Genomic DNA, 44,513 nt, shown 5'->3' with positions numbered 1-44,513 from the left:
AATGATTTCGTAGCGGGCTTCGTCGTTGGAACCGGACAGGCGCTTGAAGCCGGTGACCACGCCATGAAGCGTGCGCAACGGGCTGGCAGGCGGTGGTATGAAGCCGCGCATCGGCGATTGCAGGGGTGCGCCGTACAAGCTGAACGTGGCGTTGCGACCCAGCATTTTCTCGGCAGCGATATCGCCATCGGTGCTGGTGAACTCCACACGGTAGCTGAACAGTTCGCTCAGGCCCTCCTTGCCCTCAAACGCCAGCACGTCCAGCACGGCGTCAACATCGCGAACAGTGAGTTTGTGGCGGCTGTGGTCGAAAAAGCAGCGTAATTCATTGAGCATGTTCAGGCCTCCATCGCCACGGGCGATACCCCGTCGTGGGCATCAATGAAGTGCAGGACAACGCCTTCCTCATCGCTGTAACCCAGGGTCACCCCGCGGGTGTTCTGTCGGGCGGCCTGGCGTTGCAGCAATTGCTGGCTGAGCACCGGCAGGATCTGCTGGTTGAGCAGGCTGTCGATGTTGCGCGCACCGGTGTCGGGCAGCAGGCAGGCGGCCACCAACGCGGTGTTGAGGGCGGCATCGATCTGGCAATCCAATCCGTAGTGACGCTGTAAACGCGTGGCCACCTGGGCGAGTTTGATCCCAACGATTCGCTGCAACGCGTCGGCCTGCAGCGGTCGGTAGATCAGGGTCTGGAAACGGGCGAGCAAGGCCGGCTGAAAGTGTTCCCGCAGGATCGGGCGCAGCAACTCGTGCAAGGTGCTGTCCGGCGCCCCGGGAAACTCTTGCAGGCAGGCTTGCAGCTCATCGCTGCCGAGGTTGGAAGTCATGAGAATGACGGTGTTGCGAAAGTCGATTTCCCGTCCTTCGCCGTCGCGCATGCAGCCTCGGTCGAAGACTTGGTAGAATAGGTTGAGGACGTCGCGGTGCGCCTTCTCTACTTCGTCGAGCAGCACCACGCTGTAGGGGCGTTGGCGCACGGCTTCGGTGAGCACGCCGCCCTGGCCATAACCGACATAACCGGGAGGCGAGCCTTTGAGCTGGCTGACGGTGTGCGCTTCCTGGTATTCCGAGAGGTTGATGGTGATCAGCGACTTCTCGCCACCGAACAGCTTGTCGGCCAGGGCCAGGGCGGTTTCGGTTTTGCCAACGCCGCTGGTGCCCACCAGCAGGAACACACCCAGTGGCGCTTTTTCGTCGGTGAGACCGGTCTTGGCTGCGCGCAGGCGTTGAGCCATGGCGGCGAGCGCAGGGTCCTGGCCGATCACCTGCTCGCCCAGTTGGTGCTCCAACGCCAGCAGGTTGGCTTGCTCGTCCTTGAGCAGGCTGCCCAAGGGCACGCCGGTCCAGTCGGCGACGACTTCGGCCACGCTTCGGGCATCGACGTCGAGGGACAGCAATGGCTGGCGGCCCTGAATATTGCTCAGCTCTTGCTGCCGTTGCAGGCAGACCGCCGCCTGCGAAGGTTCTGCCTGGCGGGCGTCGCGCAACTGAGAAGTGAGGTCACGTTCGTGGCGGTATTGCTCTTCAAGTTCGGCTTGCTCGCGGCTCAATTCGTCATGCTGCTCGGCGATGATCGCCAGGCGCTCACTGGCGGCGCAGCCGCTCAATTGCCGGTCGTCTTCCAGCGCCTGGCGCTCCAGCTCCAAGGCGGTTTTCCGGGCCTTGAGACGTACCAGCGCCTGCGGCTCGCAGTCCAGGCCCATGCGTACCCGTGCACTGGCGGTGTCAAGCAGGTCGATGGCCTTATCTGGCAGTTGGCGGCCCGTCAGGTAGCGCCGCGAGAGCGTCACCGCTGCCTGTACGGCCGCGTCCTGGATATGCACGCCGTGGTGCCTGGCGTAACGCCCTTTGAGACCGCGCAGCATCAGGCATGCGTTGGCGTCATCCGGCTCGTCAACCCTGACGCGCTGAAAGCGTCGCTCCAGGGCAGCATCACGTTCGAAATACTGTTTGTATTCGCTCCAGGTGGTAGCAGCGATGGTGCGCAATTCGCCACGTGCCAGGGCCGGCTTGAGCAAATTGGCGGCGTCTGCACCACCGGCCTGGTTGCCGGCCCCGATCAAAGTGTGGGCTTCGTCGATAAACAGCAAAACGGGGCGAGGCGACAGCTGCACGGCGTCGATGACGTTTTTCAGGCGTTGCTCGAATTCGCCTTTGACGCCAGCGCCGGCTTGCAACAGGCCCAAGTCCAGAATACGCACACTGACCTGCTTGAGGCTGTCGGGAACGTTGCCCTCGACGATGCGCAATGCCAGGCCTTCAACCAGAGCGGTTTTACCCACCCCGGGCTCCCCCACCAGAATCGGGTTGTTCTTGCGCCGACGACTGAGAATGTCGACGACTTGGCGAATCTCATCGTCACGGCCGAACACGGGATCGACCTGCCCCGCCCAAGCCTTGGCGGTCACGTCATGGGTGAATCTCTCCAGCATGACTTTCATGACATCCGAATCGCCGGTACCGGACGAGGCCGGCACGTTGATGCGATCCAGTGTGGCTGCTTGCTGTATTTGTGGGCGCTCTTCTGAATGTTGATCGAGCAGCTCAAACAAACGTTGTAACTGGATATCGCTGATACTGAGCAGCGGCCAGGCAGCGTCACAGGCGAGCAGGCTGGGTGTCTCCAACAGTGCACCCAGCAAATGCGCCGAACGCAGGGTGTTGTTATTGCCATCAAGGGAGGCCTGCAACCAGGCATTCTTGATCAATTGTTGCAGCTTGCCGCACAACTGCGGCTTGCCTTGCACGCTGCGCGGCAGGGTGTCGAGGTGTTCGAGCAAGCCGCGCCAGAGCGCGTCCATATCCCATTCGTAGCGGCGGGCAATCAGGGTCAGGTCACCCTCGCCCTGTTCCAGCAATTTAAGCAGCCAGTGCTCGATGCTGACCAGCCCATGGGCGCGGCTCTGGCACAAGGTCGCCGCCGTACTCAGTGCCTGGGCGCAATAGGGGTTGAGACGGCGAAGCAAGCGAGTGGAATTCTGGACCATGGATTACATCCTTGTTCTGGATTGTCGGCGTATCGTCAACGGAGCCGACAGGCGCATATACGCCTGCCGGTCCTTTTGCATCAGGCGCTTTGGCGTTCGTTCCAGGAGTCGGAGTGGATGATGTTGCCGTCCTTGTAGGTCCAGGTGACCTTCTCGTAGCGCAGCTCGATCTGTTCCAGGTGGTTGTGTTTTTCTTTGCTCGGGTCTTTGACGTCGTGCATTTTCGGCGCGACTTTCACCACCTTGACGTTTTCCAGCTTGGTGATGAAGTACTCAACTTCCTGGCCGGCATCATCAATACGGAACCACTTGAATTCGGCACTTTTGAGTGTCTGGCCAGTGGTCACCGCCTTGTACAGGTAGGGGCTGGAGGCATCGATTTCCTTGGAGAACAGGAACGGGGTGTGAACCCGGGTGCCCGTCAGCTTGCCGGTATTGTTGTCGGTGGGGATGTACAGGCTGTGGTCCTGTGCGATGACCTCGATGCTGCCTTCGCGTTTTTGTACGTCAACGGACCCTTTGATTTCAGCGCCGCCGTCATCTTGCAGCCAGAGGTAAACGGGAATTGCCATGTGAAGCTCCTTTTCTCAGGGTTGTATGTCGCGGGATGCGACAGAGGTTTTCCTGCCGGGCACCGCAGTGGGCGGCGCGCAGGCCCCCACTTCAGGCACCAGGCGGATATCGACACGACGATTGGCCGTACGCCCATCTTCGGTGTCATTACTGGCGATTGGCTGATTGGCGCCAAAGCCTTGAACGGCGAAGCAGCTGTCCGGGATGTCGCCCATGCGCTGCATCCAGTCACGTACCGACGCGGCACGGGCGCGGGACAATTCAAGGTTCTGCGCCACGCTGCCCGTAACATCGGTATGGCCGGCGATGACAATCAGCCAGCCCGGTTGGGCCTTGACGTTGGCCAGTGCGTTGATCAGGATTTTGGTTGAGCCTGGCTTGAGTTCAGCGCTCCCGACGCCGAACAACGACAGGCTGTCCAGCCTTACCGGGTTGGAGACCTCGGCGGGCCTCGTGGCCTCTGGCGGTTGCCGGTGGTTGGCAATGATCGCCAGCAACGGCTGCCGTAAGCCTTCGCCGCGGTACAGCCCCAGGCCCAGCCCCAAAGGTTCGCCGTGCCGGTAGTAGTTATCCAGGCGCACAGCGTCCTGGCGCAGCACTGCCATCGCGTTTTCGCCCAAGGCGAATTGGGGCTGGCCAGGATGCTTAGCCGGGGGAATGGAGGTATAGCGCCGCAGGTCATCACTGACCTGGCGCAACAGCAGGTTGTTCTGCCAGGCCAAGCTGGCCAGGGCCACGACACCGGCCGACACGAACAACCACAGCGCAGTGATACCTGACCGAAGGACTGCCGAATTCCGCGTGCAAATCGGCAGCAAATTCAATAGAGGATCAGGAAACGGCAAGACTGAGCTGGAACCTGCCGGAGTTTTTTCAGCCCCCCTCAACCCCGTCCGGTCACGTAGCCATTGCTGCCACAGGTTACCGTCGGTGCCCTGGGGCAGAACCGGTACCAAAGTGATCGCGCAGGCCACAGGTCGCGTTTCCAAGTGTGGGAGCAGCACCTCTCTCAGCCACGTCGACGCGCTGCCTACCTGCACGCTACTGCACAGGCGCTCGGCGTAAGTTGCGCTGTGGGTTGCCTGCACCTGCCAGTTGAACAAGCTGACGCAGGCACCGGCCTCACGCACGTAAGGGGTGGCTTGTCCGGATTCCCAACTAAACCAGGCACCCTCGCCTTTTGCGGCTTGCAGATAGCTCACCAGCATCAGGGGCAGCGCAACACCGCCCTTGCGCACCAAGGCGACCTGGTGACAGAAAGCGCGCACCCGGCCAGCCAATGCAGCCGAATCCGTGTGCTCTGCGGGGTTGGCGACAAACATCACGCTCAGTCGTCCCGTCCAGGCCGGACGCAGGGCCTGGAGATTGGTGGTCATCGACACGAGCTGATCAAGAGACGGGACGCGCACATAACAGCCTTGCGGAGTCGTGCGCAGGATCAGTTGCTCGGCAGGCAGATCGCCAAAAAGCCCCGCCAGCCCATCGCCGCAGACCAGCACCACGGGCTTGCGATAGCCTGCCGGTGGCAAGGGCGTATCGCCAGGCAGATGCAACTGCTGACCATGCTCTGCAAAACGAAGCCCCGTGCGTACCCAGGCCCACATTAGCAATAGCACCACGGAGGTAGCGGCCAATCCACGTATCCCGCCGGAGAGCGGTACGATCAGCAACAGGGTCAAGACCAGCGCACCGGCCCACAGCCAGAGGCCGCGTGTCAACTTGAGTGTCATCACGCCCTCACCCCTGGCCTGGCACAAGCGTAGCGGCCAGGCCGCCCAGCCAGTGATCCAGCCCCCACCACGTGCCGGCCAACAACAAGCCAGCCGCCAGTACGTGAACCATTGGCGAACCGATCCGGCGCAGACGTTGCATCCGGCGGCCAACGCTGTGCGTCATCAGAGTGTGATTGAGTTGCAGAGGAGCAACCCGTGCATTCAGGGCGGCTAGCAGTTGCTCGCGCTCAGGATCATTGACATCGCGGTACCGCCCCTGAAAACCGAGCATCATTACCCGCTGGAACGCCGTCAGCACCCGCACATCAGGCGCGGGATGACGCAGTGCTTCGCTGATATCCTCATAGAGGAACTCACCGGCCTGATGGCGGTTGAAAAATTTAGCCTGCAAGGGCTCCCGGGCCCAATTGGCATGGGCGTCTCCCTTGGCATAGCCCAGTGCGGTCTCATCCAGCAAGGCACACTGGGCATAGCTGATCAGCGCGAGGTTGCGCGTACCAATGCCGGCGTCCTTGAGGCCCTGTCGAACCTGTTCGACCTGCTTCGCGCAATGCTCTGGCAGCTGCGGACTGTTTTGCAGCGAAGCCCCCTCGCGCAACTGGACGACCAGCAGGTAAGTGTCTTGTAACAGGGCGTCAAGATCCTGCGGCGTGAAGGTGCGTTTGTTCAAGTCAGCCAGGCTCATGCGCGCAGTACCGCAAACAGTTCAAGCTTGACGTCCAGCAACGTACTTGGGACGTAAATGGCGCACGTTCCTCCGGCCAGCATCGCCTGGCCCTTGGCGCTGCCGAGATCCAGGGCGAAGTACTGGTTTTCCAGGCGCAGCGGAATAGCCGCCGGCACATGACTGAGGGGCTGCAACGCCACACCATCAAGCGCAGCATTCACCAGTTGATCAACATCGTCGGACGTGCCCACTTTGCACAGCCGCGGGAACTGGTTTTGCAGCTGGGCTGCTGGCATACGGCAACGTACCGACAGATAGAAGTCGGCGCCGTTCTGCTCACGCAAGCGCGCGTCGTTAAGCGTGACTTGCCAGCGGTTGGGCCCAACCTCCTCCAGTACAAGGGCGATAACCCGCGACGGCAGACTGGCCTCCAGCAAGGTGGAGATAGTGCGCATCAAGGGCGGGAAGACGGTTTCCAACTGTTCATGCCGATAGGCAGGAATCTTGTCGATATCGTGTTCCAGGGAAAACGTCAGCAGGCTGCCGGCCAGCTTGACCAGCTCCAGGTACACCTGCTCGGGATGCCGTGCAGGGTGTGACTTGAAGTCGGCCAGTACCGGTTGATAGGTGTTCAATGCGTTGAGCAACCAGAACAACGACACATCGGCCACGGCAAAATCTGCCATGCGTTGGTTACTTTCGCGGCGCATCCCCATCAAGCGTTGACGCTTGGCTGCCAACTGGGTCAACAGGTTATCGAGTTGGGTCAACAGCCCGGGATGGGCCGCGAAGCTGAGCAGCGGAGGGACATAATCGGGATCAATATTCCAGGCGCCCTGACCGTCACGCACCAGGCGTGTGACGGGGCACGTCAGGTATTCGGCATTCTCATCTTCAGCCAGGCGCAAGGTCAGGGCGTGCTCCAGCACACCAACCGATTGCACCTCGTCGGCGTAGATGTCCTGCACTCGCCGCCAATCCTGGCGATAGCGCGTTGGCCGGTCGGCCTTTCCCCCTTCGAACAAGCAGTTGTTGCCGTTGGCTTGTTCCAACGGCAACGCCAGCAGCAACGTCGCGTCCCGGGCAGTGTCGGGAAGCAGTTGGGCCAGCTCCAGCGCGGGTGGTAGCCGATCCACGTGATCGGTATCCACCAACGTACCATCGGGCATGCGCAGCAGCACTTGAGTCGCCTTGAGCTTGCCTAACCGCAAGGCTTGCCTATCGAACGCAACCCCCAGGACGCCCCAGGGATGCACCAGCGACAAATGGGCCAGACGCTCGTTGGTCCAGGCCTCCCAGCGTGCTTGCTGCTGGAATTGTTGCGGAGACAGCAACGCCCCCGCAGCCCACAGGGGGCGGTCGATTTTCATCAGATTATTTCCCTGGAAAGTGACTTAGGCTTTTGCCTTGGGCATCTGCGAAACCAGGGACAAATTGACGTCCATGCCTTCAACCTGGAAGTGCGGCACTGCGTAAAGCTTGACGCGGAAGAAGCCGGGGTTGTCTTCGATGTCTTCTACCGTCACCCTGGCGTCGCGCAATGGATGGGAGGCTTGAAGGTCGTCACCTGGATCGGTCATTTCGGTCACCAGCCCGCCAACCCACTTGTTCAATTCCAGCTCCAGTAAACGTCGGTCCTTGGTCGTCCCGATGTTTTCCCGCTGGATCAGCTTGAGGTAATGAGCGATGCGCGACAGTAAGAAAATGTATGGCAGCCGCGCGTTGATTCGACTGTTGGCAGTGGCGTCGGCGGTGTCATACAGCGCGGGTTTCTGGGCCGAATTGGCCGAGAAGAAACACGCATAGTCGCGGTTCTTGTAGTACGACAAGGGGATGAACCCGAGGTTGGCGAATTCAAATTCGCGGGTTTCCGGAATCATCACTTCAGAAGGGATTTTCACCTGATTGCCAGTGCCCAGGTCATACAGGTGAATCGGCAGCCCAGTCACCGCGCCACCCGATTGCGGGCCGCGAATCTGCACGCACCAACCGTTGGTGATAAAGCTTTTCACCATGTTTGCCGCGAAGGCGAACGAAGCGTTGGTCCACAGGTACTTTTCGTGATCAGGGCCCTTGACGCTTTCAATGTAGTTAAAGCTTCGAACCGGAACGGTGTCCGGGCCATAAGGCAGCCGCCCCAGCACCCGGGGCATCAGCAATCCGATGTAGCGGGAGTCGTCGCTCTCGCGGAACGCTTTCCACTTAATGTATTCGGCACGGTCAAAGTAGTTGCCGATGTCCTTGATGGCAGCCACTTCCTCCATGGTCTTTTTGCCAAAGAATGCCGGGCCGACAGCGCCAATGAACGGCATGTGGGCAGCCGCGGCCACTTTGGAAATATTGCGCAAAAGGGCAATATCCTGCGGGTTGCGGCTGAACTCATAGTTGGAAATGGCCGCCGCAATCGGCTCGCCACCCGGGGTGTCATATTCTTGGGTGTAGGTGTGCAAATACAGACCGCTCTGGGCGATCTCAGGCGCATCTTCGAAGTCTTGTACCAAGTGCTCCTTACTGATATCCAACAGCTCGACACGCACATTCTGGCGAAAATCGGTCTGATCTATCAGCGACTTTACACCACGCCAGGTTGACTCTACGCGCTGGAAATCAGGGTGATGCAGGACCGCATCAAGTTGGCGGCTGATCTGTGTATCCAGGGAGGCGATATGTTCGTCCAGTAGCACTTTATCCAAGCGCTCTATTTTATACGACGACTCCTTTAACAGATTCAAAAACACACTAACGGCCGCAGTCACCCGTTCATCAGCAGATGCCTCGGACAACGCTTCCGAGTGTTGAAAAGCCTCTATACCGCTCAACTCCGTAACCGGACTGAGGTTGATTTTGGCGAACAAGGCACCATAGATTCCTTGGCTACCTGCCTGATAGGTGTTACTCAACTGGGCGTTTTGGGATGATTGTTCCAGAGACATGATATGTAACTTCCTTATTAATTAACGATCGCCTTGAGGGGCCAGCGCGGCCAATTCAGCTCGCAGCTCATCACTCAGTGCATCGTCCTTGAGGATGCGTTCCAGCTCCTGACGAAAGGTCGCGTTATCCAGCAGGTTGGACTTGAGGTCACGGAGCAGGTTGCGCATCGCCAACAGGGCTCGCAGCCGCGGTATCTGGCGCGCTACCTGTTCGGGCTCAAAATCCTTCATGCTCTGGAAATTCAGCTCGACTGAAGTCTCAGATACATCGTCGGACAAGGTGTCATTCACAGCGAGTTTCAGACTAGGCGAGAACTCACCCAATACGCTGTCAAAGTTGTTTTTATTGATGTCGACCTTGCTGCGCTCAGAAAGTGGCCGTTGCTCTTTGCCATTACTGTAGTCCCCCATAACCATCAATTTGAGCGGCAGCTCGACTTTCTTTTGAGCACCACCGGTATGCAAATCAAGTTTGATATTGACTCGCGCCTTGGGCACCTCATTCTGAAAACTATTTGTAGCCATAACCCATCCCTTCAGGCAATTTTTGTGACAGCAAATACTGATGCGAAATCAAGACTGGAACCTATACCTTCAGCTGGCTCAACAAACAGTTCACCCGCCGCAGCACATGAATTCCTTTTTAAGAGGTCATGAAGCGCTTACATGATTTGCGTTCAGTTCCTTCAGCACTAGAATGAATTATTTCAAATGTTGTTTACCAGCCCCCATATAGCGCCAAGGAACTTTCGACTATCCACTTGGGAACTCTCCTACATTAAGCCCATGCAAAAAGGTGTTGCTCACAGCGGAGCGACGAGCAATTGATTGACATAGCGGCCTGAATCCATTGGCACGACCGCAAAACCCTGCGGTCAATCAGAAATACCTGCCAAGGAATTTGCGCCATGCCCGATCCTGCGTTGCTTGCCGACCTGCCCCGCGACCTGCATTACGTTGACGACACCCAACCCGGGATCTCCCGGAAAAAGCTGCGGGGCACGTTCCAGTACTTCAAGGCCGACGGCACCCGCATAACCGATGCCGACGAAATCAAACGCATCAACGCCCTCGCGGTGCCGCCGGCCTACACCGATGTGTGGATCTGCGCCGACCCGCGCGGCCACCTGCAAGCGACCGGCCGTGATGCCCGGGGGCGCAAGCAATACCGCTATCACCCGCGCTGGCGCGAAGTGCGTGACACCGATAAATATTCCCGTCTGCAACAGTTCGGCAGCGCGCTGCCCAAATTGCGCAAGCAGTTGGAAGCGCAGATCGCGGCGCCCGGGTTCAATCGTGAGAAGGTCCTGGCCACGGTGGTGATGCTGCTCGACGCCACCCTGATCCGCGTCGGCAACACTCAGTACGCCCGGGACAATCGTTCCTACGGCCTGACCACCCTGCGCACCCGCCATGTGGACATCAAGGGCAGCGAGATCCTGTTCCAGTTTCGCGGCAAGAGCGGCATCGAGCACCAGATCACGGTCAAGGACCGCCGCCTGGCCACGGTGATCAAGCGTTGCCTGGAGTTGCCGGGGCAGAACCTGTTCCAGTACCTGGACGAGAACGGCGAGCGCCATACGGTCAGCTCCACCGACGTGAATGCCTACCTGCAGACCCTGACGGGCGCGGATTTTACCGCCAAGGATTACCGCACCTGGGCCGGCAGTGCCCTGGCGTTGGCGGTATTGCGTGAGCTTGAATGGCAGCCGGAGTCCGACGCCAAGAAGCATGTGGTGGAGATGGTCAAGAATGTCGCCAAGCAACTGGGCAACACCCCGGCGGTGTGCCGCAAGTGCTATATCCACCCGGCCGTGCTGGAGCATTTCAGCCTGGGCGAGCTGGCAAAGCTGCCCAAGCCACGGGTGCGCAAAGGCCTGAAAGCCGAGGAAGTGGGGTTGGCGATGTTTCTGGAGCAACTGGCCGAGCGCTTGTAGGGAAAATCCAAAGTGCGTTACCCTGCCCGTCCTTTCTGATCCCGGGATGACCGCTGACGTGAACAACTAAGCCTTCCAACATGTAAACGCAACGAGCCGCCTGACGCGCTTGTTGGCTTGTGCCACATTGTTTTGGAGGTGCTGATGACTGACGTCAAACGGCTGCCTGTACTCGTTTCCCTGCAACACGTGTGTTTCCAGTTCGCCCATGGCGAAACCCTGCTGGACGACCTGAACCTGTCTTTTGATCGCACCCCCACCGGCATTGTGGGGCGCAATGGCGCGGGCAAAAGTGTGCTCGCCAAGCTGATTGCCGGCCGGCTGGCGCCCTCCTCCGGCACGCTTGAGACCTGCGCCAGGCTGGCTTATGTCCCGCAGACGTTGAGCCTTTTTCCCGGCCAAACGGTCGCACAAACCACCGGGACCGCCGAGGTACTCTCCGCCCTGGATCGCCTGGCCCGTGGTGAAGCCCGTGTCGATGACCTCGAACTGATCGATGACCGCTGGGACCTGGCCGAGCGCCTGCGCAAGGCGCTGGACGCGGCGGGCTTGCAGCAGGTCGGTTTCAAGGATCGCGCCGACCCGTTGAGTGGCGGCCAACTGGCGCGCCTGGCGGTAATCGGCGCACTGTTAGCCAACCCGCAACTGCTGATTCTCGATGAGCCCACCAATCACCTGGACAGCCAAGGCCGCGAGTGGCTGCTGGGCATTCTGGCTGACTGGCGTGGCGGGTTGATCGTGGTCAGCCATGACCGGCAACTGCTCAACTGCATGCAGCGAATCGTCGAGCTGTCACCGTTGGGCATCCAGGTCTACGGCGGTAACTACGCCGCTTTTCACGCCCAACGCGAGACCGAACAACACGCCGCCCAGGCGACGCTCGAACACGCCCGTCTGGAGCGCAGCCGTGAACGCAAGCGCCTGAAGCAAAGCAACGATGACATCCAGCGCCATGCCGCGCGCTCGCGCAAGCACGCCGAAACGGCGAACGTCGACCGCTTCACCAAGGCCCGCTGGAAAGGCGCCGCGACCGAAATCGTCAGCACCGTGCGCAGTGCTCACCAGCAACACAAGGACGAGTTGGATGAGCGCGTGCGCAAAGCCTACGAACAGGTGGTGGATGAAACACCAACGCTGCTGGCGTTGCCCGGCACCGCAGTGCCCTGCGGTCGCCAGGTGTTGAGCCTGGAGCATACGCAGTTGCCCTGGCTGGATCCGCAGCAACCCAGTACTTTCCTCAGTGCCACCCTGATGGGGCCCATGCGAGTGGCGGTCCACGGGCCGAACGGTTGCGGCAAATCCACCTTGCTCAAGCTGCTGGCGGGTCAGTTGCAGCCGGTCAGCGGCGAGTGCACGGTGCATGTGCCGGCGGCCTATATCGATCAACATCTGGCGCTGCTGGACGACCAGCGCTCGATCGTCCAACAGCTCAATCTGCTCGACACCCCGCTGGCCGAGGGCGAACTGCGCACGCGCCTGGCCTTGCTGCAACTGGATGCCTTGCGGGTCACGCAACCCGTGGCGCGGCTCAGTGGCGGCGAACGCCTGAAGGCGGCCATGGCGATTGCCTTGTGGCGCAAAACGCCGGCGCAGCTGTTGCTGCTGGACGAACCGACCAACCATCTGGACATGCAATCGGTGATCGCATTTGAGGAGGCATTGCAGGGGTTTACCGGGGCGATGATTGCGGTGTCCCACGACGCGGCATTTCTTGATGCACTCAAGCCCAGCCACACCCTGACATGGCACGCCGAGGGCTGGCGCCTGGAATCGGTGTAAAAGGTCTGCGCCAGGTCATTGCAGCCGAACGCAAAGCGTCCTACGGTAGTGGCCGGATAATCTCACCGAGGAACACGGCCCCATGCTGCCTTCATCCTTGAAGCCCTACACCAACGCCGCCTTATTGCATCGCCACAAATGGCGCGGGCGTGTCGGGCTGATGCTGGTGGCCAGCCTTTCCGTGCTGGCGGGCATGACCGACGCCATTGGTTTCATGGCCAGTGGGGATTTTGTCTCGTTCATGAGCGGCAACACCACGCGCCTCGCCGTGGCGATCAGCGAAGGCGACCTGGGCCTCTCCGCGCGCCTGACGCTGCTGGTCGCGACGTTTATCGCCGGGAATGCGTTGGGCGTGATGGTCAGCCGCATCAGCCGGCGCCATGCCCTGCCTCTGTTGCTGTGCATCGCGACCCTGCTGTGCGGGGCCGCCGCCTGGCCGTTCGACGATCAACTGCCGGCATTGCTGGCGGCGATCATCGCCATGGGCATGCTGAATGCCGCCGTCGAAGAGGTGAACGGATTCCCGGTGGGGCTTACTTATGTCACCGGGGCGCTGTCGCGATTTGGTCGCGGGCTGGGCCGCTGGATGCTCGGTGAACGCCGCAATGGCTGGCGCGTGCAGCTGATCCCCTGGGCCGGGATGTTTGCCGGTGCGGTGATCGGTGCATTGCTGGAACATCAGATGGGGATTCGTGCGCTGCTGATCAGCGGGGTGCTGTCGGCGCTGTTGGGGCTGGTGTCGCTGAAGATTCCCCGGCGCTGGCACCTGGGTTATATGCCACGCTAGAAAAGAGTTGCCCGCCCAACGTTCCGGCCTCGACGTCCATGTGCCGGTAAAGAGCCGTCACGCCGGGCGAGCGGGAAAATACTAAAACAATGCCCGCGAAGCTGTCCGCAGGGCATTTCTGAATTTTTCTAACGCAACCGATTACAGACACGTCGCCAGTGCGGCGAGACGACGCTTGGCCGGGTAGTCATCCTGGGCAGCATAATAGTTGACGCTGGCACCCGCGCCAGCGCTGCGCACGTCGACAAAGTAATCACCCGCCGTGGTGTAGATGGTGAAGCCACCGGCCTGTGCAGGCTCCATAAAGCCACCGGCGTCCACGCCGAATACCGCTTCGTCCTGCCAGCCGAACTGGATGCATTGGGCAACCACCAACGGTGCCTTGTCCGAGGCCAGGGTTTTATAGGGCGTACCGGTACGCGCCTCTTTCATCTTCGAGCCCGCGCAACCGGCCAGCGATGCCAGTACCAAAGCGCCAATTACCACCATCCGCATACCGAAGCTTCCTTGGAAAAAACGCGACTGTACCATTAGCAGGCGACACCGAATGATAATTGCGTCACCCTGCCGCCTACTTACGAACCCGCTTTTACCCGGAACCCCCATGACACCCAACGCCGAGCGCTACAACCCCTCCACCGACTACGCCGACAAGCTGATCAGCCGCATCGGCCAAACGCCTTCGTGGATCGCCAAACGCATCGGGGTGACCGACAAGCGCATCCGCTACATCCTGGATGGCGAGCGCACCGTCAAGGGCGAAAGCACCCCGATCCAGATGACCTACACCGAGCAGTTTGCCCTGGAATGCCTGGCGGCCGAGGCCAAAGCCAACAAGAAGCCCGCCAGCCCGGTTGCTGAATAGCTGACAGATTCATGAACTTTTTTTCACTGTGAGGGGGAGACCTTGCCGCCTATAGTCGGCAGGCTCATTTTTAAGAAGTCTCCCTTCCAGCCTGCCCTCCCGCAGGCTTTTTTTTGCCTGTATTTCAGAGCAGCCAGCGGAACAGATAGAACAGCGCCATGCTCAACAACACGGTGATCAGCACGCTGCGGGTCCAGAACATCAACGCCACGGCGCACACCCCGGCCAGCAGGTAAGGGTTGCCCAGGCTCAGGTTGAGCCTGTGGTCGGCCAGGAAAATGATCGGGCCGCAGATGGCGGTGAGCATCCCCGGCACGGCAAACCCGAGAAACTCCCGCGCTCCGCGATTGAGGCGCACCGGCAAACGCGGTTCGATGAACAGGTAGCGGTTGAGAAACACGATCAAACCCATGCCAAAAATCATCACGAAGATCATGGTTGCCCTACTCCCAGCCGCTTGCAGGCAAACCCCGCGCTCATCCCCAACACACCGGACACCACCACGGCCGACTCCCAATGCAGGTAGCTCAGCCATACCGAGCACAGCAACGACACGGCGACGCAGACGATGGTTGGCACGTCGCGCACCACGGGGGTGATCAAAGCGATAAAGGTCGCGGCAATCGAGAACTCCAGGCCCAACTGATCCAGCCCGGGAATGCTTTTACCAAGCACGATGCCGGCGAAGGTGAACAGGTTCCAGATGATATAGAACGTCAGGCCGACGCCCAGGGCGTACCAGCGGTTGAAGGTCTGGCGGTCATACTGGCTGACCAGGGCGAAGAATTCATCGGTCAGCAAAAAGCCCAGGCTCATGCGCCACCTGGGTTTGAGCGGCGACAGCGTGGGGCGCATGTGCATGCCATAGAGCAAATGCTGTGAGGTCAGCAGCAAGGTGGTCAGCAGGATCGAAATCAGGCTGGCGCCGCTCTTGACCATACCGATGGCCACCAGTTGGGCGGCACCGGCAAACACGATGGTCGACAGCCCTTGGGCTTCCAGCGGGGTGAATTGGGCATCAATTGCGGTGGAACCGGCCAGCAATCCCCAGGGCGCACAGGCCAGGGACAACGGGATGATCGCAATCGCGCCACGGGAAAAGGCGTTTAGAGGCAGGGCGTCAGGCATACACAACAGGCTCATCGACAGTCAGTCGACAAGCATGCCAGCGGTATCAGGGATTGTCTTGAACGATCGTGCTCAGGCCAGTTTGACCGACACCCGCTCCACCGCATCCCGGGCTTCGCGCAGTTCGTGGGCGTCCTGGTTGAGCCGGTGGATGGTATTGAGCAGGCGCTGGCGCAGCACTTCATCGCTGAGCTTTTCGACAGCGCGCATCAGGTCAAAGGCCGCGGTTTCGTTATTGTCCGCGACGGAATCCAGGGTCTTGCGCAGGTTGCGAGTGGCACGGGTCACACGTTTTCTTCCTTCATCACCAATGGGCAGGCACTTTAGGACATTTGTGTTTCAGTTTAATTTCAACCACTTGTCGTCGATTGCCGGGCCATTGACGTAGATCAATCGAAACAAGATTTGACCAAAACATCTGGATATCCGTATATTCGTATTTCCATATGTTTCAAGGGGCTGACCATGTCAGATCTTTTCTCCCCGCCCAACGTCTTCAAGTGCCTGGCCGACGCCACCCGCGCTCGGGTGACGCTGTTAATCCTGCGCGAAGGCGAACTTTGCGTGTGCGAATTGATCCATGCTCTGGATGACAGCCAGCCGAAAATCTCCCGCCACCTGGCGCAACTGCGCAGTTGCGGGTTACTGCTGGACCGTCGCCAGGGCCAGTGGATTTATTACCGCCTCAATCCTGTATTACCTGAGTGGGTGACGGCGGTGCTCGACGTCACCCTGCAAGCCAACCAAGCCTGGTTAAACACAGACGCCCAGCGTCTGGACACCATGGGCGACCGACCACAACGGGCCAGCGCCTGCTGCTGATCCTGCGGAGAGCTTTTCATGCTTGTTGCCGTTGCTATCTTTCTGTTCACCATCGTTCTGGTCATCTGGCAGCCCAAGGGCCTGGGCGTCGGCTGGAGCGCCACCATGGGCGCGATCCTGGCGCTGGCGTGTGGCGTTATCAGCCTGGCGGATATTCCGGTGGTGTGGCACATCATCTGGAACGCCACCGGGACGTTCGTTGCGCTGATCGTCATCAGCCTGCTGCTGGATGAGGCAGGCTTTTTTGCCTGGGCCGCCTTGCATGTGGCACGTTGGGGCCGTGGACGCGGTCGGCGGTTGTTCGCGTATATGGTGCTGCTGGGCGCGTTGGTGTCGGCGTTGTTCGCCAACGACGGCGCGGCGCTGATCCTCACGCCCATCGTGATGTCGATGCTGTTGGCGTTGCGCTTCTCTCCGGCGGCGACCCTGGCGTTCGTCATGGGCGCCGGGTTTATCGCCGACACCGCGAGCCTGCCACTGGTGGTCTCCAACCTGGTGAATATCGTATCGGCCGACTACTTCAAGATCGGCTTCAACGAATACGCCGCCGTGATGGTGCCGGTGAACCTGGTGAGCGTCGCCGCGACCCTCGCGGTATTGATGTGGTTTTTCCGCCGCGACATTCCGCAAACTTACGACCCGGCAGACCTCGACGATCCCGCCAGTGCGATCCACGACCGTGCGACGTTTCTCGCCGGCTGGTGGGTACTGGGCATTCTGCTGGTGGGCTGTTTTGCCCTGGAACCGCTGGGCATTCCCATCAGCGCGATCTCCGCCGCCTGCGCCACCTTGCTGCTGGTGATTGCCGCCAAGGGCCACAAGATTTCCACCCGCAAGGTGCTGAAGGAAGCGCCCTGGCAGATCGTGATCTTCTCCCTGGGCATGTACCTGGTGGTCTATGGCCTGCGTAACGCCGGGCTGACCAACTACCTCGCGACCTGGCTCGACACCTTCGCCGGTTACGGCGTGTGGGGCGCGGCATTGGGCACTGGCGTGCTGACCGCCCTGCTGTCTTCGGCGATGAACAACCTGCCGACCGTGCTGATCGGCGCGCTCTCCATCGAGGCCAGCCACGCCGTGGGCGTGGTCAAGGACGCGATGATCTACGCCAACGTGATCGGCAGCGACCTCGGCCCGAAAATCACCCCCATCGGTAGCCTGGCCACCTTGCTCTGGCTGCACATCCTGGCACGCAAAGGCATCAGCATCACCTGGGGTTACTACTTCAAGGTCGGGATCGTACTGACCTTGCCGGTGCTGTTGATCACCCTCGCCGCCCTCGCCCTGCGCCTGAGTTTCTGACGGAGTCCGTTTGATGAAAGTCCTGTTCATGTGCACCGCCAACAGCTGCCGCAGCATTCTCTCCGAAGCGTTGTTCAACCATCTGGCGCCGCAAGGTTTCCAGGCCATCAGCTCCGGGAGCTTTCCCAAGGGCCAAGTGCTGCCCCGCAGCCTGACCACCCTGCAGGCCGCCGGCATCAGCACCGAAGGTTTGTACAGCAAGGGCAACGACGCCTTTGAAGACAGCCCGCCGGACTTCGTCATCACCGTGTGCGACAAGGCTGCCGGGGAAGCCTGCCCGGTGTATTTCGGCCCGGCCATCAAGGCGCATTGGGGGTTGGAGGACCCGTCGGACGTTCAAGGCGATGAAGTCCAGGTCGACGCCGCATTCCGCGCCACCCTGGCAACCATTGAACGGCGCTGCCGAGCTTTTTTCGAGATTCCGTTCGCCAGCCTGAGCCCCGTTGAACTCAAGGCCGAACTTGATCGCATCGCCGCGTTGTAACCGAAGAGCCTGGCGAGTAGTCGATCTGAAGCCCTTTTCCGGCGTATGCTCGCGGGTAACCGTCACTGCGAGCCCCCTCAATGAGTTCCATGCAGCACGCCTGGCTGGGCAACTACGAAGTCAGCAGCACATCGTGCACCGGCCTGACGTTTGCCCGCCACAGCCATGATGAATGCGTGATCGGCGTCAACCTGCTCGGCGAGGAACAGGTGTGGCTGGACCGCCGCACGTTCGAAGCCGGCCCCGGCAGCATTACCTTGTACAACCCAGGGCAGATTCAGGGCGGCGGCGCAGCCGAGGGGCGGCCGTGGCGGTTTGTCAGCCTGTATGCGACTGCCGACCAATTGGCGGCTGACCTGGGTCTGGCACACTTGGAGTTCGACCGTTCGCTGTGCTTCCAGCCGGAGCTGGCGATGAAACTGGCCGGTGCGATTGAAGGTTCGCTGAGTGCCGATCCGATCGCCCGGGAGCTGAGTGAGGAAGCCTTGGTGGTGCTGCTCGGCGAGGTGGTCAGTTGCAGCGGCGTGCGCCTGCCTGGCAGCACAGCGGTGGGTCGCGGGCTGGTGATCAAGGCTCAGGAGTTGCTGGCAGAAAACCTGCACCAGGCGGTGGCACTCGATACCCTTGGTGACGAGCTGGGCCTGTCGAAATTCCATCTGCTGCGAGCCTTCCAGAAAGAAACCGGACTGAGTCCGCGCCAGTGGGCGATGCAACTGCGCACTCGTCGCGCCAAAGGGCTGTTGCGCTCAGGCGTGGCGGCGTCGCAAGTGGCCCACGCCCTCGGGTTCGCCGATCAGAGCCATCTGAATCGACATTTTCGTGCGGCCTACGGCATTACCCCCGGTCGCTATCAAAGCGTGCTCAAGGGCTGAAAAGCGCAATCTGGTTCAAGACGACTTCTTCACCCTCCCCCAAACTACCGGCCATCCATTGAAGGAAGGCAGGCATGTTGACGATCTTTTTTTCGGCGCTGGTGTTCGGTTTTGTGTTTTGCCTGTCTCCGGGGGCGGTGCTGGCGGAAACCCTGCGCCGTGGGCTATTGCACGGGTTTACGCCGGCGTTGTTGGTGCAGGTTGGCTCGCTGGTGGGCGACGCCGTGTGGGCGGTGATTGGGCTGACCGGCATGGCGTTGTTGATCCAGCATGAGTCGGTGCGGGTGCCGCTGACGGCGGTGTGCGGGTTGTATCTGGCGTGGCTCGGGGTGCGCAGCCTGATGGATGCCTGGCGGCTGCCGGAGTCCGACAGTGCGCCGGCCAGGTCCGGGCAGAATGCGCTGATGGTGGGGGCCGCGATTTCCCTGGCCAATCCGAAGAACATTGTTTATTGGGGGGCCTTGGGCAGCGCGCTGTCGGGGATAGTCGGGGCGACGCCGAGCCATGGGCAGACGTTGATGTTTTTTGCGGGGTTCATGGTGGCGTCGGTGCTTTCGTGCTTTTTGATTGCGGCGTTGGTTAACCTGTTGCGCCAGAATGCGTCGCCCATGTGGCAGAGGGTTAGCTATGGTGCTTGCGGTGTGGTGCTGCTGTATCTGGCGGTTCTGGCTTTGCGGGCGATTTGAGGGGGGGGGCTTGAGTGCATATCCGTTATTTAGGTAACGACCGCTTATGGTTCCGCTCTTACAACTGACTACCGGCCGGCTTGAGTGTTAAAAGCAAAGACCAGAGCGAAAGCAGGACTGCTTTTCTGTGGGAGCTGGCTTGCCTGCGATGCAGACAACTCGGTTTTTCAGATACACCGAGGCGATGCCATCGCAGCGATGCGGCGACCCGACAAGCCAGCTCCCACATTTGGACCGTGCCCGCTTTGGCTTTTGATTTGACTCTTCAACACTCAAGCCGGCCCGTAGAGTGAGCACACCGAGCCTAGGCGAGGTGCCGAGTGGTGGGGCAAGAGCGTTTTGCTTACTTTTGACTGGGCCGGCATTCCGGCTGTTCAAAAGTGAACCGCTGTAAGAGCGGAACCACTATCAAAAATCACCTAATAACGGATATGTACCCCCACCTATCCGTCACACAGATCATTTATCAATAAGCACACTTACCACTGCAACTTCCCCCCCCACCTTCTATCTGAACAAACTCTGAACCAGTAACAATTTAAGTCATTAATCGTTGACATCCGGCAACTGCCTGAGTAAATTCCCCGTGCCTGCAACTCAGGGCCATTTTTCAACCTCACAAAAGAAGCCAATGGACACAGTATCTAGTCGCTGTCCGATCACCGTGAATGCGGCAAATCGGGCACCAAACCCAGAAAAAATGACGGGACTCGCCTTTCCGGCCGAGTAAGCTGCGCTAGAGCCTGACGCTCCAACGTAACTGCCTCACCGGATGCCAGTCCGGTCCCGAGGTGTGTTATGACCTTTCAACTGATTGTTTTGCCTGATCTGCGTACGCGGGCGTCGGCCCTGCGTGCCAAATTGTGCTGCGAGCCCGTAGGCTTTTCCCCTACCCGTAGCGCCTTTGCTACCTCCTCCCCCCGCGTGTGCCCGGCTCCCCGGGCCCACTGGCGTATCTGCCCCATCACCGGCCATCTGGTCCAGCAATGGGATCACGCCGACCCTCAAGACCCACAGAGACGGAGCGTTTCCAGCCTGGTCGCGCAAGCGAGCCTGATGCTGAGCCTCTACGTGGACGCTCGCGCGGCATAAGCCGGCTGGAAACAGCAACTTTCTGATTATCCGTTAATTAATCAGCTGGAGTTCTCTATGGACGAAGCCAGTAGTAGCCCGCTGCGCGCTAGTTAACTAACGCGCTGTTAGCGGGCCTGTAGAAAGTTACCCAACACTTTATTTAAACCGATCGCGCAGTCAGCGACTCGGCATGCTTTCGCTCGCCTGTCATCAGGTAAGTACCGGGTATGTTTTGTCGAAAAATTGGCGACAGGAGTACACACAATGAGCGCAGTAAAAAACCCGAAACTGCACAAGAAAAACGGCACGGACACCGACACCAAACTGTCGATGCGTGCCGCCCGCGAAGCCCAGAACGGCCTCTCGGCAACCCTCGCCAATGTCCGGGCAACCAAGGATGGCCTGACCGAGCTGGATGCCTCTGCTCGCCTGCAACGCGAAGGCTATAACGAGGTGGCCCACGACAAGCCGCCTCACGCCATCGTGCAATTCCTCCAGGCCCTGAACAACCCGTTCATCTATGTGCTGCTGACCCTGGGCGCCATCAGCTTCGTCACTGACTACTGGCTGCCACTGCAGGCCGGTGAAGAAGCGGACCTGACCAAGGTCATCATTATCATGACCATGGTCATGCTCAGCAGCCTGCTGCGGTTCTGGCAGGAACACCGTTCGGCCAAGTCCGCCGAAGCCTTGAAGGCCATGGTGCGCACCACCGCCACGGTGCTGCGCCGTGAGCAAGTGGGCTCCAAGCCGACCCTGCGGGAAGTGCCGATGCGCGACCTGGTAGCCGGCGATATCGTGCAACTGTCTGCCGGCGACATGATCCCGGCCGACATTCGCCTGATCGAGTCCCGTGACCTGTTCATCAGCCAGGCCGTGCTGACCGGCGAAGCCTTGCCGGTGGAGAAGTACGACACCCTCGGGGACGTCACGCAAAAATCCGCCACCTCCACCGCAGCGGACCAAGGCAACCTGCTGGACCTGCCGAACATCTGCTTCATGGGCACCAACGTCGTCAGTGGCCGGGCGCAAGCCGTGGTGGTCGCCACCGGCCCGCGCACCTACTTTGGCTCCCTGGCCAAGGCGATTGTCGGCTCCCGGGTGCAAACCGCGTTTGACCGTGGGGTGAACAGCGTCAGCTGGCTGCTGATCCGCTTCATGCTGGTGATGACGCCGATCGTGTTTTTCCTCAACGGCTTCTCCAAGGGTGACTGGAGCGATGCCCTGCTGTTCGCCCTGGCCGTTGCGGTGGGCCTGACCCCGGAAATGCTGCCGATGATCGTCAGCGCCAACCTGGCCAAGGGCGCAACCGCCATGGCCAAGCGCAAGGTGGTGGTCAAGCGCCTCAACGCGATCCAGAACTTCGGTTCGATGGACGTGCTGTGCACCGACAAGACCGGCACCCTGACCCAGGACAAAATCATCCTCGAGCACCACGTCAACGCCTTCGGCAACCGTGATGATTCGGTGCTGACCCTGGCCTGGCTCAACAGCCATCACCAAAGCGGCATGAAGAACCTGATGGATCAGGCGGTCGTCCAGTTCTCGGAGCAGAACCCGAAGTTCCAGATACCGTTCGCCTACAGCAAGGTGGATGAACTGCCGTTCGACTTTATCCGCCGCCGCCTGTCGATTGTGGTCAAGGACGCGCAAAACGATCACCTGCTGGTGTGCAAGGGCGCGGTCGAGGAGATGCTGAGCATTTCCACCCACGTGATGGAAGGTGACGTTGCCGTCGAGCTGGATGATCGTCGTCGCAACGCGTTGCTGGCGATTGCCCAGGACTACAACGAAGACGGCTTCCGGGTGCTGGTGCTGGCCACCCGCACTATTCCCAAGGCCCTCGCACGTAAGCAATACACCACAGCCGATGAGCGCAACCTGGTGATCCGTGGTTTCCTGACCTTCCTTGATCCACCAAAGGAAACCGCAGGCCCGGCGATTGCTGCCCTGCGCGAGATTGGCGTGGCGGTCAAAGTGCTGACCGGCGACAACGCTATCGTCACCAGCAAGATCTGCCGCCAGGTCGGCCTGGAGCCTGGCGTACCGTTGCTGGGTGTGGAAATCGAAGCGATGGACGACGCCACCCTCAAACTGCGGGTTGAGGAACGCACAGTCTTCGCCAAGCTGACGCCGCTGCAAAAGTCGCGGGTACTCAAGACCTTGCAGTCCAACGGCCACACCGTGGGTTTCCTCGGCGACGGCATCAACGATGCACCGGCCCTGCGGGATGCCGACGTGGGTATCTCGGTGGACAGCGCGACGGACATCGCCAAGGAATCTGCCGACATCATCCTGCTGGAAAAGAGCCTGATGGTGCTGGAAGAAGGCGTGCTGAAAGGCCGCGAGACCTTCGGCAATATCATGAAGTACCTGAACATGACCGCCAGCTCCAACTTCGGCAACGTGTTCTCGGTGCTGGTGGCCAGTGCGTTCATCCCGTTCCTGCCGATGCTGTCGATCCACCTGCTGCTGCAAAACCTGATGTACGACATCTCCCAGCTGGCCTTGCCGTGGGACAAGATGGACAAGGAATACCTGGCCAAGCCACGCAAGTGGGACGCCAAAAACATTGGCCGCTTCATGATCTGGATCGGGCCGACCTCGTCGATCTTCGACATGACCACCTTTGCCCTGATGTGGTACGTGTTCTCGGCCAACAGCGTGGAAATGCAGACCCTGTTCCAGTCCGGCTGGTTCATCGAGGGGCTGCTCTCGCAAACCCTGGTGGTGCACATGCTGCGCACCCGCAAGATCCCGTTCTTCCAGAGCAACGCCGCATGGCCGGTGATGATGATGACCTGCATCGTGATCGGGCTGGGCATCTACGTACCGTTCTCGCCGCTGGGTGCGATGGTGGGCCTGGAGCCGCTGCCGCTGGCGTACTTCCCGTGGCTGGTGGGCACTCTGGTCGCCTACTGCTGCGTGGCTCAACTGATGAAAACCCTCTACATCCGCCGCTTCAAGCAGTGGTACTGATCAACCGCCCCTGAAAACGCTGGCTATCGATGGATAGCCAGCGCGTGCGGAGACAGACAATGAACCGACTCATGAGCTACCTCGACAACGCCGCACGCGCCGTATTGGTATTCGCCCTCGCCCAGGCCGCCAAGACGGTGATGGTGTTGGGCGTGCGGCTCTACGCGCGCAACGTGCTCAGCGCCGTGGAAATGCGCTTCATGCTGGGTTTCTCCAGCCGCTTGAACAGCACGTGCATCCGCTTGCTGCGCCCGCGTCGATAAATGGCAATACGCACTACAAGGAAACATCACCATGCGCGTCTTGATCTGTGCAGGTCGTCATTACGCCGATACAAAAATGTCCCGCCAGGTGCTGGATGCCTACCACCGCCTGCGCCCAGTGCAGGTGTTGATCCACGGCGGCAGTCAGTTCCTGGGCAGCGACGTGGAGGACTGGGCACGGGAAATGGGAGTGGATGTGGTGCGTTACCCACCCAACTGGCAACGCCATGGCAAGCAAGCCGAGCGTCACCGCAACCAGTTCATGCTCACGGACAGCCGTCCCGACGTGATCATCGCGCTGCCCGGTGGCGACGACACCTTGGAGCTGGTGAGCCAGGCCAAGGCCAGTGGCATTCATGTGCTGACCGTAGACAGCTGAATCAACCCTTATTGGAGTATCCAGAGATGAACGAAGAACCCAGTTGTAGCCGCACTCCGTTACACACCTTTTTTTATTTGAATCACGGCGCGTCCCTGCCAAGTCCGGTCGGGACACGCCACCGGCTGTTGATCGAGGTTCACCATGTACAAGAAGCACACCCCTGACGGTTTCGCCAAATACCGCAACCGCAGCACCCACGTAACCTTCCATCCCCTGCCCGCGTCCAAGCGTCGGGCGGTGCGGCGCAACCTGATTTTTGTCGGCGCGACGCTTGGCATCGTGCTGCTGCTCAGCCTGATGTCGAATGCCTATGCGGCCGGCGGTTCCTACGTGGTCGACGACGGCGCCATCAACGCCCCGGGCGAATGCAATGTCGACGCCTGGTTCACCGCCAATCGGCACGACGGCTCCACCCACAGCGAAACCCTTTCGCCCGCGTGCACCGCCGCTGCCATTCCCTGGTTGCAATGGACTGCCGCCGTGTCGCGGGCCAATCATGATGGCGATGGGGAAACCCAGTTGAATCCGCAACTCAAGGCCCAGTTATGGACCCGGGAAGACCTGGGCCTGGAACTGGCCGCGTCTGCCGGCGTGCATTACGCGCTGAACCGCCACCACTCGTTTGATGGCGCCGACTTGAATGTGCCGTTCACCTGGCATCCCATGGAAGCCCTGCGGCTGAACGTCAACGCAGGCTGGAGCCACGCCTATAACGACGGCGACCAGACCCATCGACCGACCTGGGGTGCCGGGTTTGAATACAGCGTGATGGACTCGCTGACGCTGATCGCCGAACGTTACGGCCAGCAAGGTGGCGACCAGGCGTGGCAGGCAGGGCCGAGGGTGCATGTCGGCAAGAATGTGGATGTGGACCTGGTGGTGGGGCGCAGTTTGATCGGGGATCAGCATCAGTGGCTCACGACGGGGGCCACGTTGCGGTTCTAATCCGCAGACGATGATCAACCTGTGGCGAGGGAGCTTGCTCCCGCTGGAGTGCGAAGCGCTCCCAAAGATTCCGGGGCCGCTACGCAGCCCAGCGGGAGCAAGCTCCCTCGCCACAGCAAGCTCCCTCACCACAGCAAGCTCCCTCGCCACAGGTTTGGTATGACCGTAATAGCGATTTAAACCTGTCCCTTGGCCTGCTGCTCCAGATGCACCTGCAACGCAGGGTCAATCTTCAGCTGCCCCGCCAGTTCATCCAGGTAATTGCGCTCCGCGTTCTGCTGGTCATCTACCAGCAGCACACTGACCAGGTACACCTCGGATGCCATCGCCGGGTCCCCGGCAAACTCGGCAAAATCCGCCGCATTCAGCGGCTTGGCCACCTCGGCATCCAGCCACGCCTGCAATTGCGGGTCATCGGTGTGCTTGCCGATCTCGGCCGAGATCATCTGCTGCTCGCGCTCATCAATCTCGCCATCCGCCTTGGCCGCCGCGATCAACGCGCGCAGCACGGCATGGCTGTGCTCTTCAACTTGCGCACCGGACAGCTGATCAACCGTTTGCAACGCCTGCTGCGGCGCCGATGCCTGTTGCCGCTGCCAGGCCTGATACGCCTGGAACGCCATCATGCCCAGGGACGCCAGCGCCGCGTAGTGGGTACCGCCGGTGCGCCCTGGCGGCGCCGCACGGGTTCCGCCGAGCATGCCGCCCAGTCCACCGAGCAAACCACCGAGGCCGCCACCGCCTGAAGCCGCAGCACCACCGCCCAGCAAACCACCCAGCAGCCCGCCCAAACCACCCAGCCCGCCCAGAGATCCGGGGGCAGAGCCGCCCTGTTGGCTCGTGGAGGCTTGGCCCGCTCGCAGCAATTGTTCCAGTAGATCGCCGGTATTCATGGTGTCACCCTCCCAGGGCGCAGAGTTCCAGACCAACAACAATAGACCCGCTGCGCCAGAACACCATGACCGCCCGACAAGCGCGCTTTATCATGGCGCCACCGCACCCGGAGGAAGCCCCGACATGACCCGTACCGAGCATATCGCCCTGATGGCGACCTACAACCAGTGGATGAACCGCAAGGTGTACGAGGCTGCCAACGGCCTGAGCGACGAGGACCTGATTGCTGACCGTGGTGCGTTCTTCGGTTCGATCCTTGGCACGCTGAACCACCTCGCCCTGGGTGACCGCGTCTGGCTCAAGCGTTTCGCCGAACATCCGGCAGGCTTTGCCGCGCTGGCGCCGTTAAGCGCTTTGGCGTTGCCGCCACGCCTGAATCAACTGGCCTTCGCCGATATCCGTGAACTGTCGACCCATCGTGCCTGGCTCGACCAGATCATCATCGACTGGGTGCAATCCATCGGCGAGCCGGAGCTGGATCAGCCCCTGCAGTACCACAACATGGCGGGCACACCAATGAACAAGAATTTTCATGCACTGCTCGTGCACTTCTTCAATCACCAGACCCACCACCGGGGCCAGGTGACAACCCTGCTGACCCAGGCCGGGCGCGACGTGGGCGACACCGACCTGCTGGCGCTGATGGACTAGTTCAACCGGCGCAGTGCTCGGCGTACGCCTGAATCAGCGCGGGAAAATCCTCCCGCTCCGGGAGCTGCGCAAAGCTGTGCTGCGCCGGCGTGGACGCCCACGGCAGTTTTTCACTGGTCCAGGTTTCAATAAATGGCACATAGCCGCTGACGTCATCAAGCATGGTGGGCCGCAGGTTGATCAGGTCCTCGACGCCATTGGGGCGGGAAAACATCCAACTCATGCAGTGGGGGCAGCAGTAGTGGCGGTCGACGCCATGCAGCCCGCCGATCACCGGGTTGCCCTGGGTGATGGTAAATCCGCTGGCGGGGATCAGCGCGCTCAGGGAGAACGCGCTGGATGACATCTTCTGGCACCCGGTGCAGTGGCACGCCATGGTGATCAGCGGTTTTTCGGTCACGGTAAAACGCACCCGATCACAACGGCAGCCGCCTTCCTGGGACTCTTGATGACTCATCTTCCACTCCATTCACATTGTGTGTGTGCCTGGAGAGTAAACGAGCGGGCGCGTCACGAACAGCGTTGCCAACTCGCACAAACGAACGCCTGTGACAGCAAACTGTCATAAAAGACAGAGCGGTGAAAGTCAGCCAATGGCTGCCCGCCCTGCCCGCGCGCATCAACAGCTTGTCGATGCGACGCATCCCCCCAGAAGGAGACGCTTACATGGTCATTCACTTCAAGGTCGCCGGCCATCTCGCCTGCGGTCATCACGGCAATAACCTCCCTTCCAGCACCGAGCTGAAACGGGTCAAGTGCCGCACCTGCCGTAACACCGAAGTCTATAAGGAAGCCCGCCGCACCCAGCGCAACGCCGCCCGGCGTGCTGCGCGTAAAGCCAAATCTGCACATGCCGCCGGTGACTGGCGCAGCGCCTGGACCCAGCGCCTGACCGACCTGCCAGGCCGTCAGCGCCTGCCACGCGGGTTCCACGGCCAGCCATTCGTTTAAGTTACGCAGCCGGGGCACGACGGAAAGCGGCCAACAGCACGCCCATCGTCATCAACAAGCCACCCGCCCCACGGTTGAAGTGCTGCAAATGTGCGGGCCGCAGGCGACTGAGCAAGCGTGCCCCGCATACCGCATAGAACATCATGATGCTGACATTCAGCACGCAGAGTGCGAACAACAGGCACGCGTACTGCGGCAGTTGTGCTTGGGTGCTGTCGACAAATTGCGGCAGGAATGCCGACATGAACAACAACGCCTTGGGATTGGAAATCGCCACGAGGAAACTGCGGGTGAAAATACTCGCCGTGCGAGTGCCGCTGTCCTCACCTTCGCCCACGCTCGGCAACGCGGCTTGAGGTGCGCGCAGCATCTGCCAGCCGATCCAGATGAGGTACGCCGAGCCCATCCATTTCAGCGCCTGAAACAACCCTTCGCTGGCCGCCAGTAACAGTCCCAGGCCACAGGCCACCGCGGTCACCAACAACGCGTCCGCCAACACCGCCCCGGCCATGCCCCAAAATGCCGCCTGCAAACCGTGGCGCGAACCGTTCTGCAGGGCCAGCAGAACCGTTGGGCCGGGAATCGCGATAATCGCGGCGCTCATCATGACGAACAGAAATAAGGTTGCCAGGGACATGACAGGTTCCTAGGGGCTAATCAGCTGCGAATCATCCCACCCTATCCTCTGTGTGGCGAGGGACTTGCTCCCGTTGGGCTGCGTAGCGGCGCCAAAATCCTGGGAGCGCTTCGCACTCCAGCGGGAGCAAGCTCCCTCGCCACAGCAAGCTCCCTCGCCACCGTTTATGTATTGCTCAAGCGAGACCCAATAAAAAGCCCCGGACTGACCGAGGCTATTGAGGGTTCAAGCGTCATTGGCCACCGGCCTCGACCGCGCCTTGTACCCCGGCAGCGCTGCGGCATACGCCAGTGCCTGCTCACGGGAGCCAAAGGATGCCAGGCGGTCGGCCTTGGTACAGACCCGCCACGGGCCGCTGTTGACCTGCACGATGTCATAGCCGTTGAGATGCAGCTTGTTCAGCATGGGCGTGCTCATAGTCACCTCTCTCTCCAGAGATAATCCAGGTGTTTGCCCGGTCTACCATACACCCGGGTAAAGCGGTGTAACCTACCGGGCGTCGCACAGGCGTGCACTTCAAGCTCAGAATCTGCTCCTGCCCGGCAAAGGCCACGCCCCCTCTGTTACTTCACCTTGCTGCTGAGGTTGTCGACACTGCGCTTGAGGTCTTCAAGGCTGCGCTTCTGATCACTGACGGTGCTTTTGAGGCTGGACAGTTCGCTGGAGCTGGAGTTTGAGCTGGAACTTGAATTGCGCTTGAGGCCTTCAATCTCGCTCTTGAGCTTATCGATGGTGCTTTTCTGATCGGATACGGTGCGCTTGAGCTCGGACAGCTGGCCGTCACTGGAGCTGGAACTTGAGCCGGTGTTTTTCTTCAGGTCTTCAAGGGCGCGTGCCTGGCCTTCCAGCTTGCTTTCCAGGCTTTGCATTTCGCTGTCATTGCGCTTGAGCGCGTCGCGCATGGCCTGAATGTCGCCTACCGAAATGTTCGACGAATGCAGGAAATATTCGCCACCGGCGCCCCAACTGCTCGCGGTGATTTTGTCACCGTCCGACGCACCAAAATCCCCCCACCGAGCGGGACTCGCCGCCTGAACTGACGGTGCCATTGCACCTATCAACAACGAAGCGACAACAGCGAACGAAGCTTTACCCATGATAGACATCAGTTGATTCCTTTCTGACTGCCGAGATGGCACATCGCTATGACTGCGTTTTTGAACACTTGTTCCCGTGAAGAGTTGCGACGGCGTATACGAAAAAGCCCCGGCAAATGCCGGGGCTCGAAATATCCAACAGGCGGTGCGATGTGCTGTGCTGTGCTGTCCTTTCACACACCTTTCACACTCAGGCACCCAGGGTCATCTCAGCTCCTAATGAAAACCTTTAAGCCCGCGCTCCCCATCGCGAGCTTTTCTTTGTCTGTCATTTACCCTCAGGTTGTCGCTAGATTCGCTGCGGCGGTGAGCCGGTGCAAGCGCCCTGCTCCATGCAGAATATAAAGGGCGCCACCACTTCAACTTCGCCTTTACGCAGCATTGAGGGCGGGGGCGCTGGCACTGGCGACGCCGCCGGAATAAATGCCTCCACTGCCCCGACGAAAAGATCCGAGCCTGTGTGGCCGACGATTTTGTGGCGTATCAGGTTGCCTTTGGCGTCGACGACAAAGGCCACTCTGACCATGCCGGTCAGCCTTTGCAGGCGAGCGTCTTCAGGGTAGGACTTGAAGTGGTTGAGGTGAGTGAGCAACTGATATTCCCATAAGCGCTTCTCTACCAGTTGCTCCTGGTGGTTGGGGCCGCTCGTGCAGGCACAAAGCAGTAAGACCAGTGCGATCCAGCTGTATTTCATAAACGCAGTTCCGTTGACGTTTGGTTTACGACGTGAGGCTAATTATCCGGCGTTATGCTGGCTATCGCTTTGCGATCAGAGCGGGTAGCTCGTCGAGCGATTTTATAGTGTCTTGCGCGGGAGCAAGGCCTGCTGGCCACTGATGAAACCCTTGAAACCATACAGCGTACATCCCGGCGGCTTTTGCCCCTTGGTAGTCGTTTAGAGGGTGATCACCGACAAACCAGCAGTGCTCGGGAAGAACGCCTAACCGTGCAGCTGCCTCATGGAAGATTTCCCGTGCAGGTTTGGCTGTCCCGAACGCTTGCGAGCTGACAACGGTACCAACCGACTGAGCGAAGGGCAACGCAGCGATGGTTTTCCTTCGCGAGTGCTCGGCGCCATTGGAAACAATCCCGACTTTGATGTGTCTGTGCTCCAGCGCCTGAATCAACGCTGCAGCGCCCGGCATTGGCACGGCTGCGGCCGGAAAATGGCTGACCCAGTGCTCGACTAGGACCTCAGCCGGCTGCGGCACTCGCCACGGCAGTTGGTTGGCAAGGGTGTGGCCTACAGCTTCGCGGATCGAAGAGAATGCGGACTGCGGGGAAAGATAGCCGCCGCTGTCTTCCCGCAAAATCAGGTGCGTGATGTCGTCCAGCGTCGCGGGCCTGATGTGCTCGCCGAAATCAGCCAGGAACCGTTCGGCGTAGCGCCGGATACTCAAGGCGCGATGCGTCAGTGTGTTATCCAGGTCGAACAGAATGGCGCGCGGGTACACGAATGTTCCTCGTGGAAAACCAAATCTGCCTGTCAGGCGGTGGCACTGACGAGTGAACCGGTACCACTTCCACCTTCAGAAGTCAGCGCCTGCAACAAAGCCGAGGAAGCAGACTGCAACGCTGCTGCCGTTGCGGCAATCTGCGTCTGGGCTGCTGCCACGGCGGCCGCCTTGGCGTCTGCGCTTTGATTGCTGGCCTGTGCCTTTTGCATATTTTGCTGCTGCTCTTGAAGTTGCTTTTGCAACTCCGCAATTTGCTTTTTCAGCTCCTTGACGGTGTCGGACTCCTGCGACGTCGATGCGGCCTGGCCGGCCCCTGCGCCGGAAGCACTTTTGGCATCGGTGGTCGGGCCGGGGCCCGAGGTGCCGGAAGCTTGCGTCTTGGAGCCATCACTGACACTGGCGGAGCTTGGACTGGTGGGCACAGAAGCAAGACTGCTGACGTTAGTGATCATGTCAAATATCCAATTCCGGTATAGATCTTAACTGATCGGCGCTTTAGCCGATTACTTTAACGCGTTATCGACCTTACCGAACTTGGCTACAACGACGAACCGATTCAGCGCCAAGGCCTCGAAAAGACGTTAACCAGGCTTCCATCAGGATCACGCAGCAATACCGAAGTGTTGCCCCATGGCATGACCGTCACCGGCATCACCACGTCCGCGCGACCGATACGCAGCAGGACGGCCTCGACATCATCCACTTGAAACTCCAGGATCGCCGAACGGTTGCTGGCGGCGACTGCCAATCCATCGTTATGAAGGCGGATCAGGCATTCATCGGCTATGGCCAGGACCACGCCGTCGAGGTGAATTTCAGCGAACCCCTCAGCCAGATGCCTTGGCTCGACAGTCGTGAGGTTTTGATAGAACTGAACGAGCCGTTCAAAGTGGTTGGTAACGAGACGAACAGACGAGAATTTCATTATTTGACCTGCCGTGAGTGAGAGAGCTCACCTTAGTTCAAGCCTGCGTCAGTTCCTGACAGGAGTGTTTCGCCAGAGCGCCCCCACTTTACGAAAAAACCGGCTCTGCCCGGGCGCGAAGTCCTGCGGCAATCATCAGGATAATGGCCGGGACGATCACCACGCTGGCCGACAGCATCGCCCCCTTGAACCCCGCCACATCCAGCGCACCGCCACCGATAATCACACCCAGCCCGATCGCGCTGTTGAGCACAGCTGTGTGGATGGCGGTCGCAGGCACCATGTGATCACCGGCGATCCTCAAGACCCACGTCTGCAGACCGGTAAACAAAGCGGAAATGGCCACGCCCCAGACCACCAGCAGGATAACCACGGACACGAGCCCGAGTGGCGGACCATAAATACCCAAGGTCACCAACGCCACTGCCATCGCAACCAACGCCAGCAAAATGAACGCTTTCAAGTAGCGATCAATCAACAGCGCACTCAAGAGGTTGCCCAGGAAACCCGAGGCCCCGAAGGCAAACAGCAACACCGCAATCATGTACGAGGTAATTCCAGGCACCTGGCCAATAAACGGCTCGACAAAGGTGTAGGCGCCAAAATGCGCGGCCGCCGTCAGGCCCGTGATGACGTAGGTGATCAAGAGGTCCTTGCACCGCAGCACCACCGCAAACCCCAGACCTTTGGCCAGCGAGGGAATATGCAGGGAAGGCAGCACCAGGGCGATCGCACCGGCGCTGGCGACACACATCACGGCGAGGCACACAAAAGCCGTGCGCCAACCATCGTATTGGCCCACCAGATTAATCAGCGGTACGCCCATGACCGTGGCGATCGTGATGCCGCCCAGCACAATCGAGGTGGCCAGTCCCACGCGGTGCGACGGCACGATATGCGCGGCGGTGGCTGCCACGATGGCCCAGAACACGCCATGGGCCAATGCGCCGACGGCGCGGGCACCGAGCAGAGAGGAAAATTCAGGGGATAACGCTGCCAGGCCGTTTGATAAGGCCAGTATCAACATCAACGCAATCAGCAGCGCCTTGCGGGGAACCCGGCGGTTCAACCAGTTGGATAGCAAGCCGCTGGCCGCCCCGATCCAGGCGTATAGCGTTACGGTCAGCCCGACGGTAGACGGGGCTTGATCCAGGTCGGCGGATATTTGCGACAGCAAACCAATGGGGGCGAACTCGGAAGTCACCATGGTAAAGGAGGCGATGCACAGCACACTGACTGCACACCATACCCGCAAGGCTGAATTGATCACCGGCAATGTCCGTCCCTGTTCATGGCTGAGTCGTCGTGACTCCACCTCGCGCGTCGCTCACTGAGACCGGCTAGTTATCGGGATTCCAAACGACGGCCTGTGCCACGACAACGTATTCGCCGTTAAAAGTTGCCGCTGGCGAACCATAAAGCTGGTAGCCCAGAGCAAGGGCCTCAGAGACGCGGTGACAGAAGGAGGCATCGTCCTTGCCTGTCAGAATCCGATAGGTGGGTAAGCCTTCAGGAGGAGAATGCTGCATGGGGGCACCTGCTGGAATAGTTAAAGAAAACCACTGGGCAATCTATATCAGTCGATGATCACATCGCGACCCTCGGCCTTTAAACGGGCGAGGTTGTCCTTCATCTGCTGCAACCGCTCAGGCGGATGTCCTTGCCACTTCGTCACCTCAGCCACCACCCGCAACGGATCGCCGGAGCGATAGGACAGCGTGGGGTTGCCGGGAAACTTCTTATCCGTCACGTTGGGATCATCCATGATTGGCCCCGTTGGCTCCACGACATAAATCCGTTCCCGCTCACTGCCAAGCGCCAGCTCAGCGCCCCAGATGGCGGCATCCAGGGTGCCCGCGAAGTAGACCCACGACAGTGGTTTACCCTGCGTGAAATTGGAGGGGTAGCCGACGCGGATCAGATCGCCCGGTTCCAGATCGGCCCGGGTGCCGTGGAAGAACTGACGGGTAAACATGCCAGCGGTGTTTGACATGGGCTCGCTGCTCCGAGGATGAATTACAAAATCACTAAGGGTTGCACGGAACCCAGTGGCAGTGAACTGGCCCGGCGCTTGATCGCCAGGCCAGAGGGCTGAGTTAAAGCAGTACAGTGGAAAGCATACCCAAGGCTCCCAGGACGAACCCGATGAGTGCACCACGCCCTGGTGCCTCATGGAACAGCGACCAGACCACCACGGGTTCAAGCAGCAGCAAAGAGGTGACTGAGACCACGGTGACGATCCAGATATCACCGACAGCCACATACCCCAGCCAATACGCACCCAGCAGACAAAGTCCGGCAAAACACATAAGCACAACGGGAATGACAAACCCTTCCCAGGAGCTAGTCCCTGTCTGGGCAAGCTTGGCGGTTACCACCTCACTGTAGATTGCACAAAACTCACCGAGCACCATCAACCCTAGAGCAGAAACTCCGAGTAGTTCTTTGGACATATCAAAAACTCCTTCGTATTCAACGCAATATTTTTCAGCTCCCAGCGAGCGATGCCGCTGTCCAGGAGCGTGTTGCAGTGATACGAAGCAGCCTTGAACAGGCCTGAATTACCGAAGTGCTTTTCCATGCTCATGTCCTTCAAAGGGTGTGAGTCTCTCAGCGCCCGGATGAGGGCACTCGTGGCGATCATACGTTCCGCCAGCCATCGCGAACAACCCGGGCAATATAAGCAGAGGTAGAGCGATCTCAAAGACGCTAAATAACGATCAACTACCGAGTTCTCTACTTTGTAGCCAGGTACTTATGGCCTCAACAAGTTCTGTCTTGCACTCCACTGGCAGCCAATGCCCGCCAGGCACGCTCGTCACGCTGAGATCTGCGCAGGCCGCGCGCATGGGGTCGCCCAACCGATTGCCCTCGATGGTATTCATCTGGTCGTAATCGCCGTTCACAAACAGCACGGGCAATGACAGGCGTCCGCCGTTGGGCGCTCGTTGGGCGTAATCGATGTTGGCATCGTCGTTCAGATACCAAGCGCAGGGCGCGCCAAAACCATGCTCTGCGAACGTCCGCACCAGCACAGCGAAGTCCGCCTCGGGCCAGAGTGCGGGGTCTGGTTGGGTGGGTGGGGCTCGGTGCGCTTCGCCAAACCGCCCGCCTTTCCTGGTCACTTCGGCATTGGATGCAACCTTGCCGATGCTCGCGGGGTCGCCTGGCCGATAAATCGACGCCAGCGAGGCGGCTTTGTCCGCATCAAGATCCGCCACGGCGGACGCAAAGTGCGTGTTGTAGTAGCGGTAATAGTCCCATTGACCGTCTGGATACTGGTCCGCCGGATAAATCCCTCGATCAACCAGCGGGACCAGCGTCGCCAGCGCATTCGTGGAGGGGAAGTACGGGACCGAAATCAGCACAACGCCGCGGCTGCGCTGAGGTTCATGCGCGACCAATTCACCCGCCACAACGCTGCCCCAATCATGGCCTACCCAGATTGCGGGCATTCCACCGAGGTGGTCATGAAGTTCTGCCATGTCTGCCGCGATGTTTTCAATCGTGTACGCATTGAGGGCGGCTGGCGCAGAAGAGCCACCATAGCCGCGCATGTCGGGTGCGACGCAGTGCCAGCCTTGGGCAGCGAACGCGTCCATCTGCGCACGCCAGATCAGACTGAGCTCAGGCCAACCGTGCAGGAACACCATCAATGGGCCATCGGCAGGCCCCTGCTCTACATAATGCGTCGTATGACGGGGCGTGCTGAAAACGTGTGAAGTGAGCTTGGAAGTGGACATAGGGTCTCCTCATGCTAGGCCGGCCGCAGCCAGACCCAACACGGCATATCTTGTTACAACCATTCGCCCGCAGGCACTGCCCTTGGAGAACTTGAAACGCTCACTCTAGTCCTAATGCCAGGCGTGCTTAAACCGTGAGCGCCTGCTGACAACCCATAGAGGTTCAAAAAATGAAAATGACACTACCCGCCCTGGTTCTGGGTGCCCTCATTTCGCAAGGCGCAATGGCCGCCGGAGATGGCACCGCCGCTCTTGGAGGCGGCGTTGGTGGTGCACTTGGCAATATCGTAGGTCAACAGCTCGGCGGCTCAACGGGCGCGGCGGTAGGCGCAGGCGTAGGGGGTGCTGCTGGCAGTGCTGTCGGCGCTCAAAGAGGCAACAGAGCGGAAGCCGCGTTAGGTGGCGGTATCGGATCGGCTGGCGGGTCACTTGTTGGTAATCGCCTCGGCGGCGCCACGGGCTCGACGATCGGTGCAGGTCTCGGCGGCGCCGCGGGTGGCGCGCTGGGAAACAACCTAGCGGACGATGAGAGCAATCATCGATCTGATGGCAAGAAGCACAATGGCAAGAACAAGCATAAACACAAGAACAAGCATCGTTAGTTCCTGACGCTATTACCTCGAAGCCCGGCCCAGCGCCGGGCTTCTTATTTCTGGCGCCAAAAACGAAAAAGCCCAGCAATCGCGCTGGGCTTGGATATGGAAACCGGGTAACCAATATGAACCTTGCTACTTAACCCTTGCAAAGCTTCTGTGGCGACTCCGTGCCCCCGAGTTTTTTCGGCCATGCAATCGGCAGGTTAGGAACAGAGATAAGCTCGACGACGCCAAACATGCACATAATCACCGCATTTCCATCCGCGTTGGGTGCGCTGCTGAGTCCGACCAGAATCTCGTAGTCTTTCCCGGGCTCCAGCTTGAATACTTTCGCCTGGCCAGGGCACACAGCATAAGTGCTGCCGTAGCTGCCGGCCGACGCACCTAACGTCGCAACCTGAAAGGGTGCATCTGTTTTAACGCGGTACTCAGCCACAATCTCCGTGTACAAGCCTTCGGCCATCCGAACGGCTCCGATGTACTGCTGAAGTTTGGGTGAAACCCTTCCCGGCATTCCAAGACTGGCCGGCTTAAGTGGGTACTGAGGGTAGTTGATGCTCGGCTGTCCGTCCTCAGAGAAGCGACCCGCTTCAGCCATTTTGTGGCGAGTATCCGGGGCACAGCTGCCAGTTACGCTGTCGCCAAACACATTAGAGTTGGTGATCACACGAACTCGGGCCGTATTGTCGGCCTGAGGTGGATCAACATAGGGAACAGAGGGGATCCCGCCACAACCAGCAAGGGCGATGGACGAAACAAACAGGAGCAACCAGGTATTACGCATCTACTACATCCTTGTGTTTACCTAAGATCCATCGTGTGCGAACCAGACTAAAAACCCTCAGTAAAAAACCTGACTGGGCATCCGCCCACTCAGTGAGCTGCGGAGCAACCTGTGAAATTGCGGAGCGGAAACAAAAAGGACCTGCCTGATAAATCAAGCAAGTCCTTGAATATGATGGTGCCCGAAGCCGGAATCGAACCGGCACGCCCTTACGAGCGGGGGATTTTAAGTCCCATGCGTCTACCAGTTTCGCCATTCGGGCGGTAGCGCTATACAGCGAGCCAAGCAGCTTCAAAAGCCCTTGAGCGTTGCAGCAGGCTAGGGAATATATAGATCCAGCCCCCTCGATGCAAGGTCGGGCGCGGGCTTTTTCAAACAAACAAGCAGCTCCCCGGCAAACAAAAAAGCTCGCCAGATCAGTGATCTACAGATTTCAGCCGCAGTGGTGAGCAATAGCAGCGCCGACCGCTTCGGCCCCCACCGCGCGCGTCCCCAGGCGCATCAGGAAAAATAAGTCATGACCACAATGACCACTGAAACCCAAACCAGGGTCATCAAAAACGACAGCGCAGCCAATGTTTTACCCATTTGCCTACTCGCCCCGGCGAAAATCGCTTCAGTGAATCAACTCTTTTGCCTTCTCCAGGCACTCGGTGGCGCTGTCCAGTGCCTCGGCCGCCTTGGTTGAAGCGGCGTTGCCATCGTCAGCGCGATTGCCGGTGATGACAAACAACACATCGACACCGACCTTGGCAACCGCCGCCAGGTAATCTGCCCGTGGAAAACGCACGCCGCTTTCATAACGCCCCTGGGCATTGGTCTCAACGCCTCCGACCTTGCCCAGCGCCGCTTGAGAATAGCCAAGCCTGGCACGTTCTGCCTTTAACCTCGCCCCAATGCTCATGAAAAACCTCCTGTGTGGGATGGTGAATACGATACCCCGCACAAAAGGTTAGTTCCTTGGCCGAACTGAGCCGCTGTTTATCGCCTGATCCCCGAAAACCAGCGCCCCCTGTTCTCCGGCACCTGCGGCGCCTGAGGGCATCTGATACGCTTTTTTCTTGTGCATCTGACCCTGTAACGAAACCCGTCCTGGCCTGACAATACACCCACTCCCGACACGCCCGTGGAGCCCGGCAGGAACCGTCCTGCCGGCCCGTTCATTTCGGAGGCCTTATGGCTAAGATGGCATTTTTCCTGTTCGGTTTTCTTGCGCTGACCATCGCAATTGGTCTGCTGGCCACCATCTCACCGGTCTAGCATCCACACCCCGCCGCCTGCGTTCAGAGGTCGCTTCAGCCGGCAAAAAACATCGGATACAACGACAGCACCAACAACCCCGCCATCGACCAGTTAAACACCCGCAACCAGCGCGGCTCGCGCAACACATTGCGCAAGCCGCTGCCACAGCCGGCCCACACACAAACGCTGGGCAGGTTCACCAGGGCAAACACCGCAGCAATCAACAGCACATTGGTGACATAACCGTCGGCAGGCGTGTAGGTGGTGATCGCGCCCAGCGCCATGACCCAGGCCTTGGGGTTGACCCACTGGAATGCCGCCGCGCCGAGAAAGGTCATGGGTTTGCGCTTGTCATCGGTGTCATCGGACATGGCACTGGAAGTTGCAATCTTCCACGCCAGGTACAGCAAATACGCCGCCCCCACATAGCGCAATACGGTGTAGGCCCACGGCAACGCCTTGAACACTTCCCCCAGACCCAAGCCCACGGCGATCACCAACACCATAAAGCCAATGCTGATCCCCAGTGCATGGGGAATCGAGCGAATAAAACCGAAGTTCACCCCGGACGCCAGCAACAGGGTGTTATTGGGACCTGGGGTGATTGAGGACACAAAGGCGAACAGCGCAAAGGCTGACAACAAGCTTGAAGACATAAGCATGGCACGACATCCGAACGAGTACTGTGGCCGTGACAGTAGAACGTTGCGCCAGCCTGCGCCCCGTACAGCTACGGGTAGATAGAGGCATACACTTCGTCAGGCGTGCCAACAACCGCCTTCCAACCAAACTGCCATTGGTTTGCCTTCATTGATCGGTATACTTGCGCCCTTCTCTGCACACTGTGCTGAACACATCCTGAAAGGACACTCGATGAGCAACTACCTCGACCGCGCGCTGACGGGCCTGCGGACCCTGGGCATCAATCTTCTGCAGCCGGTTCCAGATGCACCGGTACTGGTATTGCTGGACCGCGTGGCCCAGTACGACACCGCCAAAGTCACCGCTATCGCTGCCGTGCTGCAACAGTCGACCACCTTTAACAGCGTGGTTCGCGAACAGATCGCCGGCATGGATATCTCCACACGCTTCATGGACATCACCCAAAGCTTCACCTCGATTCGCGAAGACGCCGCCGCCATGGCCGGCTGGATGGATGACGGGCGCCTGGATACGCTGGAGAAGCTCAAGCTGAGCTGGATGAACCTGCGTCGTGGCTCGATCCCCAGCCGCTTCAGCGAGATCCGTGAAAACTACCTGCAGGTGTGCAAGTCGGCCAATGACCAGATCTCCCGGGAAACGGTGATTCTGGAAGCCTACCTGGACTTCCGCATGGCCATGAAGGCGGCCGAGGTCGATGCCCAACAAGTGCTCGCCCTGGCCGGCCAGGTCCTGGAGCAGCGTACCCAGGCCTTGAACGAAGCCAACGCCCAAGTCACGGCTGCCGAAACCCTGGCGCCGGCCGAACGCGCGGCCCTGGAGTTGCGTCGCGATGAAGCCGTACGCGCGCTGCAGGACGAAGACAAGCGCTACCAGATCGTCAAGGACATCGCCGATGACCTCAAGGTCGGCTACAACACCGCCGAAATGGTCTTCGCCCGGATCAACCAAGTGCATGTGATCAAGGAGCGCCAGTACCAGCGCATGGTCTCGTTCTTCTCCACCAACGAAGTGGTGTTGACCGGCCTCGCCGTGTCGTTCACCAGTAACAGTGGCCTGGCCGAAGCCACCAACACGCTCAATGCCACCACCGACGGCATCAGCAAGGGCCTTGAAGCCCTGGGCAGCACCGGCAACACCCAATTGGAAGCGGCGGTCAAGGCCAGCTATGGCTCCACCATCAAGGTCGACTCGGTGCGCGCCCTGGCCGAAGCCACCCTGAGCTTCCAGACTGACATGCACGGCCTGACGGAAACCTACCGCGCTGAATCCAGCAACGCGTCCCGTGACATCGCCGAAGCTGTCGAAGAGGCCAAACGCAAGTTCGCCGCATTGCTGACCAAGGCCGCTTGATGAGCGACATTCTTCTCTCCGAACAACTCGGCGCGATGGCGCGGGTGGATCAACTGCGCCACCAGCAGATGGCGGTGGAAAAGGACCTGAGCCTGCCCCAACGCCGTGCCGAAGTGGCGGCGCGCATCCGCGAGTATTACCAGAACAACGGCATTCAATTTACCGAAGCGCAGATCGACCAGGGCGTGCGCGAATTCTTTTCCAAACGCCTGGTGTTCGAGGCCCCGGAACTGAGTGCGCGTGACCGTTTCTGGAGCAACGTACTGCTCAGGCGGCATCGCGGCATACTCGTCATCCAGCTCGTCGCGGTCACCTTGCTGGTGGTGCAATGCAGCCGGGTGATGGTCGCCAGACACGAAACCCTAGAAGCTCAAAGAGCGGCCATCGCCGTCGAGACGAACGCGGCACAAAAACAATCAGACATCGCCCACCTGAAGGCTCGCCTGAGCGCCGTGCAACAGGACCCGGCCTACATTGAGGGCGGCGACCTGTTCAGTGCCCTGCCCCGCCTGAATACCAAGGCCGAACATGCCCTGGCCATGGTCGATACCTCCGGGGTCGATTACGCCAGTGAGCAGATCGGCGTGCTGGAGGCGTTTTTGGCCAAGGTCAAGGCAGTCCAGCCGATGACCGATCAGCTCAACGAGTTGACTCGCAAGGTCGCCGACATTCACTTGCCCGCCGCCGACGGTAAAGCGACGCGGGGCATGCAGGCCGAATTGGTCATGATCAAAGACCTCATCGGGAAATTCGAGATCGAAAAAGCCGGCGGCCAACTCAGGGCCCTGCGTGCCAACATCGAACTGATCCCCAAGGAGGTGACCATTCGGGTTGTCGACCGGCCCGGCACGCCGTCCGGTGTCGAGCGCTGCTACGACAAGGCGCTGTGTAATTCCAATCCTGGTTCGACCCAGGGCAAGAGCTGGTATTTGGTTGTCGAAGCCGTCGACCTCTCGGACAGGCCGGTGCTGCTGCCCACCGTCAGCAGTGAGACCGGCACCGGCGCCTGGGCCAGCCAGTTTGCTGTGCGGGTACCGCAGGCCGAATACCTGAAGGTCAAGGCCGACAAACTCGACGACGGCCACCTGACCCACCGTGTCGTCGGCCGCAAGCCAGCCGGCAGGATGGAAGTCACCTACTTGAGCCAACGGACCACCGACCCGCTCGAAACGATATTGGAGTGGTGAAGACATGACGCCTGACACCCTGATCGGCATTACCGAACGTAACTCCCGCAACGCCGAATTGATGATGCGCACGGCCGAGCAACACCTGTCTGAACTGCTCGGCGAGCAACTGGCGCTGGAGCAGGACATTACCCAGCGCCTGGGTAAAATCGCGGCCCTGCACCTGGGCCAGGGCAACACGCAGAACGAGCAAGTCGCCGCCGCCCTGAACCTGCGCCAACAGTCCCAGGACCTGCTCCACCAGCAACTGCGCGACGCTGAGCAGGCCGTGGCCCAGGCGCTGGCGGGCAAGGAAAAACTGCAAGCGCGAGCCGATACCCTCGACCAGCAAGCCCGGCAATCCCTGGAACAAAACCCTGACTACGCCCGCCAGGTCGAGCAACTGGACCTGGCCCAGGCCGCCCACCGAGAACACGTCAGCGGTTATGAAGACCTGCGCCAGGAGTGCGCACTGAAGCGTCCGACCTTTGATACCAACCTGGTCTACGTCTACCTGCGCGGACACGCCTTCGGTACCGACCAATACCGGCGCAACCGCCTGAACCGCTGGATGGACAACTGGCTGGCGACCAAGGTGAACTACCTCGTCAACCGCAAGAACGAGCTGAGCCTGATCGCCCTTGGTGAGCGAAACGAGGCCTTGCAGGCCGAGCGCATCGCCCTGATCAGCACCTTGAGCGCAAGTGTCGATGCGCAACTCGCTCAGGCACGTGACCAGCACGGACAGGCCTCAATACAACCCGAGCTCGATACCCTTCAACGCGTGGTCGACAACGCCAAGCGCCAGGCCAATGCCATCCAGGAAAAACTCGGCAGCTACTCACGCAACGAAGACCCGCAGTACCAGCGCGCTCGGCAGTTGCTCACTGACCAGTTGAAAACCCAGAGCATTGGCGAATTGATCGACTTGGCCAGCCAGACCCCGGGCGACGCCGACGACCTGATCGTCGAGCAACTGCAAACCCTGCACCTGCGCTTGAAAGCGGTGGTACAGCAGCTGGCGCAGACCCAGGAAGAAGCCGTGGTACACCAGAGCAGCTACCAGCGTGCCAAAGACCTGGAGCGCAAAGTTCGCAACGACGCCTTTACCGGCCGCGATGTTTACTTTGACCTGTCGACTGACTTCGAGCGTCTGGTAGAGAGCTACATGACCCAGGGTGCAACCCTTGGCCAGGTTGTGGATGTGCTAAGCCGGGGCCTTAAAATCGTGCGCCGCAGCCAGGTCGCGGCAGGGGCGACGCGAGGCTATGTCAGCGCATCGATCAGCCCTGTCGTCCTTGGCGTCGCCACCGTCGACAGCAGCAATAACAACACGGCCAGCTTTTCGACGTCAGGCAGTACAGGCGGCGGCAGCTTCAGGACAACCGACAGCTTCTAGCCTGGCGCGCAACAAATCCGGGACTTCCTCGTTGCTAGCTGTCAGACAACGAGGAAGTGATCTGCGCAATCGCATCCTGATCCAGCCCGTCCAGCGTGCGGTAGTGATTGATGATCAACGTCTCCTTGTCACTCAGGGTGGCCTGGTTGATAACCGCCCTCTCCCCCGTCAACACGTAAAACACGTCCACGCCTTGATGCCGGAGGGCAATCAGGTAATCGGACTTGGGCGCCCGCGCGCCACTTTCGTAGTGCACCTGGGCATTCGCCCCCACACCGCCAATCGCACCAAACTCCTGTTGGGAGAGCCCCAGGGTCTTGCGTTCTTCTTTCAGGCGGATGCCGAGTTTATCGTCCATGGTGGGTACCTCAATATACGTGATTAACACTCACCATACGCTTATGTGCCGGAGCGGGGTCCATTCATTCGGGTGGCTACCTATTGCGTGCGCACGAAGGCAAACATATGCGGCACGTAATCGGCTTTGCCAAGCGGCACACCGTTATGGCGAAGGATGTTATAGGCGGTCATCAGGTGAAAATAGAACGGTGGAATCGCCCAATTGACCCCATATTCGTGGGCAGTCACGTCGAAAACAGTGCCTTCGGGAAGCGCTATCGAGATAGCACGCTCGCTGCTGTCGATGAGTTCGCGATCTGCTGAGGCATGCCATGGTCACGATCCACGCGACTGCCCTGCAAGCTTCATGTAGCTTCACGTGACGTCGGTGGCGAGCCGACTTACCTTGGCCACCCGGCCCTTTTCAGGGTGTAGAGCGTAATGAAGCATCGCTATCCTTGCACCGTCTACCCCATTGCTCAGGATAGCGTTCTTGAGCTCGACACTGGCAAGGAAGCATCACGTTACCGAGGCCGAACAAACATGACGCTCCCTGAAAATAACCCGTTGAAGACAGAGGAGTATCAGCGCCAGGCGAATCGCTGGTACTGGCTTCCCCTTGGTTTATTGGTGGTTTTTTTAACGATGACTTCGATCATTTTCCTGGGGGCAACTCCACCAGAATGGATGTTTGTCGCACTCAACGTTGGCTGGGCCATCGTTGCATTGACACTGCTGATGCGGCTATCGGGTGTGTACTGCGCTAATTGAGGCAGCACGGCGCGTCGCCCTCCTGGTACTTCGTCTCGAATAGAGGCGCGTCTTAAAACCCCATCAATGTGCGAGAAACAACGTGAAACAACTCACATTTATGGCGTTCCGCTGTTGAAGGTCAAAAATCGACCAAATATATTTCGCTGCACCCGAGCGCTCACCTCTATACGGATATTGTTCTGCGCTTGCTCGGGCCCCCGGATCTGCGCAGGCAATAAAACATTGAGGTTTGCCATGCGCCTTTCCAGACTCGCACCCGCCGCCGCCCTGTTCAGCCTGTTCACCCTCACCGCCCAAGCCGCCGACCTGTCAGCCCTCACGGGCGCCCTGTCATCTGCGCTAGGTGGCGCCAGCAACAGCAACAACACCGTCAACGCCAATAACGCCTCCTGCCAGCAACAGATCCGCGACCTGCAGACAAATATCAACGCGGCCAATGCCAAGGGCGATACCTTGCGCGCGACCGCGTTCCAGGCGGCGCTGACACAAACCAACAAAAGCTGCAGCAACAGCACCTACAACGCTCAGGCGCAGGTGGATACCAATCCCCAACGCCAGCAAAACGTGAACAAGGCTGCGGATGCGATCAACGCCATTGGCGGGCTGTTCAAGTAAGTTGGGATGCACTGCGAGAAAGGCCCGTGATT

53 protein-coding genes, 1 tRNA gene and 1 pseudogene are annotated in these 44,513 nt (G+C 59.8%); 22 read left to right on the top strand and 33 right to left on the bottom strand.

Features of this window, described 5'->3' with window-relative positions; genetic code table 11:
* The 8 genes from LIY45_RS28215 to tssB all read right to left on the bottom strand — a co-directional run.
* The coding region (locus LIY45_RS28215; protein ID WP_260525443.1) for a contractile injection system protein, VgrG/Pvc8 family at positions 1-336 on the bottom strand (336 nt) is incomplete at its 3' end.
* Positions 337-338: 2 nt separating this feature from the next.
* Entirely contained in the window at positions 339-2,987 is a 2,649-nt protein-coding gene (tssH, locus tag LIY45_RS28210) for a type VI secretion system ATPase TssH (RefSeq protein WP_226478333.1), read from the bottom strand.
* An 80-nt stretch (positions 2,988-3,067) separates the two neighbouring features.
* Complete coding sequence (locus LIY45_RS28205; RefSeq protein WP_177048981.1) at positions 3,068-3,559, bottom strand: Hcp family type VI secretion system effector; 492 nt, start codon at positions 3,557-3,559, stop codon at positions 3,068-3,070.
* A gap of 15 nt (positions 3,560-3,574) precedes the next feature.
* The gene (locus LIY45_RS28200) at positions 3,575-5,290 is read right to left on the bottom strand and encodes an OmpA family protein (RefSeq protein ID WP_226478332.1); all 1,716 of its coding nucleotides are present in this window, start codon (positions 5,288-5,290) and stop codon (positions 3,575-3,577) included.
* A gap of 7 nt (positions 5,291-5,297) precedes the next feature.
* Positions 5,298-5,978, bottom strand: a complete 681-nt coding sequence (gene tssL / locus LIY45_RS28195) for a type VI secretion system protein TssL, short form (protein WP_226478331.1) — start codon at positions 5,976-5,978, stop codon at positions 5,298-5,300.
* A complete protein-coding gene (gene tssK, locus LIY45_RS28190) occupies positions 5,975-7,330 on the bottom strand; it encodes a type VI secretion system baseplate subunit TssK (RefSeq protein ID WP_226478330.1) in 1,356 nt (451 codons plus the stop codon). Before tssK ends, tssL begins: the two co-directional genes overlap by 4 nt.
* 24 nt (positions 7,331-7,354) lie before the next feature.
* Positions 7,355-8,893: a type VI secretion system contractile sheath large subunit gene (tssC, locus tag LIY45_RS28185; protein WP_226478329.1), complete on the bottom strand. Its 1,539-nt coding sequence runs from the start codon at positions 8,891-8,893 to the stop codon at positions 7,355-7,357.
* 21 nt (positions 8,894-8,914) lie between these two features.
* On the bottom strand, positions 8,915-9,418 hold the full coding sequence (gene tssB / locus LIY45_RS28180) for a type VI secretion system contractile sheath small subunit (protein WP_226478328.1): 504 nt from the start codon (positions 9,416-9,418) through the stop codon (positions 8,915-8,917).
* Between the two features lie 383 nt (positions 9,419-9,801).
* Between tssB and LIY45_RS28175 the strand changes: the two genes are divergently transcribed.
* The 3 genes from LIY45_RS28175 to LIY45_RS28165 all read left to right on the top strand — a co-directional run bounded on the left by LIY45_RS28175 (position 9,802) and on the right by LIY45_RS28165 (position 13,396).
* Positions 9,802-10,830, top strand: coding sequence for a DNA topoisomerase IB (locus tag LIY45_RS28175; RefSeq protein WP_226478327.1), 1,029 nt, complete (start codon positions 9,802-9,804; stop codon positions 10,828-10,830).
* A gap of 144 nt (positions 10,831-10,974) precedes the next feature.
* Positions 10,975-12,609, top strand: a complete 1,635-nt coding sequence (locus LIY45_RS28170; RefSeq protein ID WP_226478326.1) for an ABC-F family ATP-binding cassette domain-containing protein — start codon at positions 10,975-10,977, stop codon at positions 12,607-12,609.
* Between the two features lie 82 nt (positions 12,610-12,691).
* The gene (locus LIY45_RS28165) at positions 12,692-13,396 is read left to right on the top strand and encodes a YoaK family protein (protein ID WP_226478325.1); all 705 of its coding nucleotides are present in this window, start codon (positions 12,692-12,694) and stop codon (positions 13,394-13,396) included.
* A gap of 141 nt (positions 13,397-13,537) precedes the next feature.
* On the opposite strand, the gene LIY45_RS28160 is transcribed toward LIY45_RS28165, so the two are convergent.
* Positions 13,538-13,891: a hypothetical protein gene (locus LIY45_RS28160; protein WP_003212599.1), complete on the bottom strand. Its 354-nt coding sequence runs from the start codon at positions 13,889-13,891 to the stop codon at positions 13,538-13,540.
* Positions 13,892-14,000: 109 nt separating this feature from the next.
* Between LIY45_RS28160 and LIY45_RS28155 the strand changes: the two genes are divergently transcribed.
* A complete protein-coding gene (locus LIY45_RS28155) occupies positions 14,001-14,261 on the top strand; it encodes a hypothetical protein (RefSeq protein WP_017480362.1) in 261 nt (86 codons plus the stop codon).
* Positions 14,262-14,385: 124 nt separating this feature from the next.
* Here LIY45_RS28155 and LIY45_RS28150 read toward each other — a convergent pair whose 3' ends face one another.
* The 3 genes from LIY45_RS28150 to LIY45_RS28140 all read right to left on the bottom strand — a co-directional run bounded on the left by LIY45_RS28150 (position 14,386) and on the right by LIY45_RS28140 (position 15,677).
* Positions 14,386-14,697 (bottom strand): AzlD domain-containing protein, encoded by a 312-nt coding sequence (locus LIY45_RS28150; RefSeq protein WP_226478324.1) that lies wholly within the window; start codon positions 14,695-14,697, stop codon positions 14,386-14,388.
* Positions 14,694-15,389, bottom strand: a complete 696-nt coding sequence (locus LIY45_RS28145) for an AzlC family ABC transporter permease (RefSeq protein WP_017480360.1) — start codon at positions 15,387-15,389, stop codon at positions 14,694-14,696. Before LIY45_RS28145 ends, LIY45_RS28150 begins: the two co-directional genes overlap by 4 nt.
* 72 nt (positions 15,390-15,461) lie before the next feature.
* Positions 15,462-15,677 carry a hypothetical protein gene (locus LIY45_RS28140; RefSeq protein ID WP_003212603.1) on the bottom strand — a complete coding sequence of 72 codons (216 nt, stop codon included), beginning with the start codon at positions 15,675-15,677 and terminating at the stop codon, positions 15,462-15,464.
* Between the two features lie 177 nt (positions 15,678-15,854).
* On the opposite strand from LIY45_RS28140, the gene LIY45_RS28135 reads away from it, so the two are divergent.
* From LIY45_RS28135 to LIY45_RS28090, 10 genes are all read left to right on the top strand, one after another.
* Positions 15,855-16,211 carry a metalloregulator ArsR/SmtB family transcription factor gene (locus LIY45_RS28135; RefSeq protein ID WP_017480359.1) on the top strand — a complete coding sequence of 119 codons (357 nt, stop codon included), beginning with the start codon at positions 15,855-15,857 and terminating at the stop codon, positions 16,209-16,211.
* Positions 16,212-16,229: 18 nt separating this feature from the next.
* The gene (locus LIY45_RS28130) at positions 16,230-17,513 is read left to right on the top strand and encodes an arsenic transporter (RefSeq protein ID WP_226478323.1); all 1,284 of its coding nucleotides are present in this window, start codon (positions 16,230-16,232) and stop codon (positions 17,511-17,513) included.
* A gap of 13 nt (positions 17,514-17,526) precedes the next feature.
* Positions 17,527-17,997 carry an arsenate reductase ArsC gene (locus tag LIY45_RS28125; RefSeq protein WP_226478322.1) on the top strand — a complete coding sequence of 157 codons (471 nt, stop codon included), beginning with the start codon at positions 17,527-17,529 and terminating at the stop codon, positions 17,995-17,997.
* A gap of 80 nt (positions 17,998-18,077) precedes the next feature.
* Entirely contained in the window at positions 18,078-18,869 is a 792-nt protein-coding gene (locus LIY45_RS28120; RefSeq protein WP_026078339.1) for an AraC family transcriptional regulator, read from the top strand.
* A gap of 74 nt (positions 18,870-18,943) precedes the next feature.
* Positions 18,944-19,555, top strand: a complete 612-nt coding sequence (locus tag LIY45_RS28115; RefSeq protein ID WP_017480355.1) for a LysE family transporter — start codon at positions 18,944-18,946, stop codon at positions 19,553-19,555.
* A 798-nt stretch (positions 19,556-20,353) separates the two neighbouring features.
* Positions 20,354-20,647, top strand: a complete 294-nt coding sequence (locus LIY45_RS28110) for a hypothetical protein (protein ID WP_226478321.1) — start codon at positions 20,354-20,356, stop codon at positions 20,645-20,647.
* 246 nt (positions 20,648-20,893) lie between these two features.
* Positions 20,894-23,608, top strand: coding sequence for a magnesium-translocating P-type ATPase (mgtA, locus tag LIY45_RS28105; RefSeq protein ID WP_226478320.1), 2,715 nt, complete (start codon positions 20,894-20,896; stop codon positions 23,606-23,608).
* A gap of 71 nt (positions 23,609-23,679) precedes the next feature.
* Positions 23,680-23,871 (top strand): hypothetical protein, encoded by a 192-nt coding sequence (locus tag LIY45_RS28100; RefSeq protein WP_017477645.1) that lies wholly within the window; start codon positions 23,680-23,682, stop codon positions 23,869-23,871.
* 31 nt (positions 23,872-23,902) lie between these two features.
* Positions 23,903-24,250 (top strand): DUF2493 domain-containing protein, encoded by a 348-nt coding sequence (locus LIY45_RS28095; RefSeq protein ID WP_017477644.1) that lies wholly within the window; start codon positions 23,903-23,905, stop codon positions 24,248-24,250.
* 144 nt (positions 24,251-24,394) lie between these two features.
* A complete protein-coding gene (locus LIY45_RS28090; RefSeq protein ID WP_226478318.1) occupies positions 24,395-25,198 on the top strand; it encodes a hypothetical protein in 804 nt (267 codons plus the stop codon).
* A gap of 176 nt (positions 25,199-25,374) precedes the next feature.
* Here LIY45_RS28090 and LIY45_RS28085 read toward each other — a convergent pair whose 3' ends face one another.
* Positions 25,375-26,091, bottom strand: coding sequence for a tellurite resistance TerB family protein (locus LIY45_RS28085; protein ID WP_226478317.1), 717 nt, complete (start codon positions 26,089-26,091; stop codon positions 25,375-25,377).
* A gap of 124 nt (positions 26,092-26,215) precedes the next feature.
* On the opposite strand from LIY45_RS28085, the gene LIY45_RS28080 reads away from it, so the two are divergent.
* A complete protein-coding gene (locus tag LIY45_RS28080) occupies positions 26,216-26,743 on the top strand; it encodes a DinB family protein (RefSeq protein WP_226478316.1) in 528 nt (175 codons plus the stop codon).
* A 1-nt stretch (position 26,744) separates the two neighbouring features.
* Here LIY45_RS28080 and LIY45_RS28075 read toward each other — a convergent pair whose 3' ends face one another.
* Complete coding sequence (locus LIY45_RS28075) at positions 26,745-27,200, bottom strand: GFA family protein (protein ID WP_226478315.1); 456 nt, start codon at positions 27,198-27,200, stop codon at positions 26,745-26,747.
* 209 nt (positions 27,201-27,409) lie between these two features.
* Between LIY45_RS28075 and LIY45_RS28070 the strand changes: the two genes are divergently transcribed.
* Complete coding sequence (locus LIY45_RS28070; RefSeq protein ID WP_226478314.1) at positions 27,410-27,694, top strand: hypothetical protein; 285 nt, start codon at positions 27,410-27,412, stop codon at positions 27,692-27,694.
* Position 27,695: 1 nt separating this feature from the next.
* On the opposite strand, the gene LIY45_RS28065 is transcribed toward LIY45_RS28070, so the two are convergent.
* From LIY45_RS28065 to LIY45_RS28005, 13 genes are all read right to left on the bottom strand, one after another.
* Positions 27,696-28,331 (bottom strand): LysE family translocator, encoded by a 636-nt coding sequence (locus tag LIY45_RS28065; RefSeq protein ID WP_226478313.1) that lies wholly within the window; start codon positions 28,329-28,331, stop codon positions 27,696-27,698.
* 225 nt (positions 28,332-28,556) lie between these two features.
* Complete coding sequence (locus tag LIY45_RS28060; RefSeq protein WP_023658809.1) at positions 28,557-28,748, bottom strand: hypothetical protein; 192 nt, start codon at positions 28,746-28,748, stop codon at positions 28,557-28,559.
* A gap of 146 nt (positions 28,749-28,894) precedes the next feature.
* Positions 28,895-29,437 carry a hypothetical protein gene (locus tag LIY45_RS28055; protein ID WP_226478312.1) on the bottom strand — a complete coding sequence of 181 codons (543 nt, stop codon included), beginning with the start codon at positions 29,435-29,437 and terminating at the stop codon, positions 28,895-28,897.
* Positions 29,438-29,717: 280 nt separating this feature from the next.
* A complete protein-coding gene (locus tag LIY45_RS28050; RefSeq protein ID WP_226478311.1) occupies positions 29,718-30,122 on the bottom strand; it encodes a TonB family protein in 405 nt (134 codons plus the stop codon).
* 61 nt (positions 30,123-30,183) lie between these two features.
* Positions 30,184-30,882, bottom strand: a complete 699-nt coding sequence (locus LIY45_RS28045; RefSeq protein WP_226478310.1) for an HAD family hydrolase — start codon at positions 30,880-30,882, stop codon at positions 30,184-30,186.
* 32 nt (positions 30,883-30,914) lie between these two features.
* Complete coding sequence (locus LIY45_RS28040) at positions 30,915-31,337, bottom strand: hypothetical protein (protein WP_177071665.1); 423 nt, start codon at positions 31,335-31,337, stop codon at positions 30,915-30,917.
* A 104-nt stretch (positions 31,338-31,441) separates the two neighbouring features.
* Positions 31,442-31,810: a VOC family protein gene (locus LIY45_RS28035; protein WP_226478309.1), complete on the bottom strand. Its 369-nt coding sequence runs from the start codon at positions 31,808-31,810 to the stop codon at positions 31,442-31,444.
* Positions 31,811-31,898: 88 nt separating this feature from the next.
* Positions 31,899-33,080, bottom strand: coding sequence for an MFS transporter (locus LIY45_RS28030; RefSeq protein WP_226478308.1), 1,182 nt, complete (start codon positions 33,078-33,080; stop codon positions 31,899-31,901).
* A gap of 70 nt (positions 33,081-33,150) precedes the next feature.
* Positions 33,151-33,339: a DUF1737 domain-containing protein gene (locus LIY45_RS28025; RefSeq protein WP_081253153.1), complete on the bottom strand. Its 189-nt coding sequence runs from the start codon at positions 33,337-33,339 to the stop codon at positions 33,151-33,153.
* Between the two features lie 47 nt (positions 33,340-33,386).
* The gene (arr, locus tag LIY45_RS28020; protein ID WP_017477629.1) at positions 33,387-33,803 is read right to left on the bottom strand and encodes an NAD(+)--rifampin ADP-ribosyltransferase; all 417 of its coding nucleotides are present in this window, start codon (positions 33,801-33,803) and stop codon (positions 33,387-33,389) included.
* 103 nt (positions 33,804-33,906) lie between these two features.
* Positions 33,907-34,224, bottom strand: a complete 318-nt coding sequence (locus tag LIY45_RS28015; protein WP_177071767.1) for a hypothetical protein — start codon at positions 34,222-34,224, stop codon at positions 33,907-33,909.
* Positions 34,225-34,229: 5 nt separating this feature from the next.
* Positions 34,230-34,391, bottom strand: a complete 162-nt coding sequence (locus LIY45_RS28010; RefSeq protein WP_167410158.1) for a hypothetical protein — start codon at positions 34,389-34,391, stop codon at positions 34,230-34,232.
* A gap of 139 nt (positions 34,392-34,530) precedes the next feature.
* Positions 34,531-35,553, bottom strand: a complete 1,023-nt coding sequence (locus tag LIY45_RS28005; protein ID WP_226478307.1) for an alpha/beta hydrolase — start codon at positions 35,551-35,553, stop codon at positions 34,531-34,533.
* 170 nt (positions 35,554-35,723) lie between these two features.
* Here LIY45_RS28005 and LIY45_RS28000 point away from each other — a divergent pair, with 170 nt between their 5' ends.
* Positions 35,724-36,155, top strand: a complete 432-nt coding sequence (locus LIY45_RS28000) for a hypothetical protein (protein WP_081585350.1) — start codon at positions 35,724-35,726, stop codon at positions 36,153-36,155.
* Positions 36,156-36,285: 130 nt separating this feature from the next.
* Here the strand turns inward: LIY45_RS28000 and LIY45_RS27995 are convergent, their stop codons facing one another.
* From LIY45_RS27995 to LIY45_RS27980, 4 genes are all read right to left on the bottom strand, one after another.
* Positions 36,286-36,933: a hypothetical protein gene (locus LIY45_RS27995; RefSeq protein WP_226478306.1), complete on the bottom strand. Its 648-nt coding sequence runs from the start codon at positions 36,931-36,933 to the stop codon at positions 36,286-36,288.
* Between the two features lie 175 nt (positions 36,934-37,108).
* Positions 37,109-37,195, bottom strand: a tRNA-Leu gene (locus LIY45_RS27990).
* Between the two features lie 354 nt (positions 37,196-37,549).
* Complete coding sequence (locus LIY45_RS27985) at positions 37,550-37,837, bottom strand: helix-turn-helix transcriptional regulator (RefSeq protein ID WP_226478305.1); 288 nt, start codon at positions 37,835-37,837, stop codon at positions 37,550-37,552.
* A 391-nt stretch (positions 37,838-38,228) separates the two neighbouring features.
* Positions 38,229-38,837 (bottom strand): LysE family translocator, encoded by a 609-nt coding sequence (locus LIY45_RS27980; RefSeq protein WP_226478304.1) that lies wholly within the window; start codon positions 38,835-38,837, stop codon positions 38,229-38,231.
* A gap of 211 nt (positions 38,838-39,048) precedes the next feature.
* On the opposite strand from LIY45_RS27980, the gene LIY45_RS27975 reads away from it, so the two are divergent.
* From LIY45_RS27975 to LIY45_RS27965, 3 genes are read left to right on the top strand one after another with little or no spacing between them, the layout of a single operon-like run.
* The gene (locus tag LIY45_RS27975; protein ID WP_063030671.1) at positions 39,049-40,188 is read left to right on the top strand and encodes a hypothetical protein; all 1,140 of its coding nucleotides are present in this window, start codon (positions 39,049-39,051) and stop codon (positions 40,186-40,188) included.
* Complete coding sequence (locus LIY45_RS27970) at positions 40,188-41,375, top strand: DUF6384 family protein (RefSeq protein ID WP_226478303.1); 1,188 nt, start codon at positions 40,188-40,190, stop codon at positions 41,373-41,375. The genes LIY45_RS27975 and LIY45_RS27970 overlap by 1 nt, the downstream gene beginning before the upstream one ends.
* 4 nt (positions 41,376-41,379) lie before the next feature.
* A complete protein-coding gene (locus tag LIY45_RS27965; protein ID WP_226478302.1) occupies positions 41,380-42,753 on the top strand; it encodes a hypothetical protein in 1,374 nt (457 codons plus the stop codon).
* Between the two features lie 34 nt (positions 42,754-42,787).
* Here LIY45_RS27965 and LIY45_RS27960 read toward each other — a convergent pair whose 3' ends face one another.
* Both LIY45_RS27960 and LIY45_RS27955 read right to left on the bottom strand, forming a co-directional pair.
* Positions 42,788-43,111, bottom strand: coding sequence for a helix-turn-helix domain-containing protein (locus LIY45_RS27960; RefSeq protein WP_226478301.1), 324 nt, complete (start codon positions 43,109-43,111; stop codon positions 42,788-42,790).
* An 80-nt stretch (positions 43,112-43,191) separates the two neighbouring features.
* A pseudogene (locus LIY45_RS27955) lies at positions 43,192-43,419 on the bottom strand (DUF1993 family protein); the annotation flags it as partial.
* Between the two features lie 114 nt (positions 43,420-43,533).
* Here LIY45_RS27955 and LIY45_RS27950 point away from each other — a divergent pair.
* Positions 43,534-43,863: a hypothetical protein gene (locus LIY45_RS27950; protein ID WP_226478300.1), complete on the top strand. Its 330-nt coding sequence runs from the start codon at positions 43,534-43,536 to the stop codon at positions 43,861-43,863.
* A gap of 237 nt (positions 43,864-44,100) precedes the next feature.
* Complete coding sequence (locus tag LIY45_RS27945) at positions 44,101-44,481, top strand: DUF1090 family protein (protein WP_226478299.1); 381 nt, start codon at positions 44,101-44,103, stop codon at positions 44,479-44,481.
* Positions 44,482-44,513: the final 32 nt, after the last annotated feature.

The organism is Pseudomonas sp. MWU16-30323, assembly GCF_020515595.1.
Lineage (GTDB): Bacteria > Pseudomonadota > Gammaproteobacteria > Pseudomonadales > Pseudomonadaceae > Aquipseudomonas > Aquipseudomonas yamanorum.
The sequence above is the reverse complement of the archived record's forward strand: the minus strand, read 5'-3'. Positions and strand labels throughout refer to the sequence as shown.

Coding starts and splice junctions, on each gene's coding strand:
- tssH (WP_226478333.1), bottom strand. CDS start 2,987: ATGGTCCAGAATTCCACTCGCTTGCTTCGCCGTCTCAACCCCTATTGC.
- LIY45_RS28205 (WP_177048981.1), bottom strand. CDS start 3,559: ATGGCAATTCCCGTTTACCTCTGGCTGCAAGATGACGGCGGCGCTGAA.
- LIY45_RS28200 (WP_226478332.1), bottom strand. CDS start 5,290: ATGACACTCAAGTTGACACGCGGCCTCTGGCTGTGGGCCGGTGCGCTG.
- tssL (WP_226478331.1), bottom strand. CDS start 5,978: ATGAGCCTGGCTGACTTGAACAAACGCACCTTCACGCCGCAGGATCTT.
- tssK (WP_226478330.1), bottom strand. CDS start 7,330: ATGAAAATCGACCGCCCCCTGTGGGCTGCGGGGGCGTTGCTGTCTCCG.
- tssC (WP_226478329.1), bottom strand. CDS start 8,893: ATGTCTCTGGAACAATCATCCCAAAACGCCCAGTTGAGTAACACCTAT.
- tssB (WP_226478328.1), bottom strand. CDS start 9,418: ATGGCTACAAATAGTTTTCAGAATGAGGTGCCCAAGGCGCGAGTCAAT.
- LIY45_RS28175 (WP_226478327.1), top strand. CDS start 9,802: ATGCCCGATCCTGCGTTGCTTGCCGACCTGCCCCGCGACCTGCATTAC.
- LIY45_RS28170 (WP_226478326.1), top strand. CDS start 10,975: ATGACTGACGTCAAACGGCTGCCTGTACTCGTTTCCCTGCAACACGTG.
- LIY45_RS28165 (WP_226478325.1), top strand. CDS start 12,692: ATGCTGCCTTCATCCTTGAAGCCCTACACCAACGCCGCCTTATTGCAT.
- LIY45_RS28160 (WP_003212599.1), bottom strand. CDS start 13,891: ATGCGGATGGTGGTAATTGGCGCTTTGGTACTGGCATCGCTGGCCGGT.
- LIY45_RS28155 (WP_017480362.1), top strand. CDS start 14,001: ATGACACCCAACGCCGAGCGCTACAACCCCTCCACCGACTACGCCGAC.
- LIY45_RS28150 (WP_226478324.1), bottom strand. CDS start 14,697: ATGATCTTCGTGATGATTTTTGGCATGGGTTTGATCGTGTTTCTCAAC.
- LIY45_RS28145 (WP_017480360.1), bottom strand. CDS start 15,389: ATGCCTGACGCCCTGCCTCTAAACGCCTTTTCCCGTGGCGCGATTGCG.
- LIY45_RS28135 (WP_017480359.1), top strand. CDS start 15,855: ATGTCAGATCTTTTCTCCCCGCCCAACGTCTTCAAGTGCCTGGCCGAC.
- LIY45_RS28130 (WP_226478323.1), top strand. CDS start 16,230: ATGCTTGTTGCCGTTGCTATCTTTCTGTTCACCATCGTTCTGGTCATC.
- LIY45_RS28125 (WP_226478322.1), top strand. CDS start 17,527: ATGAAAGTCCTGTTCATGTGCACCGCCAACAGCTGCCGCAGCATTCTC.
- LIY45_RS28120 (WP_026078339.1), top strand. CDS start 18,078: ATGAGTTCCATGCAGCACGCCTGGCTGGGCAACTACGAAGTCAGCAGC.
- LIY45_RS28115 (WP_017480355.1), top strand. CDS start 18,944: ATGTTGACGATCTTTTTTTCGGCGCTGGTGTTCGGTTTTGTGTTTTGC.
- LIY45_RS28110 (WP_226478321.1), top strand. CDS start 20,354: ATGACCTTTCAACTGATTGTTTTGCCTGATCTGCGTACGCGGGCGTCG.
- mgtA (WP_226478320.1), top strand. CDS start 20,894: ATGAGCGCAGTAAAAAACCCGAAACTGCACAAGAAAAACGGCACGGAC.
- LIY45_RS28100 (WP_017477645.1), top strand. CDS start 23,680: ATGAGCTACCTCGACAACGCCGCACGCGCCGTATTGGTATTCGCCCTC.
- LIY45_RS28095 (WP_017477644.1), top strand. CDS start 23,903: ATGCGCGTCTTGATCTGTGCAGGTCGTCATTACGCCGATACAAAAATG.
- LIY45_RS28090 (WP_226478318.1), top strand. CDS start 24,395: ATGTACAAGAAGCACACCCCTGACGGTTTCGCCAAATACCGCAACCGC.
- LIY45_RS28085 (WP_226478317.1), bottom strand. CDS start 26,091: ATGAATACCGGCGATCTACTGGAACAATTGCTGCGAGCGGGCCAAGCC.
- LIY45_RS28080 (WP_226478316.1), top strand. CDS start 26,216: ATGACCCGTACCGAGCATATCGCCCTGATGGCGACCTACAACCAGTGG.
- LIY45_RS28075 (WP_226478315.1), bottom strand. CDS start 27,200: ATGAGTCATCAAGAGTCCCAGGAAGGCGGCTGCCGTTGTGATCGGGTG.
- LIY45_RS28070 (WP_226478314.1), top strand. CDS start 27,410: ATGGTCATTCACTTCAAGGTCGCCGGCCATCTCGCCTGCGGTCATCAC.
- LIY45_RS28065 (WP_226478313.1), bottom strand. CDS start 28,331: ATGTCCCTGGCAACCTTATTTCTGTTCGTCATGATGAGCGCCGCGATT.
- LIY45_RS28060 (WP_023658809.1), bottom strand. CDS start 28,748: ATGAGCACGCCCATGCTGAACAAGCTGCATCTCAACGGCTATGACATC.
- LIY45_RS28055 (WP_226478312.1), bottom strand. CDS start 29,437: ATGTCTATCATGGGTAAAGCTTCGTTCGCTGTTGTCGCTTCGTTGTTG.
- LIY45_RS28050 (WP_226478311.1), bottom strand. CDS start 30,122: ATGAAATACAGCTGGATCGCACTGGTCTTACTGCTTTGTGCCTGCACG.
- LIY45_RS28040 (WP_177071665.1), bottom strand. CDS start 31,337: ATGATCACTAACGTCAGCAGTCTTGCTTCTGTGCCCACCAGTCCAAGC.
- LIY45_RS28035 (WP_226478309.1), bottom strand. CDS start 31,810: ATGAAATTCTCGTCTGTTCGTCTCGTTACCAACCACTTTGAACGGCTC.
- LIY45_RS28025 (WP_081253153.1), bottom strand. CDS start 33,339: ATGCAGCATTCTCCTCCTGAAGGCTTACCCACCTATCGGATTCTGACA.
- arr (WP_017477629.1), bottom strand. CDS start 33,803: ATGTCAAACACCGCTGGCATGTTTACCCGTCAGTTCTTCCACGGCACC.
- LIY45_RS28015 (WP_177071767.1), bottom strand. CDS start 34,224: ATGGTGCTCGGTGAGTTTTGTGCAATCTACAGTGAGGTGGTAACCGCC.
- LIY45_RS28010 (WP_167410158.1), bottom strand. CDS start 34,391: ATGGAAAAGCACTTCGGTAATTCAGGCCTGTTCAAGGCTGCTTCGTAT.
- LIY45_RS28005 (WP_226478307.1), bottom strand. CDS start 35,553: ATGTCCACTTCCAAGCTCACTTCACACGTTTTCAGCACGCCCCGTCAT.
- LIY45_RS28000 (WP_081585350.1), top strand. CDS start 35,724: ATGAAAATGACACTACCCGCCCTGGTTCTGGGTGCCCTCATTTCGCAA.
- LIY45_RS27995 (WP_226478306.1), bottom strand. CDS start 36,933: ATGCGTAATACCTGGTTGCTCCTGTTTGTTTCGTCCATCGCCCTTGCT.
- LIY45_RS27985 (WP_226478305.1), bottom strand. CDS start 37,837: ATGAGCATTGGGGCGAGGTTAAAGGCAGAACGTGCCAGGCTTGGCTAT.
- LIY45_RS27980 (WP_226478304.1), bottom strand. CDS start 38,837: ATGCTTATGTCTTCAAGCTTGTTGTCAGCCTTTGCGCTGTTCGCCTTT.
- LIY45_RS27975 (WP_063030671.1), top strand. CDS start 39,049: ATGAGCAACTACCTCGACCGCGCGCTGACGGGCCTGCGGACCCTGGGC.
- LIY45_RS27970 (WP_226478303.1), top strand. CDS start 40,188: ATGAGCGACATTCTTCTCTCCGAACAACTCGGCGCGATGGCGCGGGTG.
- LIY45_RS27965 (WP_226478302.1), top strand. CDS start 41,380: ATGACGCCTGACACCCTGATCGGCATTACCGAACGTAACTCCCGCAAC.
- LIY45_RS27960 (WP_226478301.1), bottom strand. CDS start 43,111: ATGGACGATAAACTCGGCATCCGCCTGAAAGAAGAACGCAAGACCCTG.
- LIY45_RS27950 (WP_226478300.1), top strand. CDS start 43,534: ATGAAGCATCGCTATCCTTGCACCGTCTACCCCATTGCTCAGGATAGC.
- LIY45_RS27945 (WP_226478299.1), top strand. CDS start 44,101: ATGCGCCTTTCCAGACTCGCACCCGCCGCCGCCCTGTTCAGCCTGTTC.